This window comes from Streptomyces cucumeris (assembly GCF_024295805.1).
GTDB lineage: Bacteria > Actinomycetota > Actinomycetes > Streptomycetales > Streptomycetaceae > Streptomyces > Streptomyces cucumeris.
In genome coordinates this window covers 1-57,671 of the sequence record NZ_JANCLX010000003.1, presented here as the reverse complement: position 1 = coordinate 57,671, position 57,671 = coordinate 1, and the positions used below count along the sequence as shown (strand labels likewise).

The following is a 57,671-nucleotide window of genomic DNA, read 5'->3' as shown; positions in this document are numbered from 1 at the left end:
GCCCCGGGGGCAGCCGGACCAGCCGCATACCGGGGACCGGCATTCCGACGTCGACGGCGCTGCTGTCACCGGTGATTCCGGTGAACGCGGCCCCGACGACCCGCTCGGCGTAACCGGCCAGGTCGTCCATGTAGCGGCGGGCGGTCTCCCAGCCCCAGGTGCGCTCGATGAAGCCGAGCGCCGTGGGCGCCGCGAGATAGCAGGTGGCGTCCAGCGTGCCCTGCTGGTCGAAGCGGTCGGGGTACGGATCGGTGGCGCTCCACGAGTCGATCAGCGGGTGGAGGTGCTCGCGCAGCGGTCCACGGGCGACGACCGCCGCCGTCCCGCGCGGCGCGCACCCCCACTTGTGCAGGTTGCCGACCCAGACGTCACACGCCACACCGGAGAGCGGGTCGGCGATCAGCCCAGGGGCGTGCGCACCGTCCACCAGCAGGGGGATACCGCGCCGTCGGGCCTCGGCACCGATCCGGTCCACCGGCATCCGGCGCGCGGTGACGGAGGTGATGTGGTCGACGACGATGAGGCCGGTGGCGTCGCCCACCTCGGCCATCACCGCCTCGTACGCCTGCTCCGCGTCCGCCTCCAGCGGCACCCGGGCGGTGCGCACCCGGCCGCCCCAGCGGCGGGCCAGCCGCTCGGCGCCCATGGTGACGGCCCCGTAGCCGTGATCGGTGACCACGATCTCCCCGCCGGGGCGCGGAGCGAGCGCGGCGTAGACGGTGCTGACGCCCGCGCTCGCGTTCGGCACCAGGGCCAGGTCGCCGGGGTCGACCCGCAGGAACGCCGCGAGTTCGACCCGGGTGGCGGCGACGCGCCCCGGCAGTGCGGGGAACCACACCACCGGGGAGCGGTCCATCTCCTCGCGCAGCTGGTTCTGCCGCGTCTGTGCCACCAGGGGGACCGCCCCGAACGAACCGTGATTGAGATGGCGCAGGGCGGGGTCCAGCGACCAGGCCCGTGCGGCGGGCCGGCCGTCGGCGAGCAGCAGGGGGCGCGGCGCGGTGGTGACCTCGGTCTCGCTCACATGACTCCCCATCCATGGGACCCGCCCCCTCCCCTTCAGGAGACAGCAGATCGCGACCAGGACATGTATGATGACTCAGCATGCTGGCATAGGGATTTTGCGCGAACAAGGGGCGTGCACAGGATAGTCATCAGATGAATCCCGATCGATGTAGGGAAGACATCTGATGACTCCGGCCGAGTGCTGTCGCCCGCCGCCTCGCTACAGTGCAGCGAGGCCGGTCGCGGAGCCGGTCGGTGGGGTCGGTCGACGGGGCTCGGCCCGGCAAGGAGGAGTCGGATGTCAGCAGTCGACAAGGCGTTCCACGGCCTGCGGCACATGATCGCGTCGGGGCGTCTCGGCGCGGGCGAGCGCATTCCGCCCGAGGCGGACCTCTGCGAGGAACTCGGTGTCTCCCGCGGCTCGTTGCGCGAGGCCGTGCGGATGCTCGCCGCCCTGGGAGTGGTCGAACCGCGCCACGGCTCCGGCACCTTCGTCTCCCAGCTCCGGCCGGAGGACATCATCGGCAGTCTCTCGCTGACACTGGAACTGCTGCCGCTGACGGGACTGCTGGAGGTCTATGAGATCCGGCGTGTGCTGGAGGCGCATATCGCGGCGAAGGCCGCCGCGCGGGCCACCCCGGAAGCGGTGGGGACGCTCTTCTCGCTCATCGAGGCCATGGAAGCGACCGACGACCCCACCGAGGCCTCGGAGCTGGACCACCGCTTCCACGCCGAGATCGCCAGGATCGGTGGCAACCCGACCCTGATGTCCCTGCTCGCCGTCTTCCGTGCCCGGTCCCGCAAGTACCAGGTGTTCAATCTGCCCGACGGCCCCGAACTGCGCCGCAAGAGCGACGAGGACCACCGGGTGCTGGCCCAGGCGATCGCCGACCGTGACCCCGGCGCGGCCGCGGGCGCCGCCGAGGCGCATGTGTCCCAGACGGAACGGTGGCTGCGCGCCTATATGCCGCCCATCGAGGAGAACGGCACCTCCGTCTGAGCCACCCGGCGGGCCGGGCTCCCGTTCGTCCCGCCGGTCGTGGTCACTCTCCTCCGGGGCGTGTCCGTGCCCTCCGAGAGCTAACCCCGTTTCCGCGCCGAGACCGTGACCGTGACCTCACCGGAGGCGCCGGGCCGTGTCATGACGCGCACCGTGCCCCGCTCTCCCGGCGGAACGGTCGACGGCCGGGCCTTCGCCGGGCCCCGGACCGTCACCCGCCATCCCGCGGCCGTGGCCGGAGTGGACAGTTCGCTGACGCCGGACCGCCCCGAGGGGGTGTAGACGAGCCGGAAGGTGTCCGTCGCGGGGTCGAAGTGCTGTCGGCGCACCGAGCCCGCGACGGCGGGGGCGAAGGGGCGTGCGGTGCGCCCCTTGTTGGGGAGGAAGTGGCCGTCCTCGTCCATGGCGCAGTACCCGCCGCCGTAGCACCACACATAGCCCGCCCACCCCGAGCTGTAGCGGTCCAGCGAGGCGAGGGCGTCATCGTAGAACCGCCCCATCCGGGGCAACGAGCTGTCTCTCGGGCCCCATTCACCGACGACGACCGGTATTCGCTGGGCGGCCGGATAACCGGTGACGGCGCTCTCGTAGTCCTCGAGCCAGCGCGCCGAGGGGTCGTAGTCACCGCCCGCCTCCATGGTGGCGTTGTAGAAGTGCGGTGCGTAGACCACCTTCGGGTCATCGACGCGGCCGAGGCCGGTGGGCAGCCCTTCGCCGACGATCGGGGTCGGTTCGACGAACAGCCGGCTGTGGCGGTCGACGGTGCGGATCGCGTCCGCGATCCGGTTGTACATCGGCGTCAGTTGCTCCGACTCGATGCGGTGGGCGGCCGCCGGAAGGTCCTCGCCCGGACGGAGCTGCCCCATGGGCTCGTTGATCAGGTCATACCCGAGTACGGCGGGGTGGTGGCCCAGCCGCCGGGCGAGCACCTGCCACATCCTCGCCTGGGCCCGCTGGAGGTCCCGGTCCTCGTAGAGGTGCTCGAAGGCCGCCTGGACGGCCGGTTCGAAGTACTCCGCGAACCAGTCCTCCGGATGCGGGGTGAAGGGCAGCCCATCGGTGCGGGTGGCCCACTCGGGGATCCCGCGGTGGCCGAACTCCGGCCCGAAGACGTCCTGGTGGGCGTCGATGACGACCTGGACGCGCCAGCGGTGGGCCCAGTCCAGGATCCGTTCGATCGAGCGGAGGTAGCGCCCGCTGTAGTGGCCGCGCCGGGGCTCCAGATCGTCCCAGAAGACCAGCAGGCGCGCGAAGTTGAAGCCCTGGTCGTGCAGATCGCGGAAGTGCCGCTCGGTGATGGCGCTGAGCGCGTCGGCGCCCCGGTGCGTCTTGTCCTCGACGTTCCAGCCGCGCAGGGTCAGGGTCCGTCCGCGGTCATCGGTGAGGGGCGGTGGTGCGGCCGTCGGCGGCGATGGCGCGTCCGCCCGTGCGGCGCCCGGGGAGAGCAGTGCGAGGACGGTCGCCAGGACCACTCCCGCTCGGACCGTGAACCCGCACCTGACCATGGTCCCTCCCCATCGTCACGCCGACCCCCTCTCGAACAGATGGCCACCGGGCCACGCACTGAAACGTGGCCCGGTGGCCGGGTCCGGGTGTTGGCGGGACTGAGCCCTGTCCTGGCTAGGAGGCGATGTTGATGTGCATGTTGAAGCGCACCCCGTCGATCCGCACCAGCAGATTGCCCTGCACCCCGCGCCTGTCGAGGGTGTCGCCCACATTGCCCTTGCCCAGGGCCGCCTTGTCCTGCGGCGCATGGCTCATGAAGTCGGTGAAGACACCGCCGACGGCGCGCTTGGCGGCCTTGTCCCACAGCTTCCGCAGTTCCGCGTAGCGGCTGCTGTGCATGGGGGAGCCACCGAGCCCCAGATTGACCCGCTGCCCGCCCACGTACGCCTGTGCGCACTCCTTGAGGACGTCCAGGACGATCGACCCGTTGAACACCGGGTCGCCCTCCACCGTGTCGAGCAGATCGCTTGCGTCGCCGTTCAGCCTCTCGAGCCGGACCTTCTTCGCACTCGCCTTCGCCATGTCGTCACGGTCGCCGATGATGGACTTCTGGGCTTCCTCGTAGCCCGTGTCCTTGTCGCGGGCGATCCTGATGGTCGTGGCCCACTGCTCCGGGGTGATCCATTCCGGATCGAAGTCGATGGAGTCACAGAATTCCCGCAGACTGGCGTCCGCTTCCGCGTCGGTCTTGGCGAACTTGGGCATATGTCCCCCCTTGTCGTCATTGAGTAACAAGGTCCCACGCTGCGTCACCCGTGTCACCCGGTTTGACCGATTCCGTTCTTTCGGGGGAGGCCTTCGCGCTACGCGGCCGGTCCCTCCTCCTGGGTCCGGGCCATGGCGGTGTCCGCGTGTGCGAGTGTCTCCTCGACCACGGCGCTGTCATGGGCGGTGGACACGAACCAGTTGTGCATCGGATGGATGAGGGTGCCCTGCGCCGCCATATGGACGGCGAACCGCCGCATCCAGGCGTGGTCCTCGTCCCCGTCCACGGTGGCCGTGGGAATGGCGGCCGGTCCGCTGATCCGCAGGGGAACGCCGTGGCGCTCCGCGAGCCGTACCAGGCCGGAGCCGAACGCCTCGCCCGCCTCACGCATCCGGGCGACGCCGTCCTCCTTGCGCAGGAGTTCGAGATTGGCGGCCGCCGCGGCCATGGCGGGGGAGGAGTTCCAGAACGTGCCGGCCAGGAACATCTCGTCGGCGGCGGCCCGCAGCCGCGCATGTCCGACCACCGCGGCGATGGGCCAGCCGTTGCCCAGCGCCTTGGAGAAGCACACGAGATCGGGCGAGAAGCCCAGCGCCGTATGAGAACCCCGCAGGTCCAGCCGGAAGCCGGCTCGTACGTCGTCGCTGATCAGAAGGGTGCCCCAGTGGTCGCAATGGGCGCGCAGGGCCGACAGCCAGGCGGGGTCGGGCAGTTCGGACGCACCCGGGATGGGGTGGTGGAAGGGCGTGATCATGACCGCGGCGAGCTGGTGACCCTCCGCGGCGAAGAGTGCGTCGAGTGCCCCGATGTCGTTCCACGGCAGGGTGAGCACGGCGGCGCGGTCGTCGGTGTGCCGCCCGTGCGGGGCGTTGCACCAGCCGCACCAGCCATGCGAGCCGTGGTACGCGCCGTCGACCACGGCCACCGTCCGCCGGCCGGTGTGCGCACGGGCCAGCAGCAGGGCGGTCCAGGTGGCGTCGGATCCGCTGGTGCCCCAGGTCGCCCAGTCCGCGCCGTCGACCAGGTCGACGAGGAGCTCGGCGAGTTCCACCGAGGCCGGGGTGGCGGTGGTCAGCGTGGGGCCGCCCGCGGCGCGGCGCGCGGCGGGCCCGTCGATCTCCTGGCGCCCATAGCCATTGATCATGGCGCCGTAGCCGCACAGGAAGTCGTTGTACCAGCGGCCGTCGGTGCCCAGCAGCCGGGCGCCCTCGCCGCGTTCGGCGAACGCCGGATAGGCGTCGGGGTCGTACGCGGCGGGGTACCGGTTGTGTCCCCAGACACCGCCGGGGATGACCCGGTGGGCCCGGCGCAGCAGGTCCGGTCCGTCGGTTCCGGTGGCCTGGCCGGATGTGGCCACGTTGCGGACGGGCATGTCGGGGGTGGTCATGGGTTCCTCCGTCAGTGGCTCAGGTAGGGCGCGAGACGCCGGGCGTCATCGGGGGAGGCGTGGACGAGATCCTGGGCGGTGGCCATCCGCTGGTCCGCGAAGTCGAAACCCGGGGCCACGATCTCGCTGATGAGCCCTTCCGACACGCCCTCGGGCAGGAAACTGGTCTTCCACCAGCCGCCCGGGCAGGTGAAGACCGGGACCTGGCCGCGGTCGGCGTCCCAGCCGAGCACCTGCTTCTCCAGACGTCCGTCCGGAGCGAGCATCAGATAGGTGATCGGGCCGCCGGAGTGCAGGAAGTGCGTGATGTCGGAGACATTGCCGTGCAGATGGCCCACGGGCGACCGGCAGTCCAGCAGATAGTGGATGGTGTTGGCGAACAGCCTTGTTCCGACCGGGGTCCGGACCGTGCCGGCGGATGCGTAGAGTTCGCGGAAGTAGCCGCCCTCGACATGTGCCGTCATACCGAGGAGTTCCGCCGTGGTGCCGCTCGCACGCGGCGCGCGGACATCCGCTGTCGGCGGCACCGGGTCCGGCAGCCGGGCCGGGTCCGCGGTCTGCCACTCGGCGTCACCGGGCACCGACGCCTCACTCCACAGCAGGGACTCCTCGGCCAGCGGGGCGAGGGCGTGCCAGGTGCCCGCGGGCACCGTGCACTGCGCCACCTGGCCGACGGCCGCGTCGGCGCCCAGCACCGTGGTGTCGGTCGCGCCGGGGCCGGAGGTCACGACGGCGGCCGGGGCCCCGGTGTGGAAGAACAGGACGGTGTCGGCCGTGCTCCGGCGCCAGACGGAGGCGCTGCCCGGTGTGCGCAGCAGGGTGCGGCGGCGCATCACACAGGTGCCGTCGGCGAGGGTGGTGTCGTGCCAGGGGCCGGTGAACCAGCCCTCGGGCCCGTCGCCGGTCAGTCGCAGTGCGCCGGTCAGCGCGGTGGCGGTGGCCGCCGGGAGGGCGGATGCGGGGTGCTGTGCCATGGGGGTGCTCCGAAGTCAGTACCGGTAGTGGTCGGGCTTGTACGGGCCTTCCACAGGTATGCCCTGGTGCTGGGACTGTTCCTCGGAGAGCGTGGTGAGCTCCATGCGCAGATGGCCCAGATGGAGCCGGGCGACCTTCTCGTCCAGCACCTTGGGCAGGGTGCTCACGGCGGTCGGCCGGACGGCGGTGGCCAGGTGGAGCTGGGCGAGTACCTGGTTGGTGAAGGAACTGGACATGACGAAGGACGGATGACCGGTGGCGTTGCCGAGGTTGAGCAGCCGTCCCTCGGAGAGCAGGATGACGGCGTGGCCGTCGTCGAAGACCCACTCGTCGACCTGCGGTTTGATGGGCACCCGGTGGGCGGTGCCGCATCCCTGGAGCCCGGCGACGTCGATCTCGGCGTCGAGGTGTCCCATGTTGCCGACGATGGCCTGGTGCTTCATACGGCTCATATGGCCGGCGGTGACGACCCGGGGCGCGCCGGTCGCGGTGATGACGATGTCGGCCTCCTCCAGGAACCGTTCCAGAGCGGCGACCTGATAGCCGTCCATGGCGGCCTGGAGGGCGCAGATGGGGTCGATCTCGGTGACGACGACCCGGGCGCCCTGGGCGCGCAGCGCCTCGGCACAGCCCTTGCCGACGTCTCCGTAGCCGCACACGACGGCCAGTTTGCCCGCGATGAGCGTGTCGGTGGCCCGGTTCAGCCCGTCGACGAGCGAATGGCGGCAGCCGTAGCGGTTGTCGAACTTGGACTTGGTCACCGAGTCGTTCACGCTGATCGCGGGGAACAGCAGCGCCTCGGCGTCGGCGAGTTGGTGGAGCAGCCGGGCGCCGGTGGTGGTCTCCTCGCTGACCCCGCGCACCCTGCCCGCCGTACGGCTCCAGTGGCCGGGGTCGGCCGCGCCGCGCTTCCGCACCAGCCGGGCCGCCTCGGGCGGCAGGGCCGGTACGGAGGCGGTCAGATCGCGCCCGGCCTCGTGCGCGACGCCGTGGTGGATCAGCAGCGTCATCCCGGCGCCGTCGTCCAGCAGCATGTCCGGTCCGCCGCCGTCCTCCCACGACAGTGCGCGGTCGGCGCACCACCACAGTTCCTCGCGGCTCTGGCCCTTCCAGCCGAACACCGGGACGGTGTGCGGTCCGGCGGCCAGGGCCGCCGCCGCCTCGTCCTGGGCGGAGTCCTGGTGGGAGCCCGCCCAGCGGACCCGGGCGCCCAGTGCGATCAGCGTCTCGATGAGGACGGCGGTCTGGACGGTCAGATGGAGGAAGCCCGTGACGCGGACGCCCGACAGGGGCCGCTGTGCGCCGTATTCGGCGCGCAGTGCCATCAGGCCCGGCATCTCGTGCTCGGCCAGGGAGATGGCGCGGCGGCCCGCCGCGGCGAGACCGATGTCGGCCACGGCGAAATCCTCGCGGGTGGCGGTGGCGGTGTCAGCGCTGGTGACGGTGTCAGTGGAGGAAGTCACGATGGCGGTCTGCTTTCGGGTCGGGGGCGGTTGCGGGGTACCGGCGTCGGCGCGCGAGTCAGAAGTGGTCGCTGCCTCCTGAGCGCCGCCCCCGGTTCATGAACACGTCGAACGCGACCCCGGCGGCCGCCAGCCACAGCGCCCCGCACAGCAGGGCCAGACCCGTCGCGGCGAGGACCGGGCCGGGGCCCGCACCGTCCCCGACGAGCCGGAGCGCGTGCAGGCTGTGGGTGAGGGGCAGAAGATCGGCCAGCAGCCGGACCGGGGCGGGCCAGTGGGAGACGGGTACGTTCACCCCGCACACGATCATCATGACGAGATACGCCGCGCTGGAGACGATGTTGCGCACACCGTTGGCGTTGAGGACGAGCGCCGCGAGGAACAGCCCGAAGCAATAGGTCGTCAGGGCGGTCAGTACGACCAGGAGGACGACCACCGGGATCTGGGCCGGTTGCCACGAGACACCGAACAGCGGGGCGAGACACAGGAGCGCCACGATCGAGGTTCCGCTGCCGCTGATCGGCCACTGCAGGCTCCGTCCGAAGAAGACCCAGACCGGTCGGGCCGGTGCCGCGGCCAGGAGGGGCAGGGTGCCGGAGATGCGCTCCCAGGTGGTGGAGGCGACAACCGACATGCACTCCAGGGCGCAGGTCATCAGGGAGTTGCCGAGGGCCAGATAGGCGAGGTGTTCCTCGTCGCCACCGCGTCCGAGCAGGGTGAAGAAGGTGACCTGGGCCAGCATCCGGCCGAGCCAGCCGAAGGTCCAGATCCGCCAGGTGTAGACGGCCCGCATATCGGCGAAGGCGTTGGCGGCGCTGTGGCGGATGACGAGAAGGGGTTCCACGGCTGGGCCTTTCACGTCCGGGTCAGGGTCCCGGTGCGGCGCACGCGCAGGACCACCCGGTGCAGCAGCAGCATGCCCATGCCGTACCCGGCCGCCCCGAGGGCTAGTACGGCCAGCAGGCGCAGGGCGGGACGGGAGACGGGATCGGTGGCGAGGCTGTCACGCAGCAGATCGGCGCTCCACGACAGGAACACCGTGTACGAGGCGGGCCTGAGCCACTGCGGCAGCACGCTGACGGGTACCAGCACCCCGCCGAGCAGATAGAAGGGGAAGGTGAGCGTGTTCTGCAGGGTCCGCGCGGAGGGGGTCAGCACGAACAGGGGGGACAGCAGCCCCGCGGTACCGGCCGTCGCCAGGGCGGTGGCCAGCAGGCACGCCACGGAGACGACCGGGTGGGGCAGGGCGATCCAGCGGCCGAAGAGCGCTCCGGCGACCAGCCAGGTCTCGGCGAAGGCCATGCTGCCGACGACGACCACCGAGCACATCCGGCCCAGGAAGGTCAGGGCCATCGGGGCCGGGGCCGCGATCTGCCCCTCCAGCGTGCCCAGATCGCGGTCCTCGGTCAGCGCGCTGCCGGCCACCGAGAGCGCCAGCGCCCACAGGGACATCAGCGTGGGTGCCACGACCGCGTAGGAGGTCAGTTCATGGCGTCCGGTGTAGGCGTTGATGCTGAGGAAGACGGTGGTGAGCAGCGGCGCGGTCACACAGACCAGGAAGGTGTCGGGTGACCGCCGGGACAGCCGCAGCTGGAAGAGGAACCCGTTGAGGAACAGCCTCATGGCCTCACCCGCATGCCCTGCCGGCCGATGAGACCGAGGTAGACCTCTTCCAGACCGGGCGGCGCGGTGGTCACGCGGGTGACACCGGAGGCCACGAGGAGGCGCAGGACCTCGCCCACGGTGTCGGCGTCGGCCGTGACGACGCGGATCGAGTCACCGCCCAGCGGCGTCACGGACTCGGTGCCGGGCAGCGCGCGCAGGGCGGTGACCACCTCGGGCGGGACGTCCGTGGCGTCGATCCGGTCGTGCCGGGCCAGGAGCGCGCCGACGGAGTCGGTGGTCTCGGTGGCGATGACGCGTCCGCGGTCGACGAGGGTGACACGGTCGCAGAGCGCCTCGGCCTCTCCCATGTCATGGGTGGTCAGCAGGACGGTACGGCCGTCGGTGCGCAGCTCGGTGATCATGGCACGGAAGTCATGGGCGGCCACCGGGTCCATACCGTTGGTGGGTTCGTCCAGGATGAGCACGGGCGGGTCGGTGATCAGTCCACGGGCGATGTGCACCCGCTGCTTCATCCCGCGGGACATGGTGTCGACCCGGTCGTCGGCGCGGCCGCCGAGGCCGGTGCGCTCCAGGAGGGCGTCGGTGCGGCGGCGCAGCTCCTTCCCGCCGAGGCCGTACAGGGCGCCCCAGAAGCGCAGATTCTGCCGGGGGGTGAGCCGTCCGTACAGACCGCGTTCGCCGCCGAAGACGATGCCCACGGTGCGGCGGACCACGTCCGCCTCGGTCCGTACGTCATGTCCCAGGACCTCCGCCGTGCCGCCGGTGGGCAGCAGGACGGTGCTCAGGATGCGGCACAGGGTGGTCTTGCCGGCTCCGTTCGGCCCGAGCAGGCCGTGTACCTCGCCCTCCTCGACGCGCAGATCGAAGGAGTCGAGGGCGAGGTGGTCCCGGCCGCGGTCGGTCTTGCGGCCCGCGTAGGCGCGGGTGAGTCCGCGGGTGTGGACGGCGGCGGTCATCGCCCCGCCCCAGCCGCGGTTCCGGTGGACTCGGGCGGCAGCGCGAGCCGCCAGAGCACATGGTCGGTCAGCCAGCCGCGGGAGGTGAGGGTGGAGACGACCCGCTCCCCGGGATCGGAGGTGAGGGTCGGGGAGTGGACGACATTGCCCAGCAGCGGCAGGTCACGGTCTGCGGCGTGGGCGGCCGCCACGGCGGTCAGCGCCGTGGTGGCCCGGCGCCTGAGTTCGTCCCCGGCCTCGACGAGGATGTCGAAGAGCTCGACGGTATGACGGCCCGTCACATCGTCATAGGTGTCGTCCAGCAGCGTGGCGTGGCCGATCACGGTGCCCTCGCCGACCACCACGTAACTGGCGCGTCCCGGCGCGTCCAGCAGCGAGTCGACGACGTCGGGCGGGGCGGACCGGCCGGGGCTGCCGTGGGCGTCGGCCGCGGCCGTGAGGGCGGTGGCGAGCCACCGCGCGATCAGCGGCCGGTGTTCCGCCGTGGCGGGCAGGACCGAGACCGGGGTGTCATCCGCCGCTGTGGGGCCGCCTTCCACCTGTCCCTCGTGGCGCAGATAGGTGATGAGGCGCCGCCAGGGCGCCGGGGGTGAGATGTCCCCCGGGACCCGCAGCACGATCGCCTCGGCGGCAGGGTCGGCGCGGCGCGCCAGCCGGACGAGTTCGGACCACCACGCGGGTCGCCGGACCAGTTCCGGGTCGCAGTGGGTGACGAGGAACTGGCGCTCACCGGTGACGGGTTCGTCGTAGCCGCCCGCGACGAAGGGCAGTCCCTGGTGGCGGGAGAGCAGTCCCGCCTCCTCGGCGCCGTCGAGATATGCGGGGCTGACGGTCATGCGCGCTCCGGACGGATGGTGACGACCAGGTCGTCGAGCACCTGACGGGCCGCCCCGGCGACCTGTTCGGCGGTCACCGACCGCAGGGCGGCCTCCTCGGTCTCCACGGTCCAGGCCGGGTCGGCGACGCGGTGCCGGGCCAGCAGCCGGGCGTGGTCCAGTGCGTTCTCCTGCCCGAACAGCAGGGCGCTGCGGGCCTGCCGGCGGGCGGCGTCGAGATCGACGTCGGAGGGACCGTGCGTCGCCATCTCCTCCAGCGCCCGGGTGACCGCCTCGATGACGGCCTCGCCCTTGCCGGTGTCGGCGCCGACCAGGACGCGCCAGGCGCCGGATTCGGTGTAATTGCGGTCCCACGCCTGGAAGGAGTAGGCCAGACCCTTCTCGCCGCGCAGCAGGCGGTACAGCGGGGAGGACGGACTGCCGCCGAAGAGTTCGGCGAGGATCTGGAAGCGGTGCCGCTCCGTCGCGCCGGTGACGGCGGAGCGGGCGCCGACCGCGACCCAGGTGAAGTCGTCCGCCCAGCGTGGCGCGGAGTGCCGGGGAGCGGTGTCCAGGGCTACGGCGGGCCGGGGGAGCGGCGGTGCGGCGGCACCGGTGGCCGCTTCGGCCGCGGCGGGAAGGTTCTGGGGGGTGAAGGGGGCCACGACGACGAGCGCCGCCCGGCTGGGCAGCAGCCGCTCGCGGTGTCCTTCGGTGACCGCGGTGAGGTCGAGTGCCCCGACCTGGGCCGCGGTGCCGCCGACGGGACGTCCCAGGGGATGTCCGGGGAACAGATCGGCGAGGAAGGCGTCCTGGACCACATCGACCGGGTCCGCTGCCATGGCGGCCAGTTCCTGGAGGACGACCGTCTTCTCGGCCTCCAGCACACCGGCGTCGTGTTCGGGACGGGTCACGGCCCGCAGCAGCAGGTCGAGCACGTCCTCGGTGTCCTCGGCGAGCACCTGCGCGTGGAAGAGCATCTGCTCCAGGCCGGTTTCGGCGTTCGCCCGGCCGCCGAGACGTTCCACCCGCTCGCACAGCGACTCGGCGCCGCGCAGCGGATTGGCCATCAGCAGGTGTTCCAGGACATGCGCCAGACCGCCGTGTTCCACGGGGTCGTGGCGTGCTCCGTAATCGACGGCCAGACAGATGCCCGCCGTGCGCAGTCCCGGGTCGACGACCGAGGAGATCGAGGTGTGATCGAGCATGTGTGGTGTCCTGCCTGGAGGTGCCGACCGGGCGACGGGGTGGCGGTGGGCGCCACCGACGGTGCGGTGGCGCCCACCTCTCACTGCGTGATTCAGCGCTTCTTGATCTTGTCGAGGCGCGGACGCATGGCGCTAACGTGCTGCATGTCGAATCCCCTTTCGTCAGTCGTTGGCAGCGTCTTCCCGTTGCCTTCCTCTTCGGCGTCCGGGAGATTTCCTGCCGCCGAGTGGAAATCTGCCATGCGGGCCACCCCTGATCCAGAGGTTGTCCGGTGTCCGCTCGAAGGGCAACGGCGCAACAAGGGAATGCGGCACACATGTGAATTGCGGCGCCTCAAAAAGGCGTTCCGCTCGCGTCCGGTGGTCGCGTCACCCCCTGCCCGGTCCGGTTTTTCCTTTCCCATCGGGCAACGGACAACTGTCGCCCGCGCGGAGTGGGGGCGACATCGTGGAAGGAGTCGCCGTACGTGTTCCGGCAGCCCTTCCGAACCGTGGCCGCCGGACGCGTGAGAGAAAGGCATCCGAACGTGAATCCCGACAACACTCCGCTCGACACCACCCCGGAGGGCTGCCTGTTCGTGCTGTCCGGCCCCTCGGGCACGGGCAAGACCTCGCTGGCCCAGGCGCTCATGGACTCGGACCCGGACATCGGCTACACCCGGTCGGTGACGACCCGCCGGCCGCGCAGCGCAGCCGAGCGGCTGTACGACCACGTGAGCCGTGAGACATTCCTCCGCATGATCGACGAAGGCGCCTTCGCCCAGTGGATCCACCCCTCGTTCGACGAGTTCTACGGCACGCTGCGGGGGCCGGTGGAGGCCGCCCTCGAAAAGGGGCAGGATCTCGTCTTCGACTACTCGCCGGAGGGATACCTCAACCTCAAGCGGCTCTATCCCGCCCATACGGTGGGCATCTTCGTGATGGCGCCGAGCGTGGCGGAGATGAGGACCCGGCTGAGCGGGCGGGGCAGTGAGAGCGACGAGGAACTGGTCCTGCGCAGGCGTATGGCGGAGCGTGATTTCGACTTCGTCGACCAGCACGAATACCACGTGGTCAATGACGACTTCGAGCGCACCTTGCGCCAGGTGCAGGCCATCCGGCTCGCCGAGAAGGCCCGGGTCCGGCGCCAGCACGGTCTGCTGGCGTCGTACGCGGCCCACAGACGCCCCACGCTGCTGCGGTACTACGACCCGCCGGTGGGATAGTCGGCGCCGGCCCATGGAGGAGCGGGGGGGGGGGGGGCGGGGGGCGGGGGGCCCCCCCCCCCCCCCCGGGGGGGGGGGGGGGGGGCCCCGGCGGCCCCCCCCCCCCCCCCCGCTCCTCCATGACGGCGGCCGCGGTCTCAGCCGTGGTGCTCGGAGCGGTCCCGGTGCCGCAGTTCCTCGCCCGCCTCCGCCAGCGCGGCGGCCGTCTCGCGGCGCCGTCCGCCGCCGAGGTCGTCCAGGAGACGGCGCCGTGCGGCGCGCGCCAGGGAGCCCGCGGGGGCCTCCGCCGCACTCCATCCGGCGACCCGGAGCCGGAACAGCTCCTCCTCAGGGGAGCCGGGGCGGGCATGGCCGATCGTGACCCCGAGGACATCGCGCACCAGCCGGCGGGCCTCCCGCAGCTCCGTGTCACCGGCGCCGCCGACCGCCCACACCTCCGCCAGGAGGTCACGCAGTCCGCCCTCGGCGGCGCGGTCGAGGTCGGTGAGCGCCCACCGGCGGTGGTGCCTGCGCAGCGGATGCAGATCCAGCGCGAGCCCCGCAAGACGCAAGGACGCCTCGCGGAGCGCGTCCGTGTCCTGGGGCGCGGTGCGCAACAGCTCCTCCACCCGGGCCAGTTCCGCTTCACGCAGCGCGGCCGGCACCGGCAGTCGTACGGCTGCCGCGCGCAGTTCCTCACCCACGCCGCCGCGGTCCCACAGCACCACCCCGGCCAGGGCCGCGACCGTGCCCAGCGCGGCCGGATCGGCGGGGGCCTCGGTGGCGGCGCGGCGGGCATCGGCCATGCCGATGGTCCGGACGCGGACGGGGACCCCCTCGGCCGTCGCCGTCCCCGCTCCTGTGTCCACCGGCGGTGCGGACCGGGCGGTGTCGCGGACGACGAGCAGGTCGATGCCGGACCGTGTCGAGGTGCGCCCGCGTCCGGCGGAACCGTGCAGGAACACCGCCGCCACCTCCGGGTCCTGGCGTCGACCGGCGCTGAAACGCCAGGCGATGTCGACCAGTTCACGGGACCTCATGTCGTCCCAGCCGTCGCAGTGCTCCATCAGCCGACCGCCCCTGAGCGCCGCCGCCGCGTCCTGCGCCCGCAGCCCGTCGGTCACCTCCTGGACGGCCCGGCGGCGCCCGGCGAGGCTGACGAACGCCGAGCGCAGCACCCGTTCGGGATCGAGTCCGGTCTCCCGCAGCCGGCCCCCGGCCGTGGTGTCGCCGGGCCGCAGCCCGAACCAGGTGGTGGCGTCCTGGAGCGCCTCCACGGCCCCGTTGCTCAGATGGACACCGTTGTTGGTGCGGCGCACCGGCGTTCCGTCGGCGTTGCGCAGCGCCAGGGCCCCGGCCCGGGCGTCGCCCCGCAGACTGCCGGGCAGGGCGCGTTCGGGATCGGTCACACCGCAGAACTCGCGGCGCATCCGGTCCCAGGGCAGCGGTGTGCGGGAGTGTGCCTCCACCAGGATGGACAGGGCCTGGTGGGCGCTGTCGCGCAACTGGGCCAGGACGCCCGGGAGATGGGGGTTGAGCACCACGAAGGGACGTCCGCCGTGACGGCCCGGGTCCTGGAAGACATTGAGGTACAGACAGTCGCCGACACCGTTGGGGCCGTCGGGCGCACCGCTGTCCAGCCCCCACCGCAGGGTGGACCGCTCGCTCCACTCGTCGAGCAGCGCGGGCGGCACTCCCAGGTCCTCGGTGACGGCTCGCGCGGGCAGTACCGCGACGGCGTCGGCGCGCTCGCCGAAGCGCTCGGTAAACGCGGGGGTGTCGTACAGCCGCAGGAACCGCGCCCGTTCGTGCACCGACAGCTCACCGCGGTCCGCGAGATCGACATGGGGCAGGTAGTGGTGCGAGGCGAGGTCCTCGTCCCGGATCCGGGTGCCGGACAGCAGCCGGGCCCGGGTGGCCCGGTAACCGCATTCGGCCAGGCGGTCGGCGAGTGCGCGGAGCGTCTCGGGCAGTACGCGGACACCGGGTTTGAAGACGACGACGCCGTCGACGGGCACGGGGGTGACCGCCCCGGCGGACGGATGACTCCATTCGCCCGTGCGCAGCACGTCCTCGAGCCCGGGGGAGCCGCAGGCGTCGGCGTCCGGTACGCGGCGGGCGCGTCGCAGGAACTCCGAGGCGGCCCACCAGGTGGGATCGGGACCGGTGTGGTCGCGCGCGTCGAACACCGCGGTGCCGGCGGCGTCCTCCGGTGCGGCGGAGCCCTCCCCGGAGCGGGTGACGGTGACGGTGTGACCCGCGTCCGCGAGGAGCGAGACCAGCCGCCCGGTGTCGATGTCCCCCTTCACGGAGATGGCCTTCACGGAATCGGCCTTCACGGAGGCGTCGAGGGAGGGGGAGGACGGACGGACGTCGGAGACGGGGTTCATCGGGCCTTCCGGGGATCGCGTGGACCGGTTCAGCGGGCGCTGTAGGGCAGCAGCCGCCCCGCCAGCCGGGGGAATCTGCGCAAGACGTCGGTGGGGGACTCGGCCGGTCCCGCGATGGCGGTGGGGCCGAAGTGGGCCTCGCCGGTGGTCGCCGCGGGCGTCCCCGCGGGGAGACCGGCGGCACGCCACCAGCCTCCCGGCACGGTGACGGCCATGATCTGCCCGGCGCCCGGGTCCCGGCCGAGCAGGTACTCGTGCAGAGTCCCCTCCAGGGACAGCGCGACCAGTTGGAACGGCCCGCCGGCATGGAGGAGATAGGTGACGTCCGCCGCGGCCCGGTGCAGGGGGCGCACCGGAACGCGGCGGGTGAGGACCCGGGTCAGCCCGGAGGGGAACCGGCCCGCAGGACCGGTGCGCAACGGACGGTCCGGATCCGGGTCCGCGCCGGCGCCCTGACGTGGACCGTCCCCGAGAACGGGCCGCAGGGCAGGGGGGCCGGGACGGTCGTCGAACTCCCAGCCGTTCCCCCGCGCCGCGGTCTCGGTCCACAGGGCGAGACCGCCGGGGGCGGGGCTCAGGGTGTGACTGACCCGTGCCGGAAGGGCGAGTTGGGGGAGGTGGCCGGCGGCCGGATCGTCACCGAGGACCGCGAGCGCGGTACCGCGCGCAGCATCGCGCAGATGCACCTGTGTCACGGCCCCGGGGTGTGCGAAGAGCACGGTGTCCGTGGTGGCGCGGCGCCAGCGCAGCCGGGTGCCGGGACCGAGCAGCCGGGTGTGCGCGGACGAGGTCCCGGGGGCGCTCCGGGCGACCGGCGCGGACCAGCCGCCCGCTTCGTCCGGTGCCAGGCCCATCGCCGAGACGATGCCTTCCACCTGTGTGCGCATGGGCCGTCCTTTCGGGCACGAGCGGTCCGTGACCGGGAGACGGCCACAGGCGGATGTCCCGCGGCGGTCAAGTCTCATCGCGGCGCCCATGGCACTCAAGGGGATCCGGGTTTCCGCTTTCGTTGCGCAACGGGCAACGAAAAGACGGGCGGGAAACTCTTCCGATGGCCTCAACCGCGCCCATTTCACCGGGTCATTCGCTTCCCGGTGCCTCATCGAAGGGCACCGGACAACGACTTGCCGCCATTACCGGGCGCTTTCACGATGGATTTCATGACCGTCTCACCCACATCGGCATCCGATATCACGGTGCGCACGCTGTACGACATCTTCGACGTCTCGGAGGAGGAAGGGCCGGGCCGTCTGGTCTACACGGCGCGGCAGGCGCATTACACGCTCCCCTTTCTCGTGCTGTCCGCGCTCCAGCGGGAGGGTGAGCCCATGGGCCCGGCGGCCGCGGGTGAACTGGCGAGGGCCCGGCGCCGCGCCGAGCACTACCGGAACCTGGTCGCGGAGCTGCCCGGTGATCTGCCGTACACCGTGATGAAGGGGCCGGCGCTGGCCGCCGCCTACCCTCCGGGGGTGCTGCGCCCCCAGGGCGACGTCGATCTCATCGTGCCCGACGAACGCCAGCTGTGGCGTGCGGTACGGGAGTTGAGCGCACGCGGTGAGCCGGACCGGGTCTGGGTGACGGTGGTGGGACCGGAACACCATCTGCTGGTCACGCTGGTCTGGCCGCCGGAGGAGCCGCTGCTCGACCCGGAGCACCGGGTGGAGCTGTCGACGGCGGGGCTGCTGGGTGACTTCGGCGCCGTACCGGTACGGGTCCTGCCCCCCGCCGACCCCACGCTCTCCGCGTTGGTGTGTCTGGCGGAGGAGCGGCTCCAGCGGCGCTTCCACCCCCGGGACGCGCTGGACCTCTACGCGCTCGCGGGCCAGGCGGACGGACCGTCCGGGGACGAGATCGTCGACGCCGCCGCACGCATGCTGCTGGCACCGGAACTGGTGGAGCTGATCACGTACACCTCCGAGCTGCTCCCGGTGGACCGCTTCACCGGTCTTCTGCCGCGGCTGGAAGAGGCCGCCGAGGCCGAACGGGCCCGGCGGGCCGGGACGGAGCCCGGACCGGAGCCCACCGGAGTGCGGGAGACCCTGGCCGCGGGCGGCCCGGTGCACGGCATCGCGCTGGGGTCGCCCGATGAACTGCGGGGCCTGGAGACCGCGCGGGTGCACTGGTACGGGGACGAGGCGCTGCTGCTGACCCCCGTCGGCGCCTATCTGCTGGTGTGTGACGCGGTCGTGCCGCGCGAGCGGCACGCCGCAGCCCTGGCGGAACTGGACCGGCTGCGCGAGGGCGGCATTCCCGGCGGGACACGCGGACCGGTGGCGCCGACGGTCCGGACATGACCGCTCCGCTGGGGTCACGCACTGTCCCGGCCGGTCTCGACGGAGCGGACGCATTCCAGGGCGAAGGCCCGCAGGATGGAGTCGAAGGAGAACTCGCCGTCCGCGTACCGCACCATGTGCACATTGGCCAGGGACCACAGCACCCGCCTGGCCCCGGTGGCCCCGGAGCCCAGCAGGCCGGCGGCTTCCCGCACCGTGAACCCGCCGAACGCTCCGGTGCCCAGGATCCGGAAGGCCCGTGCCGCCTCCATGTCCAGTGCGCGGTAGGAGTGGCCGAGCAGCCCGCTCAGGGTGGTGGTGTCGTCCTCGGAGAGGGACAGGAAGCAGAGCAGCGCGGCGTTGTCGATGACCGCGTGCGGGGCCTCCACCGGTGGCCAGGTGTGTTCGCTGGCGGCCACCCGGATCGGCAGGGGGAGGTGGCAGCACGCCTCCACCAGGCCCCGCGCCGCCTCCTCGTCCCAGGTGTCCTCGGTGAGCGAGGCGACCAGCCGCAGGCCCTCCGCCGTGGTCATCGGGGGTACGGTGACGCGCCGCACACCGTCGCGCGCCACCAGTCCGGGCATCCGGTTGCGGCTCGTGATCAGCACCAGACAGCCGGGCTCGGCCGGCAGGAGGGGCCGGATCTGGGCGGCGTCGGCCGCGTTGTCCAGCACGATCAGCAGCCGCCGCCCGGTGAGTTCGGTGCGGAAGCGGGCGGCCAGTGCCTCGGTGTCCTCGGGCAGGGTGCCGGCCGCCGCGCCCATCGCCTGGAGGAAGCCCCGCAGCACCGTGGCGGGCGACGTGGCTTCCGGCGCCGGGCCGAAACCGTTCAGGTCGGCGAAGAGGGTGCCGTCGGGGAAGTGCCGGGCGGTGCGGTGTCCCCAGTGGACCGCCGTGGTGGTCTTGCCCGCGCCGACGGGACCATCGAGGAGGACGACCGCGCTCCGTCCGGCATGGGGATCACCGAGCAGTTCCAGTGCGGCGTCGAGCCGGTTCACCAGCTCCTCCCGCTCGATCACATCCGGTACCACACGCGGGAGTTGCGCCAGCGACGCGGTATTGCGGACCACGCGGACCGGCAGGTCGGCGGCCAGCTTGCTGAGGCACCCTCCGCCGTCCAGGACCTCGTCGCACCGCCGGGCGAGGCCGGTGGTCGGCTGTTTGTTCCCCGTCTCCACGCGGCTGAGATGACTCTTGCTGTAGTTCACCAGGCGGGCCAGGTCACCGAGCGACATCCCCCGGGCCATGCGGTGGGACCGCAGTGCGGAGCCGAAGGAGGGCGATGGGTCCGCGGAGTCAGTGGTCATGGGAACTCCCCTTGGTCGAGCGGTCTCGGTCGGCGATGTGATCCGCCGACCGTCGGAACGACGTCCTTCCAGCAGTGCGGAAAACCCCGTGGCTCGTCGTGGAACGCGTCGAGGACGGGCGGGCCGGGACGGCCGGGACATGGAGAGCCCGGCGGCGGCGCCCGTTTCCGCCGGTGCCGGTGCCGGTTCCGGTGCGCACCGTGGCACCGGAACTCCGGTCCGGCGCAGGGCCGGTGCACGGCCCGCACGCCCGCCGGACGGGCGGTGGGGGCCGTGGCCGGGAGGGTCAGCGACGGGTGCCGTGGGGGGTGCCCCGTCCGGGAACCGGCTTCCGGAACCGTTCCTCGTCCGGCGAAGGATCCCGCTCCCACGGCAGGCCCGCGGCCCGGACGAGGCGGCCCGGCTTGCGCCGGACACGCTCCGGACGGCGCGGATGACCACTGACACAGCGGCAACGCGGCCTGCGGCGCGCGGCGCGCAGTGTTCGGTGCCGTGCCTCTCGCATCGAACACTCCTTGCCGAGAGCGGGGGTGGTGCCGGGCCGGAACCCGGGGACTCAACGTCCGCAATTCAGCGTAATGACGCACCTTGCCGGAGGGTTGCAGGTCCCTTGTCTGCACCATGCCGCGGCCGCGGTGTCCCGTGTCCCACGGTCAGCCGGGGCAACGCCCTCATCTGCGCTGACCAGCACTTCCGTCATGCGAAGGCCGACCATGTCCGGGCAACGCGTGCCCGTGGTCGGTGGATTCGTGTTACATCCATCCCAGGATCTGGAGAACGGCAGACCACATGACCGCCCTCGTCCCGCACACCCCCGCCACCGGCAGCACGCCACGGGAGGTGGCCGACCGCTACGTGGCCGACGTGGCCATGGCCGATCCGCTCATCGCCCAGCGGTTCGGGCTCCCCACCTCCCGGGAGGGGTTCCCGGACTACTCACCCGACGGACTGGAGCGCTCCGCGGAACTCGACCGCGCCACGGTCCGGACGCTGGACCTCGCGGAGAGCGGCGCCGGGGACGACCCGGCCCAGCGCCGCTGTGCGCGCCTGCTGCGGGAACGGGTCTCCACCCGGCTGGCGTTGCATGACGCGGGGGAGGGGCTGCGCAGGATCGGCGCCGTGGCCTCGCCCGTACAGGCGGTGCGCGGCGCGTTCGCCCAGATGCCGACCGGGACCGACGACGACTGGGCCGCCGTCGGCACCCGGCTGCGCCATGTCGCCACGGCCCTGGAGGGCTACCGCGCCGCCCTGCGGCTCGGCGCGGAGCGGGACATGGGGGGCGGCCCCGCCCAGGTCGACACGGTGATCGGGCAGCTCACCGGCTGGACCGAGGGGGGCGGATGGCTCCAGGACCTCGCCTCCCGGGCGCCGGACCGGCTGCGCCCCGGACTCGACACCGCGGCCGCCGCCGCGGCGGCCGCGGCCGTGGACTTGCGCGACTGGCTGCGCGACGACTACGGGCCCCGTGTCCGGAACGCTCCCGACACCGTCGGCCGGGACCGCTACGCGCTGTGGGTCCGTCACTGGACCGGCAGCCGCGCCGATCTGGACGCGACCTACGCCTGGGGCTGGGAGGAGATCCGCCGTATCGAGGGCCTCATGCGCGATGCGGCCGAGGAGGTGCTGCCCGGCGCCACCCCGCGTACGGCCCTGGCGCATCTGAGCTCCCACGGTACGGCGGTGCACGGGACCGACGCGGTGCGCACCTGGCTGCAGACCCTCATGGACGAGACGATCACCGCCCTGGACGGTGTCCACTTCGACCTACCGGCCCCGCTCCGCAGGGTGGAAGCCATGATCGCCCCGGCCGGGGGCGCCGCGGCGCCCTACTACACCCCACCGTCCCTCGGGTTCAACCGGCCGGGGCGCACCTGGCTCCCGGTGGGCGGCCGGGACCGGTTCCCGGTCCATGAACTCGTGAGCACCTGGTACCACGAGGGCGTACCCGGCCACCATGTGCAGCTCGCCACCCGGGTGTTGCTGGCCGACCGGCTCTCCCTGTACCAGGCCACGCTGGGCTCGGTGAACGCCGATGCCGAGGGATGGGCGATGTACGCCGAGCGGCTGATGGACGAGCTGGGCCACTTCACCGATCCCGCGCTGCGCCTGGGTCATCTGGACGCCCAGATGATGCGGGCCGTCCGGATCGTGGTGGACATCGGACTGCACCTCGGGTCGCGCATCCCCGCGGACGCCGGATCCGGCCATGACGGGGCGCGCTGGACTCCCGCACTGGCCGCCGAGTTCCTGGCCGGACACATCGGCCGGCCGGGGGACTTCCTGGACAGCGAACTGGTCCGGTACCTCGGTCTGCCGGGCCAGGCGATCGGCTACAAACTCGGGGAACGCGCCTGGCGGGAGGGGCGGGCGCGGGCCGAACGGCGGCGGGATGGGCGGTTCGACCTGAAGGAGTGGCACACCGCGGCACTCGCCCAGGGCCCGCTGGGCCTGGACGACCTGGTGGATGAACTGGCCCGGCTGTGAACGCCCCGGCTGTGAACGGCCCGGCTGTGAACGCGCCCACCCCCGAAGGTCCGCCGGTGCCGGAGGTTCGCCGGAGGGCAGGGATTCTAGGTGTTTTGCCAGCGTTCGAGCCGTGAAAGAAGTCGCGGAGACCCGGCCGACCATGAACGGCAGATCATGTGAAGATGGTCTACACCTCACCTCTCGGCACCGGCCTTGGCACGGCTCATTCCCCGAGGCCTGGACTCGCGGTGCCCCTCAGCGGTTCGGACGGCGTCACCAGGAGGTGCACGATCCCCGTGAACCCTCATGGCCACCCCACCCGCTACGGTCTGCTCGGTCCCGTGGAGGTCCAGCGCGGTGACACCGTGCTGGACCTGGGGCCGCGTCAGCGCCGGGTGCTCCTGGTGCGGCTGCTCATCGAGGGAGGAAGACCGGTCTCCGTGGAACAGCTCTGCCAGGACCTGTGGCAGGGCGCCCAGCCCACCGGTGCCGTGTCCTCGGTGCGGGCGCACATCAGCAGACTGCGCTCGGTCCTCGAACCCGTACGGCACGGCCCGTCCCGGCTGCTGGCCAACGGCCCGACGGGGTACGTCCTGAAGGTGCCCCGCGAGGCGCTGGACACCACCTGCTTCGAGGAGTCCGTCACCCGGGCCCGTGCCGCCATGGCGCGCGGGGACCTGGCCGTCGCACGGGAGGAGATCGAGGCCGCGCTCGGCCTCTGGCGCGGGGGAACGCTCGGTGAGGCGGCCGGGTACGCCTTCGCGATCCGGGAGACGGCCCGGCTCGACCGGGCCCGCCAGGACGCCGAGGAACTGCGGGTCTCCATCCTCACCGGCGAGGGCGACGTGGCGCGTGCCATCGGCGCCGCCGAGGACCTGGTCGTCAACGCCCCGCTGCGCGAGACGTCCTGGGTGCTGCTGATGCGCGCGCTGTACAAGGCGGGACGGCCGGTGGAGGCGCTGCGGCGCTTCGAACGGTACCGCTCCATGCTGGCCGCGGAGCTCGGACTCGACCCCGGACCGGGGATGCGCGAACTGCACACCGCCATCCTGCGCCACGATGTCGCGGTCCTCGGCGACCCCCGCCCGCCCCGGGCGGTGGCGTCCCTCTCCGAGGGCCGGGCCCCGGCCCGGGGCCGGCTGGTGGGCCGGGCGGAGGAGGTGTCGCGGGTCAACGGGCTGCTGAAGGCGGCGGCCGCGGGGCACAGCGGATGGGCCGTCGTCACCGGGGAGCAGGGCTCGGGCAAGACCCGGCTGCTGGAGGAGTTCTCCGCGCTGGCCGAGGAGAACGGCTTCGCCGTGGCGCGGGCCAGTGGCGGCCAGGCGCTCAGCGAGCGCCACGGGATCTCCCTGGTCTGTCCGCTGACCCAACTCCTGGCGGCCCTGGGGCAGTGCGCCCCGGAGGCCCCCGCGGCGGCGGACCCTCCCGTGGACCAGCATCTGGCCACACTGGTGCGGGAGCTGACCCGGCGGCCCACCCTGTGCGTGATCGACGACCTGGACTGGGCGCCGCCGGACTTCCACGGTCTGCTGCGCCGGCTCGCCGCATTGCTGAGGGACGCGCCCGTCGCCGTGGTGTGTGCCCTGCGCCATGCCGAAGACCCCATGGCCAGCGGGCTGCTGGCGGAACTCGCCCGGCACGGGGCGATCCGGCTGGAGCTGGAGCCGCTGTCGGTCGCGGACGTGGCCGCCTGGCTCACGGCGGCCGGTGAGCGCGTCACCTCGCGGGAGGCCGCGGCACTGCACCGGCGGAGCGAGGGCAACCCCTTCACCCTGAAGGAGCTGGTGAAGCTGGCGCCCGAGCGGCGCCTCGGACCGGGGGCGCGGGTACCCGCGGCGGTGAGCAGCGTCGTCCATGCGCGGCTGGCCGAACTCAGTGTGCCGGCCCGGACCATGCTCGCCTACGCCGCCGCCGACGGCATCCGGATCGACGTCGAACTGCTCGCCGAGGTGCTCGGCATGGCGTGGGACCGGCTGCTGCCGCTGGTGGACTACGCCGTCACCGCCCGGGTGCTGGTCCGCGACGAGGGGCCCGGCGTCGGAGCGACGGGGAGCTATCGCTTCCCGGAGCTGGTGCGTGAGGTCGTGCTGGGCACCCTCACCCCGTCATCACGGCAGCTGTTACAGACGTCCCTCGCGTGTGCGCTCGCCCGCCGCGGGGACGAGTCCCCCGCGCGGCTGCGTACGGCGGGCGGACGGCACACACCCGAGCGGGGCCGCTGACGGCCTCGCGCCGGTGCCTCGCGTACATCTGCCTCCCCACCGGCCACCGGGCCGGTGGGGAGGCCGGACCACCACCGTTCTCGTACCGGCGGGTGTCAGCCGACGGCCTTCGCCCAGCCCCGGTCGACGATCACGCGCGCCTTCTCCAGCTGGGCGTCCGTGGGGAACAGCGGTGTGCCCTCCACCGTCGGCAGTTGCGCCGCGGCGGCCTCGTCGAGGGTGCCGTCCCTCCGCATGGCGTCCAGCAGTACCGGACGGGCGAAGCCCTTGAGCCGGAGGTTTCCGCCCTCCGGGCTGAAGAGGTACTCCTGCCACAGGCGGGCGGCCGCCGGATGCGGTGCGTTCCTGTTCACCGCGAGCGCGTAGTACTGGGCGAAACTGCCGTCGAAGGGGATCGCGACCTGCCAGTTCACGCCCTTGCGGCGGAGCTGTTCGGCGTAGGCGAGATTGAGGTAGTCCCAGTCGATGCCGATGGGGGTCTGACCGCTGGCGACAGCGGCCGAGGTGGCGTCGGCGGGGTTGAAGTTGCCCTTCTTCTTGAGTGTGGCGAAGAAGTCGAGACCGGGCTGGATATTGCCGAAGGACCCGTCGTTCGCCAAGGCGGCCGCGAACACCGCGGCGAAGCCGGTACCGGCCCGGGTGGGGTCACCGTCCAGCGAGACCTTGCCTTTGTAACGGGGTTTGAGCAGGTCGGAGAAGGTCCGGGGGCAGACCTTGAGCCGATTGGCGTTACAGCCGATGGAGATGTAGCCGCCGTAGTTGTTGACCCAGCGGGCCTTGGGGTCCTTCTGGCTGATCGGGACCGACTTGTAGGCGTCGACCTTGTAGGGCGCGAGGAGGTTCTGCCGGGCGGCGGACCGGGCGAAGGTGTTCGCCATATCGAGCACATCGGGAGCGGTGCGGCTCTTCCCGCTCTTGCGCACGGCGTCGATCTCGTCCTGGCTGGAGCCCTGCGGCTGGGCCACCGTGACCTTGATCCCGTACTTTCTCTCGAAGCCGTGGATCAGCCCGCCGTAGTTGGCCCAGTCGCGCGGAAGCGCGATCGCGTTGAGCCTGCCCTCGTCCTTCGCCGCGGCGATCAGCGCGTTCATACCGCCCATCTCGTTCGCGGAGACGGCCACCGAGGGCTTCCGGTGCGCGGGGGACGGTGATTCGTCGCAGGAGCTCAGGGCCGCCAGCAGGGTGAGGCAGCCGCAGACGGACGCGGTGCGGGCACGGGGTGAAGTCACATTGGCTCCAGGAGGCGGGATACAGGAACGAGCGCTATCACCGGTGGGCCCCTGGTGGTGGCAGGCACGTCGGGTCAGTGGAGTGAACGGTCCGCCGGCCCGGCCACCGCCGCCCTCACCACATGGTGTCGTCCACCTCACCGAGCAGGAGGTCGCCGATGCCCTCGGCCGACGGCCCGGCGCTGTTGTGGAGGGACTGTTCGGCCCAGATGACCTTGCCGGTGGGGGTGTAGCGGGTGCCCCAGCGCTCGGTGAACTGGGCCACCAGGAAGAGTCCGCGGCCGCCCTCGTCCGTGACCTTGGCCAGCCGCAGCCGGGGCGAGGTGCTGCTGCCGTCGGAGACCTCGTAGATCAGGGTGCGGTCACGGAGCAGCCGCACGGTGATGGGCTCGGTGCCGTAGCGGATGGCGTTGGTGATCAGTTCGCTGAGGATGAGTTCGGCGGTGAGGGCGATCTGCTCCAGGCCCCACTCCGTCAGCTGCCGGACGCACTCCGCGCGGACCGGGGCCACCGCCGCGGGGTCGGAGGCCACGTCCCATTCGGCGATCCGCGAACTGTCCAGCCGGTGGGTCCGGGCCACCAGCAGCGCGATGTCATCCCTGGACTGGACGGGCACCATGGCCTCGATCACCGTGGCGCAGGTGGCCTCGGGGTCGCGGTCGGGCCCGGTCAGGGCGCGGCGCAGGTCCCCGAGCCCGGCGTCCAGGTCGCGGCCCTCGATCAACCCGTCGGTGAAGAGCACCAGCCGGGACCCCTCGGGCACCGTCAGCTCCGCGCTCTCGTAGGGCAGACCGGTGCCCAGCCCCAGCGGCGGGGAGACCGGCACCGGCGGGAAGTCCACAGCCCCATCGGGGTGGACCACCGCCAGGGCCGGATGACCGGCGGTGGCGACGGCCACATGTCCGGAGGTGGGGTCGTAGATGGCGTACTGGCAGGTGGCTCCGGTGATGCCCGGCTCCTCCCCGGAGTCGGCCTCCTCGGCGTCGATCTGGGCCACCAGTTCGTCCATCCGGCCCAGCAGTTCATCCGGGGGCATGTCCAGGACCGAGAAGTTGTGCACCGCGGTGCGCAGCCGCCCCATGGTGGCCGCCGCGTGCAGACCGTGACCGACGACATCGCCGACCACCAGGGCCACCCGGGCGCTGGACAGCGGGATGACGTCGAACCAGTCACCACCGACACCGGCCCGGGCCGGGAGGTAGCGGTAGGCCACCTCGAGGGCCGACTGCTCGGGGAGCCCGCGGGGGAGCAGACTGCGCTGGAGGGCGACGGCCGTGGAGTGCTCACGGGTGTACCGGCGGGCGTTGTCGATGCACACCGCCGCGCGGGCGGCCAGCTCCTCGGCGAAGAACACGTCCTCCTCGTCGAACGGCGGGGAGGATGCGGCCCGCCAGAAGTGCGCAGTCCCGAGCAGCATCCCGCGGGCCCGCAGCGGGACCACGACCAGGGAGCGGATGCCGTAGTCCAGGACCCGCCGGGCGCGCTGCGGATCCTGGGACCGCCAGCCCTCGTCGTCGCTCAACTCGCCCACCAGGACCGCCCGGCCGCTGGCCACCCCGGTGGTGAAGGGGTGCGCCTCGGCGAACCGGATCAGTTCGCCGACGGGGTACAGGGGGTGGTCGGGTTCCAGTCCGACCGCGGCGGTGCGGCGCATCGCGGTGCTGGTACCGGACGGCTCCTCGCCGTGCAGCACCGGATCCGGGAGCTCGACGGTGGCGACGTCGGCGAACGGGGGGACCGCCACCTCGGCCAGTTCCTCACTGGTGCGGGTGACGTCCAGCGTCGTCCCGATCCGCACCCCGGCGTCATAGAGCAGTTTCAGCCGCTCGCGGGCCAGTTCGGCCCGGCCGGAGAGGGCCCGCAGCTCGGTGGTGTCGCGCAGGGTCACCGCGCTGCCGGACGCTCCCCGGGGGGCGGTGGGCCGCTTGTTGACGGCCAGCAGCCGGTCGCCCGCCAGGTGCACCTCGTCGGTGGCCGGGCGGTCGGAGGCCAGCAGTCCGGCGAGGTCCGTCCCCAGCCCGAGATCGGTGACCTGGCGCCGCTCCGCGTCCTGGGGCAGGTCCAGCAGCCGCCGGGCCTCGTCGTTGGCCAGCAGCAGCCGCCCGTCGCCGCCGACGATGAGCACCCCCTCCCGCACCGCGTGCAGCACCGCGTCATGGTGCTCATACATCCGGGTCATCTCGGCCGGGCCCAGGTCATGGGTCTGCCGCCGCAGCCGCCGGCTCACCAGACCCGATCCGGCGGCGGCGACGGCGAGAGCTCCGGTGGCGCCCGCGAACAGCAGCGGAAGCTGCCGGTCCACCCCCTCCTGCACCGTTCCGACCGTGACGGGGGCGGCGACGACGGCGACGACCGTGCCGTCCCTGTCCTTGACGGGGACGGCGGAGACCACGGAGAGGCCGAGGGACCCCTGGAAGGTCCGGGTGAAGGCCTTCCCGGAGGCCGCCTCCGCGTAGGGCCCGATGATGTGCTTGCCGATCTGCCGCCGGTCGCTGTGGGTGAGGGTGATCCCGTCCACCCGGTACACGATCAGGGCGTCGACACCGGCCGCCTTCCGGGCGGCCTCGGCGCGCGGCTGGAGCACCGCGGTCGGGTGGGAGCTGTCCAGCGCGGCCAGCATCCCCGGGGAGTTCGCGAACGCCTGGGCGGCGGCGAGCGTCCGGTGCCGGGCGTCCGTCATGCTGTCGCGCCGCACCTGCACCACCAGGGCGATCAGCGCGGCGATGACGAGCAGCACCACGACGGCCAGTTGGAGCAGGAACACCTGACCGGCCAGGCTGCGCATGCTCAGCATGGAACTCAGCCCCCTGAGCAGGCGCCCCGGTTTCCCCTGGGGCGTACTCCTGGGCGAAATTCCGCGTCGGATTCTACCCATAATTCCGGCCATAAACTATTTCTACCGCTTCGGGGGTGGATCACGGTCAGGGCCCGCTCCTGAGTGAGTGTCGGGATCCATCCCGTGCCGGACGGCGGACGGAGCGTCAGCTCCCGGCGGCTGGGATCCACGGGGTCGTGAGGTGAGATCACAGAGGGCTAGGGTGGAGGCGTGAAGTATCTGCCGGCCATCCTGAGCGAGGACCATCCGAGCCTCAGTGCCACCGAGCGTGCCTACGCCGCCATCAAGCGCCAGATCATCGAGCTGGAGCTGGAGCCGGGCGCCCATGTCACCAAGTCGGCCCTGGAGCGCCGGGCCGGTGCGAGCACGATGCCCGTGCGGGAGGCTCTGACCAGGTTGCAGCGGGACGGACTGGTGCAGGCGTTGCCGCGCTCGGGCTACCGCGTCCTCCCGGTCACCCTCAAGGGCACCCGCGATCTGTGTGCCTTCCGCCGGCTGCTGGAGGTCGAGGCCGCGGGGCTGGCGGCGGAACTCGGCTGCCCGGCGGGCGATCTCGCCCGGATGGAAGAGCTTCTGTCGGTGACGTACGAGGCGGGCGACATGGTGAGCGTCGACGCCTTCCTCCGCGCCAATCTCGAGTTCGACGCGATCATCGCCAACCGGTGCGGCAACGACATGCTGGCCCAGTCGATCGTCCGGGCCTTCGACGAGCTGGAGCGGGTCCTGCGGATCACCTTGGCGTCGCTGCCGTTCTCGGCGTCCTCCGCGCATCAGCGGCGGGAGATCCTCGAGGCCATCCGGGACCGTGATCCGGCCGCGGCCCGTGCGGCCATGCGGGCCAGGACGCAGACCTCGCAGGACCAGATCATCGACAAGCTGGTGTCGCACGCGTCGCTCGCCGAGGTCAGCATCGGCCTGAGCTGAGCCGAGGGCGCCGGAGCCATCCGGGGTCCGCCGGGGGGTTGACGGCTGTTCCTTCCGAGTGGTGAGCTGGTCTGAGATCTCAGTGAGAGTATCTGAGATCTCAAGCGCACATCACTCTGTGGAGGGAAGCTGATGACACTGGACCGGCTGCCCGCTCTCGTCCTCGCCGACCGTGTCCGCGCGGTGGCGGCAGACCGCGCGGATCTGCTCCCGTTCCGTGGTGTGCCGACGCTCCCCATGCCCCCGCATGTCGTGGACGCGGTGCGGACGGCCGCGGGGCAGGTGTTCCCCCGGCGCAGCCGCGGTTCCGGCGCGCTCCGCCGGGCGATCTCCTCCCGGCTGGAGGCCGTGCACGGGCTCGCCGTGGACCCGGAGCGCGAGCTGCTGATCACCCATGGCGCCCAGCACGGGATGAGCGTGGTCCTGCGGGCCCTGCTGTCGCCGGGGGACGAGGTCCTGGTGCCCGCGCCGAGCTACTTCTTCGACGGGATGATCCGCCTGGCGGGGGCCCGGCCGGTGTATATACGGGCCGACGAGGGCCGCGGCTGGGAGTGCGGTCCGCAAGCCGTCGAGGCCGCCGTCACCCCGGCCACCCGGGCCGTGCTGATCTGCAACCCCAACAACCCCACCGGCCATGTGCCGAGCCGTGAGCTGCTGGGCGGGCTGCTGGATGTCGCTGCCCGCCACGGGCTGACCGTCCTCTCCGACGAATGCTACGAGCGGTACGTCTGGGACGGGCCCGGCTACGTACCGCAGATGCTGCTGCGTGACCGCCACCCCGATCTGGTCACGGTCACCAGCCTCAGCAAGAACTACGCGTTCACCGGCTGGCGGGTCGGATACGTCCATGCCCCGGCCCATCTGATGGGGCCGATCCACCGTGCCTTCGAGTGGGACGCCATCAACGTCGGCGATATGGCCATGGCCGCGGCGCACGCCGTCATCACCGGACCGCAGGACTGGATCGAGCGGGAGTTCGCCACCCTGCGGGCCCGCCGGGACGTCCTCCGGGGCGGGCTGGAGCGCGCCGGACTCCCTTCGGCCCGGCCCGACGCCGGTGTCTTCGTATTCGTCGACTGTGCCCGACTCGGCCTCCGCGGGCGGGCGTTGGAGCGGTTGCTGCTGGACCACGGGGTGGCCGCCATCGCCGGAGACGCCTTCGCCGGACCGGACACCCATGTCCGCATGGTGTACGGCGGATCCGTCGCCAGTCTGGAGGAGGCGGGGCGGCGGCTCGGGGCGCTGACGCGCGGGGTCTCCCGCGCTCCCCGTAAAGATCTCAGTTGAGCCTTCTGGGATCCCCACAGCTCAGGACCCATCTCGACAGTCCAGGAACCACCTCGAAGGAGCCGAACGTGTCAGGACCCGCCAAGACCGCTCGCGACGCCGGAAGTTGGCGCGTCGCCGCCGATATCGGTGGCACTTTCACCGATGTCATCGCCCTGGGCCCGGGGGGCCGTGTGGTGCCGGTGAAGGTCCTGTCCACACCGCCGGACTTCGGCAGCGGCGTCCTCGACGGAACCGCTGCCGCGCTGTCCGCGGCGGATGCGCTCCCGCGGCAGGTCGGGGCGATGCTGCACGCCACGACCGTGGCCACCAACGCCATTCTGGAAGCGCGCGGAGCCCGGACCGCCCTGGTGACCACACGGGGATTCCGGGACGTCCTGGAACTCGGCCGACTGCGCCGTCCGCGGTTGTACGACCTGTCCTGGCAGCGGCCCACCCCGCTCGTGCCCCGGCGCCACCGCTACGAGATCGACCAGCGCATCACCGCCGACGGCCGGCTGGAACCCCCCGCGGACCCCGCGGAACTGGCCCGGGTGGCCGCCGGGATCGCGGCCGCGGACCTCGAGGCGGTGGCGGTCTGCCTGATCAACTCCTATGTCCGCCCCGAGGAGGAGCGCCGGGTCGCGGACGAGCTGCGGGCCCTGCTGCCGGGCAGGTATGTGACCGCCTCCGTGGACATCACCCCGCAGATGCAGGAGTACGAGCGCACCAGCACCGCCGTCGTCAACAGCTATGTCGGCCCCCAGGTGCACGACTACGTCACCGCGCTCGGCGAGGGACTGCGGGAGGCGGGTGTCTCCGCCCCCTTGATGATCATGCAGTCCAGCGGTGGCCTCCTCGACGCTCCCTCCGTGGTGCGGCGTCCGGTACAGATCATCGAGTCCGGGCCCGCCGCCGGTGTCATCGCCGTCCAGAAACTCGCGCGGCATATGGGACTCGCGTCGGTGGTCGCCTTCGACATGGGCGGCACCACGGCCAAGGCGTCCCTGATCGAGAACGGGGAGCCGTTCGTCGCGGGCGACTACGAGGTCGGCGGGGGGATGAACATCACCCGTGGCATGGGCAAGGGCGCCGGATACGCGCTGCGCGTGCCCTCCATCGACATCGCCGAAGTGGGCGCGGGCGGCGGCAGCGTCATCTCCACCGATGCCGCCGGATCCCTTCGTGTCGGACCGGACAGCGCCGGGTCCCGGCCCGGCCCCGCCTGCTACGGCAACGGGGGGACCAGCCCCACGCTGACCGACGCCAACGTGGTCCTGGGCTACCTCAGCCCGCAGGCCCTGGCGGGCGGACGGGTGGCGATCAGTCCGGACCTCGCCGAGAAGGCCATCGACCCGGTGGCCCGGGATCTGGGGGTCGATGTCCCGGCGGCCGCCCGTGGCGCCTATCAGGTCGCCGTGTCCAGCATGACCAAAGCGGTGAAGGCCGTCACCAGCGAACGCGGCCGCGATCCGCGGGAGGCGGTCATGGTCGCCTTCGGCGGCGCCGGACCCCTCTACGGCGCGGCGATCGCCCGGGAACTCGGCATCGACACCGTCATCGTCCCCGTGCACACCGGACTGTTCAGCAGCCTCGGGCTGCTCGTCGCCGACACCGAACGACAGGCCGTGACACCCCACCGGGCGAACCTGGAGGCACTCGGCCTGCTCACCGCGGAATTCGACCGGATGGCCCAGGAGGTCACCGGGACCCTCCTCGAGGCCGACCCCTCGGCAGAACCGGACATCCTGCGGATCCTCGATATGCGCTACCGGGGCCAGCGTTTCGAACTGTCCGTCACCGTCCCCGGCGGCCCGCTGGATCCCGGACTGATGGCAGCCGCCCGGCAGCGGTTCCACGCCGAACACCACCGTACCTACGGACGGACCGGGGCCGATGAACTCGTGGAGATCGTCAACCTGCGTGTCCGCGGACGGATACGCAACCCCGTGGGCATCGAGGCGATCCTGAGCCTGCCACCGGAGGAGACCCGCCCCGCGACCACCCGGGCGTGCCGGTTCGACCGGAGCGAGCCGACCCCGGTCATCACCCGCGCCGCGCTGTCCGCGGACCTCCGTCCGGGCCCCCTGGTCATCGAGGACATGGACGCCACCACCCTCGTACCGCCGGGGGCCACCGCCCACCTGGACCACCTGAACAACATCGTCATCGTCTGGACGACCACCGCCCCGGAGGCATCCGCATGAGCCCGCGCCCGATCAGCGACGCCGCCACGTTCGAGGTCCACCGGAACGCGGTCACCGGACTCGCGGACGAGATGGCCATCACCATCCTGCGCACCGCGCACTCCCAGATCGTCGCGTCCAGCATGGACTTCTCCGCCGCGCTGTGCGACGCCTCGGGGCGGGTGATCGCGCAGGCCAACACCTGTCCGGTGCACCTCGGTTCCCTCCCCGACGCCATGAGCGCGGTGCTGGACGCGTTCGGTGACACGGTCCGTCCGGGCGATGTGTATCTGCTCAACGACCCCGACCTGGGCGGTATGCATCTGCCCGACATCTTCGCGGTCGCGCCGGTGTTCACCCCGGCGCGGGAGCTCATCGGCTACTCGGTCACCGTGGTCAACCACGTGGACGTGGGAGGCTGGGCCGCGGGGTCCATGGCGGTGCAGTCCACCAGCATCTTCGCCGAAGGTGTGCAGATCCCGCCGTCCCGGCTGTACGAGGCGGGACGGCTCAACGAGACCTTCCTCGCACTCATCCTGCGCAACGTACGCGAACCCGCCCTGCTGCGCGGCGATCTGGAGGCACAGCTCGCCGCGTGCCACGCGGGCGGCCAGGGACTCAGGGAACTGGCCGAACGTCACGGCACCGAGGGGCTCGCCGCGCTCAACGAGGAACTCCTCGACCACTCCGAGACACTGCTGCGCGCGGCGCTCGCCGAAGCCCCCGACGGCGCCTACGCGTTCGAGGACTTCATCGACGACGACGGTATGGGCTCGCCGCCCATCCCCTTCCGCGTCACCGTCACCATCACCGGCGACACCCTGCACCTGGACTTCACCGGATCCTCCCCCCAGGTGGCCTCGGCCCTCAACGCCACCGCGTCCTTCACCCGGTCCGCCTCCTACGCCGCCCTCCAGGGCGCCCTGGGCTCCGACATCCCCGCCAACAGCGGCTTCTACCGCCCGATCGGCTTCACCATCCCCGAAGCCTCCATTCTCAACGGCAGGCGGCCCGCAGCCCGTGGCGCCCGGGGCCTGGTGGCCTACCGCATCATCGACACCGTCCTCGGAGCGCTGGCACCGGTCTTCCCCGAGCGGGTCCCCGCCGCGGGCGACGGCGGTCCCGATTCCGTGGCCATCGGTGTCACCGGCGCCGACGGAACCACCAGCGTGCTGTGGGACATCCTGTGCGGGGCCTGGGGAGCCCGGCCGGACCGTGACGGGGTGGACGGCATCAGCCCGCTCGGTGCCAACCTGGCCAACATACCGGTGGAGGAGCTCGAACAGGCCGGCCATGTGCGTATCGACGGCTACGGCTATCTGCCCGACACCGGCGGCCCCGGCCGGTGGCGCGGCGGTCTGTCCACCTTCCGCGATATGACGGTGCTCGCCCCCGCGGTCTCGGTGCAGATCCGCTCCGACCGGCGGATCCATCTGCCCTACGGACTCCGGGGCGGATCCCCGGGCACCACCTCCGCCAACATCCTCAACCCCGGTACCCGCCATGAGCAGGTGCTCCCGGCCAAGGTGGTCCGGGAGCTCGGCGCAGGCGACCGCCACCGGCACATCACCGCCGGCGGGGGAGGTCACGGCGACCCCTTCACCCGCGACCCCGGACACGTCCTGCGGGACGTCCTCGACGGAAAGGTCACCATCTCCGGCGCGATCCGCGACTACGGCGTGGTCATCACCGCCGACGGCGAGATCGACGCCGCGGAGACCCGGCGGCGCCGCGCCGCCCCGCGCCACTAGGCCGTGTCTTGTGGATCACCTCGGGCCCGCGACGCCTGGCACGGCACCTCGCTGCGTTGTCGGAGCATCCGAGTAGGCCCACTACGAGGACGCCCCTCCGCCTTGCGATCCACCGCACCAGACGCCGCGGGCTGATCCGAGCCGATCCACAAGACACGGCCTAGCGGCGAGAACGGGACACCCCGTCCCCGCGCGATTGCCCCAACCCCCCACCTCACCACCCTCGGACCCGCTCATCGAGAGGACCCCGCCATGGCCGAGGTCACCACCCCCGTACCGACCGACGACGAGATGCGCCGGGTATGGCGCAGAACAGGTCTACGCATCATCCCGCTCATCGGCCTCGCCTATGTGATGAGCTATATCGACCGTGCCAACCTCGGCTATGCGGCACAGCCGCTCAGCAAGAGCCTCGGCATGACCGCCGGACAAGCGGGCCTGGCCTCCGGCCTGTTCTTCATCGGCTATGTCCTCGTGGAGATACCGAGCAATATGATGCTGCGCCGGTTCGGGGCGCGGAAATGGATCACCCGCATCCTGGTCTCCTGGGGTCTGGTCACCATGGCGACCGGGGCCGTGCAGAACGTGGCCCAGCTCTACGCCGCCAGGATCCTGCTGGGCTTCGCGGAGGCCGGTCTCGCCGCCGGAATCCTGCTGTACCTGACCTTCTGGTTCCCCAGGAGACAGCGCGCCTGGGCCATGTCGGCCTTCTTCATCATGCTTCCGCTGTCCGGCATCATCGGCTCACCCCTCGCCGCGGCCATGCTGTCCTGGGGCCAACAGCTCACCGGGCACACCGGGTGGCGGTCTCTGTTCTTCACCGAGGGCCTGTTCACCGTGGTCTCCGGAATCGTCATCTACGCCTTCCTGCCGGACCGTCCCGCCGACGCCCGCTGGCTGACCCCCGAGGAGAAGGACGCCATCCAGCGGCGGCTCGGCCAGGAGACCGCCCGTCAGAACGCAGACGGCGCGCTCACCGGAATGCGCCAGGCGCTCTCCAGCGGACGGGTCTGGATGCTCTCCCTCGCCTTCTTCGCCATCGTCTTCGGCCTGTACCCCATCGCCTTCTTCCTGCCGACGATGATCGCCACCCTCACCGGCCACGCCTCCGCCGTCTCCGATGTCAGCAGTGTGCTGCTCGCCGGAATCCCGTCGGCGATCGCCATCCTCGCCATGCTCGGCTGGGCGAAGGTGGCGGCACGCCGGTCCGCGGTGTTCTCCACGGCGATACCGCTGGCCTTCGGTGTGGTGGGGCTGGTGCTGGCCACCTTCACCCACCACGATGTCCTGTTCATCGCCGCGTTCTGCGTCAGCGTCTCCGGGATCTTCACCGCCATGCCGCAGTTCTGGCGACTCCCTCCGCTGTGCCTGACCGGCGCCGCCGCGGCTTCGGGCATCGCATTGATCAACTCGGTGAGCAACGCCGGCGGCTTCCTCGGCCCCTATATGACCGGCGCCATCGCGGACGCGACCGGCGATTTCACCTACGCCCTCCTGGCCATCGCCCTCATCATGTCCGGGGGACTGGTGATCCTGCTGACGGCCGGGCGGAAGGCGGAAGCGTCGGCCGCCCAGGATCCACCGCCACAGCGGCGGGACCCACTGCCGCAGACCCACGACACGAAGGAGACCGCGTGACCGGACGCACCACCACCGCACTGATCGTCGGCGATATGCAGACGGGCATCCTGGAGAACTACCCCTTCACCAGGGCACCCCTGGCCCCGCTGCGGACGCTGGTACCCGCGGCGCGTGCCGCACACGATGTGCTCGTCGTGTTCATCCGCACCGAACTGCGCGCCTCGGGAATCGATGTCTCCGCGAACAACACGGTGCTCACCGCATTCCACCGGTCCGGCACGCTCTTCCACGAGGGGTCCGGGGAAACGGACGTCACACCGGACCTGGCACCGACGGCGGAGGATGTCGTCATCACCAAACGCCGCGCCAGCGCGTTCGCCGGGACCGAACTCGACCTGGTGCTGCGCGCCCAGCACATCGAATCGATCGTGCTGACCGGAGTGGCGACCAGCGCCATGGTCGCGGCCACGCTCTACGACGCCATGGACCGCGACTACCGGGTCACCGTCCTGGACGACGCCTGCGCGGACGCCGAGCGGGACGTCCATGACGTCTTCATGGAGCGGATCTTCCCCGAGCGGGGCGCGCGGGTCACGACGGCGGAGACATGGCTCGGAGAGCGGTGAATCGCCCGTTCCACACGCGGTGGTGGGGGGCCCCCCCCCCGGGGGGGGGCCCCCCCCCCCCGGGGGGGGGGGGGGGCCGGGGGGCGCGGGTCGCGTCTGCCCCGCGGCTGGGCCCCCCCCCCGCCGCGGCCCCCCCCCCCCCACCACCGCGTGTGTGGTTGCCGTCAGCCGAGCGCGCCGAGACCCGCGGCGGGCAGGTCGTCCGGCAGCAGCGTCCGCAGATCGTCCACGCTCGGCTGGGCCTTCGCCGTGAGCCGGCGGGCCTGCTGGGTGATCATGCTCTCCAGCAGCTTCCGCGCCAGCCGCGCGTTGCCGAACGACCGGTCGCGCGGGAGGGATTCCACCCGCTCGCGCAGCGCGCCGAGGGTGTCCGCCGGGCAGGAGTAGCCGGAGTCCTCCGCATGCCGCTCCAGGATGGTGAGGAGCTCATCGGTGGAGTAGTTCTCGAACTCCACGAAGCGTGAGAAGCGCGAGGCCAGACCGGGGTTGGAGTCCAGGAACCGGCGCATCTCGTCCGTGTAGCCCGCCACGATCACCACCACCTCGTCCCGGTGGTCCTCCATCAGCTTCAGCAGGGTGTCCACGGCCTCCCGGCCGAAGTCGGAGGAGGACCCCTCGGGGGTGAGGGTGTACGCCTCGTCGATGAACAGCACACCGCCCTTGGCGCTGTCGAAGACCTCCTTGGTGAGCTGCGCGGTGTGGCCCACGTAGCGGCCCACCAGATCCGCCCGGGCCACCTCGATGAGCTGGCCGCGCGGCAGCACACCCAGGGAGTGCAGGATCCCGGCGTACAGCCGGGCCACGGTGGTCTTGCCGGTTCCGGGCGGACCCGAGAACACCAGATGCTGGCTGATACGCGGCGCGGGCAGTCCGGCGGCCTCGCGCTGCCGCGCCGTGGTGAGCAGGCTCACCAGATCAGTGACCTCGCGCTTGACCGCGCCGAGGCCCACCATCGCCTCCAGCCGGGCCAGCAGTGCCTCGCGGTCCTCGCCGGGCCCCTGCTCGGCGGCGGAGTCATCGCAGATGTCCTCGGGCAGCAGCAGCGTCAGATCCCGTTCGGCGGGCTCGGACATGGTGGCGAGCCGGAACGCCTGGCGGTCGACCATCTCCTCGAAGACCCGCCGTGCAGCACGGCCGTTGCCGAACGTGGCGTCCCGGGGCATCCGCTCGAAGTGGGCGGCGAGCGCGTCCGTGGTGCCCGGCCCCAGCTCGTACTGGTGGGAGCCGCACATGCTCTCCGTGATGGTCACCAGCTCCGCCACCGAGTAGTTGGTGAACTCGATGGTGCGGGTGAAGCGGGAGGCGAGACCGGGGTTGGAGTCCAGGAAGGAGCCCATCTCCGAGGAGTATCCGGCGGCGATGACCACCACGTCCTCGCGGTGGTCCTCCATCAGCTTCAGCAGGGTGTCCACGGCCTCGCGGCCGAAGTCGTTGGAACTGCCGCCCTCGGGGGTGAGGGTGTACGCCTCGTCGATGAACAGCACACCGCCGATGGCCTCGTTGAACGCTTCGGTGGTCTTGATGGCCGTACCGCCGATGACCTGCGCCACCAGATCGGCGCGGGACACCTCGACGAGATGGCCGGAGGGCAGCACGCCGAGCTGGGCGAGGATGGAACCGTAGAGCCGGGCCACGGTGGTCTTGCCGGTGCCGGGCGGTCCTGCGAACACCAGATGGCGGCTCATGGACGGCACCGGCATGCCCAGCCGGGCGCGCCGCTGGGCGAGTTGGTTGAGGTTGACCAGGGTCCGCACCTGGTGTTTGACGCCGTCGAGGCCGATCAAGGCCTCCAGTTCCTCCAGCGGCTCCTTGGGCTCGGCGCTGCCGGAGTCCTTTGCGCCGGACGCGCCGCCGCCCCCGGCCACTTCGGCGCCCCAGACGTCCGGGGTGCCGTTGTCGGCGCTGGTGAGGTCCAGCACCTCCAGCCGCTCGCTCGCCCGGGTCTGGGTCAGCCCGGCGCCCCGGTTGTCCCGCACCGTGCAGTTGGTGACGCTGACCGGTTCGGCGCTGTCCACCCGGATGCCGTCACCGACGCTGCCGCTCACCTCGCAGCGGTTCAGTTCCGCGCGGGCCCCGGCCGCCAGGAGCACACCATGGGCTCCGGCGCCGCTGATCCGCACCCGGGCCAGGGATGCCTCCCCGCCGGAGTCGACGGCCACACCGGAGGCGCCGCAGTCCTCGATCTCCAGGTCCCGGACCGTGGCGATCCCCTCGCCGCCCACGGACACCGCGGTCTCCCCGGAGGAGCGCACCACACAGTCACCGATCTGGGTGTTGCCACCGTCGGCGATCCGGATCCCGGTGTCGGTGGCGCCTTCCACCGTGCACATCTCCAGCCGTCCGCGGCCCTCGTCACCCACCTCGACGCCGTACCTGCCGGGGGAGGAGAACCGGGCGTGCCGGATCAGCGGGTTGGCGCGCGAGCGGATCGACACGGCGCTTCCCGCGCCGCCCGACACCTCCAGCCGGTCGAACTCCGCGGTGGAGTCCTCGACGAGGAGCACCGCCGCGACCGGATCCGCGCAGTCCCGCACCACCGTGTGGAGGAAGGACGGCGAGCTGAAGTCGGCCACCCGGATCGCGGACCCCGTCGACGTGGTGAACTCGCAGTCCTCGAAGGTGCCGCGGGAGCGTTCGGAGACCACCAGACCGGAACCCTTGGTCCGGGTGGTGGTGCACCGGCGCAGCAGCGGATCGGCCCCAGCGGACAGGGCGATCCCGGGGCCGGAGGTGCCGGAGACCGCCACCTGCTCCACGGTGGGCCGGGAGCCGCTGGTCAGATAGATGCCGACGGCGCTGTCCCGGACGGTGGTGCGCACCACCCGGGTGGTGCTGTTGCCCTCGAGGGCGATCGCGGGCTTGTCGGTCCCGGAGATGTCGCAGGACTCGACGGACCCCTGTGCCTCGCCGTTGGCGAGAACACCATTGCCCCGGGCGTCCCGCATCCGGCAGTCGCGGATGGTGGAGCGCGCGTTCTCGCTGAGGACCACGGCCGAGGTGCCGAGGTTCTCCAGGACGCAGTCCTCGATGGCGCTGCCGCTCTCGGAGGTGTCCACGATGCCGGCGCCCTCGCGGTTGGTGACCCGGCAGCCGCGCATGGCCAGCGAGCCGGTGTTCCTGGCCAGCACCGCCGTCCACCCCGAGCCGATCACGGTGCAGCGCTCCATGGCGACCTGACCACGTGGCACATCGACCACGGGCACGTCCTCGCCACCGCCGCGCAGTGTCAGATCGGTGAGCATCACCGCGTCGGCCATCAACGTCAGCGCCGAGCCGCGGCGCGGACAGATCTCCACGCTGCCCGGTTCGCCCTCGGCGACGATGGTCACCCGGGTGCGGACGGTGAGGTTCTCGGGGTAGCGGCCGGGACGGACGCGGAGGACCGCCCCCGTACGTGCCGTGGCCAGCGCCTCACCGATGGTCCGGAAACCGTCCGGCTGTTCCGGGCCGACCGTAAGTACCTGCCGTGACACGCTGTGCCCTCCTGAATTCGTGATGAGCCGGACCGAGCCCGGTCCCAGGATCCCATCCCATAACATGTGCCGTATGCGATGCGACCGTTACCGCCGTGCTCTGGCGATTGCGGCGGCAGCCGCGATTCCCGCTTTGGTGCTGCCCCAGCCAGTCCACGCCGATGCCGGTGACCCGGTGAGCCTCCCACCCCTGCGCCTGCGGATGGGCGCCGACGACACGTGTGCCACCGCCTCCGCCAAGACCGCCGACACCCAGCCATGGACCCGCCAGGCGCTCCAACTCTCCCGTTCCTGGCAGCTGTCCCAGGGCACGGGGGTGACGGTGGCCGTGGTGGACACCGGCGTCGGTGAGAGCGCGCCCGCGCTGTCCGGCCGGGTCACCGCCGTGGACGATGCCGGCCAGGACTGTGTGGGCCACGGCAGTTTCGCGGCGGGCCTGATCGCGGCCGCTCCCACCGGGAAGGGCGCGGTGACCGGAGTGGCGCCGCATGCGCGCGTCCTGGCGATCCGCGGCACCGACGACCGTGGCAACCCCAGCGCCCAGCGCATCGCGGACGGCATCACCGCCGCCGTGGACCAGGGCGCTTCCGTGGTGTACGTCGGCCAGACCCTGACCACCGGAAGCAAGGAGCTGACGGAGGCGGTGGCCCACGCCACCGCCAAGGACGTGCTGGTCGTCGCCCCCGCCACACCGGACATCGCGCCCAAGGGAGCCGATGGGAAGACGGACACCCGCGCTCGCGCGTACTGGCCGGCCCGTGTCCCCCGGGTGCTGTCCGTCGTGGACTTCGGACCCGCCGGAGGCCGTCCGAAGGACGCACCCGGCGTACTCGACGCCGACCTCGCCGCGCCCGGTGACGCGGTGGTCGGTATCGGGCCCAAGGGCCGTGGCCACTTCATCGGTTCGGGTGCGTCGCTGGCCGCCGCACACGTCGCGGGGGCGGCGGCGCTGATCCGCTCCTACCACCCCGACCTCTCCGCGACGGAGGTCTCCCGCAGGCTGCTCCAGGCCGCGTACCCCGATGAGGCGCCCAGGCTGGACACCTACGCCGGGCTCACGGCGGTCCTGCCCACCGAGGCGGCCGCCGCCGAGCCCGAGCCGGGTCCGGCGCACATCCCGGCGGCGGCGTCCGCCACCCCCCGCGAGCGGGCGCTGATGATCGGTTCCGGTGGCCTGGGTCTGGTGCTGCTCGTGGGCGCGGCGATGGTGATCGTCCCCCGTGGCAAGGCCCGTGGCTGGCGCCCGGCGGACCGGACCCCGTCCGACGGGACCTGAGCACCGGCCCGGCACCCGCCCTGGCCACGGGCCCCGCACAACGCCCCGGACGCGGGGGGCGCGCCCAGCGCGTCTCCCCGCGTCCGCGGCACTCCCGCCGCTCGTCATGAGGACCGTGGCCCCGGGGCGTCCGGGCCCGCCGGGCCCCCGCCCGTGGTGTCCGGGCGGGTCGGCGGCGCGGGGGCCGGGTCCGGCTCGGTCTCGAGCAGCGCCGTCTGGATCTGCACACTCTTCCGGCGGGCGATGCGCACACCACGCCCCGGCAGCAGGTTGCGGCCCTTGACGTTGCCGAACACATAGCCCTCCGACGGCGGGCAGGACAGCAGGATCCCGGGCGTGTTGACTTCCTGGAGCCGCCGCATCAGCGGCTCGTTCAGTCCGCGCCCCGCGCCCGCGGCCGACCGCGCGACCACCAGGTGCATCCCGACCTCGTAGCCCAGCGCGAGATGGTCCATCAGTGGCGCGAACGGCTGGTTGAGCGGACCGCCGCCACCGACCATGTCGTAGTCGTCGACCAGGACGAACAGCCGTGGCCCCGTCCACCAGTCGCACAGCCGCATCCGCGCCGGGGCGATATCGGGACCCGGCACCCGGGTCCGTACGGCACGGGCCGCTCCGTCGACCAGCTCCTTGAGCGCGTCGATGGACACCGCGTGTCCCAGCCGGTACGCGTCGGGCACCGCCTCCACCAGCTCACGGCGGTAGTCCACCACCATGATGCGGGCCTCGGCGGGTGTGTAGCGCTCGGTGATGGCACGCGCCATCAGCCGCAGCAGATTGGTCTTGCCGCTCTCGGTGTCACCGACGACGATCATGTGCGGATTGGCCGCGAAGTCGTGCCAGACGGTGTCCATCCCGTCCTCCTCGATCCCCAGCGGCACCCGCAGATCGCCCTCGGCGGGCGGCAGTTCGGCCGCGGGCAGGAGGGTGGGCAGCATACGGACCGGCGGCGCGGGCTCGCCCGGCCAGGCGGCACGGGCCCGCGCCACCAGATCGGCCACGCCCTCGGACAGGTCCTCCGCGTCCGGCCGTCCGTCGATCCGCGGCAGCGCCGTCAGATAGTGCAGCTTGGAGTCCCGGGTGAGACCGCGGCCGGCGATCCGCGGCACCCCGGCCGCCTTGCGCACGTCGATGTTGGAGTCCATCGGGTCGCCCATGCGCAGTTCGAGCTGGGTGCCGGACTGGTCGCGCACCGCGGAGGACAGCTCCACCCAGCGGGCGGTGGTGACGATGAGATGGATGCCGTAGTTCAGGCCACGGGCGGCGATGGCATTGAAGGTGGCGATGTGCTGGTCGTAGTCCTGCCGGACGGTGGACCAGCCGTCGATGACCAGGAAGGCGTCGCCATGCTTCTCCTCGGGGAACTCCCCGGCCGCCCGGCGGCGCCGGAAGGTGGCCATCGAGTCGATGCCGTGGTCGAGGAAGAACCGCTCCCGGTGGGCCAGCAGCGAGGTGATCTCGGCGATCACCCGGCCGACGCGCTCCTTGTCCATCCGCGCGGCCACACCGCCGACATGAGGGAGGTCGACCAGTCCGGCCAGGGTGCCACCGCCGAAGTCGAGGCAGTAGAACTGCGCTTCGCGCGGGCTGTGGGTGAGCGCGAGGGACATGATCAGGGTGCGCAGCAGTGTGCTCTTGCCGCTCTGCGGACCACCGGCGATGGCCACATGGCCACCGGCACCGGCGAGGTCCACCAGCAGTTCGTCACGGCGCTGGTCGAAGGGACGGTCCACCACACCGACCGGCGCGGTCAGCCGGCCACGCCGCGCCGCGTCACCGACGGTCAGTCCGTGCTCGGGATGCCCGACGAGCGGCGGCAGCAACTCATCGAGGGTCGACGGCTCGTTCAACGGCGGCAGCCACACCTGGTGTGCGGGGGGCCCGGCGTCCCGCATCCGCTCCACGGCCACCGACAGCAGCGAGTCGCCCTCCTCCTCGTCCGGCTCCTCCGGCTCGTTCTCGGGCAGGTCGGGCATCTGGCGCGGTACGACCCAGCCGGCCGTCCACGGCACCACCTGGCTGGCCACCCGGGCCTGGTGCGCGGTGCCGCTGCGGCGCCGGTACGGACCGGAGACATAGGCGGCGCGGAACCGGGTCAGTGCCTCCACACCCGTCTTGATGAAACCGCTTCCGGGGCGCGGCGGCAGTTCGTAGGCGTCCGGTACGCCCAGCACTCCGCGGCTCTCCATGGCCGAGAAGGTGCGCAGACCGATCCGGTAGGACAGATGGCTCTCGAGCTGGTGCATCCGGCCCTCGTCAAGCCGCTGTGAGGCGAGCAGCAGATGGACTCCGAGGCTGCGTCCGAGCCGTCCGATCATGACGAACAGCTCCATGAACTCGCGGTGCGCGGCGAGCAGTTCGCTGAACTCGTCGACCACCACGAACAGGCTCGGCAGCGGGACCAGCGGGGTCCCGTCGGCGCGCGCCTTCTCGTATTCCAGGGCCGAGGTGTAGTTGCCTGCGGCGCGCAGCAGTTCCTGGCGTCGCATGAGTTCACCGTGGAGGGCGTCCTGCATCCGGGAGACCAGGGCCACCTCGTCGGCGAGGTTGGTGATCACCGCGGAGGTGTGCGGGAGTTCGTCGAGGCCGAGGAAGGTGGCGCCGCCCTTGAAGTCCACCAGGATGAAGTTCAGTGTCTCGGAGGAGTTGGTGAGTGCGAGCCCCAGTACCAGGGTGCGCAGCAGTTCGCTCTTGCCGGAGCCGGTCGCGCCGATGAGCATGCCGTGCGGACCGGTGCCGCCTTGTGCGGACTCCTTGATGTCCAGCTCCACCGGCGCCCCATCGGTGCCCACCGCGATCGGCACCCGCAGCCGGTCCGACCCGGTGCGGCGGGACCACAGCGAGGGCGGTTCATGCCGGTACAGATCCGCGATACCCAGCAGGGTCGTCAGCTCCGTGTCCGTCGCCAGCGGTTCGGCGCTCTCCTGCGCCACACCGATGCGGTACGGGGCCAGCCGCTTGGCCAGTGAGACGGCGGTGCCCGTGCTCAACCGGTCCGGCAGGCCGAGCGGGGTGGTCTGCTCCTTGCGCTCCCGGTCGGTGCGCACCAGCCGCATCACCTCCTCGGCCAGATCCAGCCGCAAGGTGGCCCGGCCGGGCCGCCAGGTGAGCGAACCGGCCAGGTCCAGGACGACCGCGTTGCGGAAACCCGGCCCGTCCATCCGGTGGCCACCCGGCACCGTCACGCCGTCCAGGACCACCACGGTGTACGGTTCCTCACGCCCCGGCGTCACATCGGGCTCGAACGGCGGCCGCTCGCCGAACTCCGCCCCGAGCAGATCGTCGAGCTCGTTGACCGAGGACACCACCATCCGGACCGAACCCGCGCCGTCGGACTCCTGCTGGTGGAGATTGTGCGGAAGCCACTTCGCCCATTCCCAGTCCGCGCGCCGCTCGTCGGCCGCGCACACCGCGATCCACAGATCCTCGGGCGCGTGCACCACGGCCAGTTGCGCCAGCATCGCCCGTGCCAGCGCCCGGCTGCGCTCCTCGTCCCCCCGGAACAACACCCGGGCCCAGGTGCGCAGATAGATCGCGATCGGCTGCTCGGGCACGGTGGAGTACGCCCGGATGAAGCTGCGCAGGGCATGGGCGCTCAGCGGCTCCAGGTCCTCCACCGGCTTGGTGGACAGCGGAGCCAGCCGCAGTCCCAGCTTCTGGTCGCCGACCGCCACCCGCACCTCGGCGAAGTCGTCGTCGCCGGGCCGGCGCTCCCACAGCCTGGTGGTGCCCACCAGCGACCACAGCGCGCCCGGGGCGGGATGGCGCCAGGCCAGCGCCCGCTGCTGGTCGACCACCGCGGAGCGCACCTTGCGCCGGGTCTGGCGCAGATAGCGCAGGTAGTCACGTCGCTCGCCCTTGAGCCGCTGCTTGCGCTCGCTGCCCCGGCGCGCGAACTGCCCCAGGATCATGGCGCCCGCGGACACCACCATCATGCCCAGCGCCACATACATGAACGCACCGCTCCGGGAACCCCCCGGCCTCATGTACATGAACATCATGGACACCGACATCAGCGCCATGGGCAGGTAGTTCCACACCGCCGAACTGTCCGGCGTCACCTCCGGGAGCGTGGGCGGCTCCTGGAGGCTCAGCTCGCCTTCGGGCATGTCCGGTCCGCGCCGACGCGCGGGCCTGCGGAACAGGACGGTACTCAAGTGAGCGGTCTCCTTAGGGGTGCTGCCGGGGGAGTGCACCCGGCACGGCACGCCGGGGCGGCGTTCGGGCGCTGACCTGGGTGGCAGGGCAGCGGGATACGAGTGAGCGGGCAGGCGCAGGAGACGGCAGGGCCGTGTGGGCCGGACCGGGGGCAGGAACCCCGGCCGGGGTGTGAAGAGTCTACGATCCGACTCTACGGTGCGTTGAGACGGCCGCTCCACGGTGCGTTGAAACGGCCGCGAAGCAGCAGGCGGTGCAGCAAGTAGTGTGCAACCGATCCGCGCACACGTCCAACGCAAGCCACTCCCGGAGAACCCCCGAATCTCCCGACGAAGCGTGAGTTTCCCCATGACCGACAGTGCAACGGCAGGGTTGTGCCGCATCACGGTGCGCGCGCCCGCCAAGTCCATCGACCTCGCGGTGCCCGCGGACGTACCCGTGGCAGATCTGTTGCCCACCCTGGTGAGTTACGCCGGAGACACACTCGCCGAGGAGGGCTTGGAACACGGAGGCTGGGTCCTTCAGCGGCTCGGTGGCGGGCCGTTGGAGGAGGACGCCAGTCTGGAGTCCCTCGGACTGCTCGACGGCGAGACGCTCTATCTGCGCCCCCGCGCCGACACCCTGCCCGAAGTCCTGCTGGACGACCTGGTGGACGGCATCGCCACCACCATGGCGGACCGCCCCTTCGGCTGGACGGCGCGGACCGCCCGCCGGGTGCTGCTGGCACTGCTGGTCCTCACCCTGGCCGCCGGGCTCGTCGTACTGGCCCAGCCCGGCTACTCCGGCTCGGTGCGCGCACTGGCCGCGGCCGCGGCAGGTGTGCTGCTGCTCGGCGGCGCCGGATCCGCGAGCCGAGCCGTCGGCGACGCCGAGGCGGGCGCCGCGCTGGGCTTCACCGCCGTGCCCTACTTCGCGCTGGCCGGCTGGCTGTTGCCCGGCGGGGAGCTGAGCGGCCCGCACCACTACACCACCCTGGGCGCCCGGTTGCTGGCGGCGGGAGCTGCGGGCGCCGGCGGGGCGATGCTCGCGGTCGCGGTGGTGGCCGCCTTCGCCGCGCTCTTCCTCGCCCTGGTCGCCGTCGCGGTGGCGACCGTCCTGGCCGCGGTGCTGATGATGACCTGGGACCTCGGACCGGCCCACGCGGCCGGGATCATCGCCCTGGCGGCGGTCGTCTTCGGAGCCTTCGTCCCGTCGATGTCCTTCCGGCTGTCCGGGCTGCGCATGCCACCCCTTCCCACCAACGCCCAGCAGCTCCAGGAGGGCATCGAACCGCACGCCCCGTCCGCCGTGGCCGCCCGCACCGTGGTCGCCGACGGCTGGATGACCGGTCTGTACGCGGCCACCGGCGCCATCTGCGCCGCCTGCCTGTACGGACTCGCCTACCGGCCCAGCCTGCCCAACACCCTCACCGTCGTGGCCCTGTCGCTGCTCCTGCTGCTGCACAGCCGCGGCCTCGGCAACACCCTCCAGCGGCTCTCCCTCGTGACCGCCGGGGTCTGGGGCGCCGTGCTGCTCGCCCACGACGCGGCCACCTCGGCCACCCCCGCCGGGCGACTGCTGCTGACGGCCTCGCTGCTCGCGGTCGCGGCGGCGACCGCCATCGCCTCCTGGACCGTCCCCGGCCGGCGGCTCGTGCCCTACTGGGGCCGGGCGGCCGAGCTGCTGCACTCCGCCATGGCCATCAGCCTGCTGCCCCTGTCGCTGTGGGTGCTGGGTGTGTACGGCGCGCTGCGCGCCTTCAACGGATAGTCCGGAGGACCCGTTCCGATGCAGAACAAACGCGACCAGGTCCAGGCCCATATGTTCCTGATGGGCCGACTCACCTCCAGCATGCTGCGCTCCGACCCCGACGCGCCCGAGAGCCCCCAGGGCCGCACCAACCGGGGCATCACGATCGGCATCATCATCGCCGTGCTGCTGTGTGCCGGAGCCTTTGTGCTCGGCCTGATCAAGCCCGGCCAGCAGAGCTCCTGGCGGTCCTCCGGCGACCTCATCGTCAACAAGGAGACCGGCGGCCGCTACCTCTACCTCGACGGCCGGCTGCGCCCGGTGCGCAACTACTCCTCGGCCCTGCTCCTCGGCGGCGCCGACATGGGCACCACCACCGTGAGCTCGGCCTCCCTGAAGGGCACCCCCTACGGCACTCCGATCGGCATCGAGGGCGCGCCCGATGAACTCCCGGGGCCCGACGCGCTGTCCGACGAGCCCTGGCAGGTGTGCTCCACCGCCGTCCCCGCCGTGACGAAGTCCGGCCCCCGGGCCGTCACCACGCTCGCCGTCGGCAACGAGGCCCAGGGCGACGGGCTCGGCACCGGTGAAGGTCTGCTGGTCGCGGGGCCGGAGGGCACCGACTACCTGGTGTGGCAGGGCAGCCGACTCCGCCTGGACCGCAAGTCCGGGGCCGAGGAGGCGCTCGGCTACGCGTCCACCAGGCCCGTCCCGGTCTCGGCCGCCTTCCTGAACGCACTGCCCGCGGGGCCCGATCTGGCCGCTCCGCGTACCTCCGGGCTCGGGGATGAGGGCCCCCGGATGGGCGGCCGGAGCACCACGGTCGGCCAGGTCTTCAAGCTGGCCGTACCGGGTGCCAGTACGCGTTACTACGTGCTCGGCGAGGACGGACTCAAGCCGCTCACCCCGACCGAGGTGGCCCTGCTGCTGGGCGACCCGGGCACCCGCCAGAAGGCGTACGGCGGCGCTTCCCCGGCGCCCGTGCCGCTCACCTCGGAGGCGTTGAGGGAACACCTCGCCCCCGGGGCGGGGCAGTCCAAGGGTCCGGGGGAGTCCCCGGAGAACCCGCCGAAGGCGGTGGCGGTGCCCGGCGGCCACGCCCTGTGCGCCCGGGTGACGCCGGAGGGCAAGGGAACGCGCGTCGGGGTCACCCTGCCCGCCACACCCGACCTCGGTCCGGCCGCCCAGCACGCCTCCGGAGTGGCCGCGGCGGCCTGTCTGCCGGTGGACCGGATCACCGTGCCGCCGGGCGGCGGAGCGCTGGTACGGGCCGTGGGCGCGGGTGGCGGCAAGGTCGGCAACACGGTCTACCTCGTCACCGAGACGGGGGTGAAGTACCGCCTGTCCAGTGGGGACGCGGTGGCCGCGCTGGGCTACGACAAGGTGACACCGAAGGAGCTGCCCCTGCTGATGCTGGCGATGCTCCCCTCCGGCCCTGACCTGCACCCCAAGGCCGCCGAGAGCGGCCGTGCGGATGTCACGGCGCCGCGCTGTGACGTGCGGAAGAAGGCCGGACACACAAAAAGCAATCTGACGACAAGTCAGAAGGACGGGAAGACAACCCCCGACGCCTAGCATCACCGGTCCCGGATCGAAACGACGAGAGGGACACCCGTGGCCGGTAACGGAATGCAGCAGTCGGAGGAATCCGCAACACGGAACGGCGTCCAGGCGCTGGAGATGGCGTTCAGCGGCGTCCTGAAGTGCCGCCAGGACGTGGAGAGCACCAAGAACAACCTCATGGCCCACTACAAGGGCAGTGACGGTGGCGCCTTCAAGGACCTGGTCACCTCCTGGGAGGAGAAGGCCGACGTCATCCTGACCAACGTCCAGGACATGATCGAAACGCTGAACCAGACCCTCGCCGAGCACGGCAAGCAGCAGGGTTCCTCGAACGAGGCCATCAACCAGGCCTACGCGGCGTCGGACTCCGTCTTCGACGCCCTGGCCGGCTGACCGGCACAGTCCGGACCTACACCCCTGCGCATCCGAAGCGAGACGAGGACAGGCAATGAGCGATTTCAGTGACGGCTACATCTACGTCGACTACTCGCAGATGAGCAACGCCGCTGACGACATGATCAGTCAGACCAAGGCCATCGCGACCACACTCTCCAACCTGGAGATGGAGCTCAACGAGCTCAAGAACTCGTGGATCGGTGATGACAAGGACGTCTACACCCAGAAGCAGCAGGCGTGGGACAACGCGGTCAAGGCCATGGAGGACCTGCTGACCAAGCACTCCACCCTGCTGACCTCGGTCTCCGAGAACTACCAGTACAGCGAGAAGTCACTGACCGAGATGTGGGGCTCGGTGAAGATCGGCCGCTGACGCCGGTCGGCGCGGCCGAGGCCCCCGAAGGAAGCGAAGGAAAGGACACGTCGTGGCCAAGGAAGACCCGAACTCCCATACCAAGAAGCTGTCCATGGACAAGGCGGGGCTCCAGTCGTTCCTGGACGACCGTGTCCTGCCCTTCAAGGACGAGATCCGCAAGATCGGCCTGGACGACGTCAGCAACGGGCCGACGATGGCCACGCTGATCGGTGACGCAGACATCACCGAGGAGGGCTTCGACTCCTATGACACCGGCAAGCCGCTGGGCATCGGGTTCATGCTGCAGGCGGCCAACCTCGGCGGCAAGGGCGAGCAGCTCAACAAGGCCGTCGGCAAGACCGCCACTGATCTGACGACCCTCTACGAGGAGCAGACCAAGCTCTTCAAGGACATCGAGGACAACCTGCGGGACACCATCGACACTCTCTTCAAGGCGCAGAGCGACAACCTGCTGTCGATAGACGGCCAGGAGTTCCTGGACGTGTTCGAGGACGTCGATGAGGACCTCCAGGGCGGCGGCAAGGGTGGCGGGGGCGGGGACGACAACGACGACGATTGACCGAGTAACCGCCCCCGTACCGCTCTGACCCCCATCGTCCAGCCTCCGGAGAAGTCACGTCGTGTCCGATGAGTCCAAGCGGGTCTTCCCCGCTCATTCCACCGACGACTACTGGCACCTCGCCGTCAAGGTGCTGACCGGGTATGAGGCGCCACTACGGCAGGACCTCTTCGGTGACCTCCTCGGGAACGACAAGATTCCGCTGATGCGGGTGGAGTTCTCGGACCATGACGGAGAGCCGTCCAACGCCACGCTCGACGCGGTCAACGACATGGAGTGGCGTACCGAGAACTCCGGGTGGCGCATCGAGAACACCGACTTCGTGGTGCCCTTCTACTCAGGGAAGCACGGCTCGATCGGGGACGCCGCGGTGGGCACCAAGGTCAAGATGAAGAAGGCCCGTGTCACCCTGCTGGGCACCGCGGGTACCGACTCACCCCCGGCGGGCGGTGTGGTCGTGGGCGGTGATTTCAAGAGCAAGCTGGGCAAGGACTTCCAGGGTCAGAGCAAGGACACGGTCTGGAGCAACAAGGCCCTGTCGCAGTACAGCTACGGCACCGGAAGGGCGCTGGACTGGCTGCTGAAGCACGGCAGCACCATCGATTTCGATTGGAACGATCTCCGGGTCGAGAACAAGAACGCCGTGAACCTGGAGTCGTTCAAGGATGCGGCCGAGGCCTATGACCGGGCCGCTCAGTTCTTCGCCCACCGGTACAAGGACCTCCAGGACTGGGAGTTCGACCTCGGCAAGGAGGAAGCCTCCTGGAAGGGCCAGGCCGCGGGGGTCTTCAGGGACATGATCCATGGCCTGGCCCGCAACTATGAGTCGTACAGTGAGCAGTTCCCCGTTTCCGGGAGCCTCCACTCGAAGTACGGCAACGACCTGCGGAAGTTCCGGACGGACATCGAGACGGCCGTACGCAAGCTGCAGGCCAAGTGGGACACCTGGCAGCGGCTCACCGGGAACCCGCTGCGCTGGCTGCACGACATCCTGCTCGAAGTCACGGACGACGTGTGGGACAACAACATCAAGAAGGTTCGCTACAAGATCAGCAGCACCTATCACGGCGTGGGAACCAGGGGAGACCACAAGGTCAAATTTGATGGCTTCTACGGCGGATCCCGGAAGTACGGGCCGCTGGAGGACAAGGAGACCTGGAAGAAGATCGGCGAGGAGGCCATCAAGCGCTGGCAGCAGAGCGTCATCGATGTCCTGGGCACGGCAGGCAAACAGGCCCTCATCGACGTTCAGAACTCCTTCAACGACCAGAAGTTCCCGAAGAAGATCGACACCGCTACCACCAGCCTGAGCGAGCAGTTCGCCAAGGATCAGGCCGCGCACGACAGGGCCGAACAGAAGAAGAAGGAGGAAGCGGCGGAGAAGAGGGCCGCAGACGCGGAGAAGAAGGCCGAGCAGCGGCAGGAAGAGGCCGACCGCAAGGCGGAGGAGAGGCAGAAGGAGCAGGACAGGAAGCAGGAGGAGGCCGAGAAGAGGGCGGAGCAGAAGCAGGCGGAGCAGGAGGCCAAGCAGGAACAGAAGGAGAAGGAAGCCGAAGAGAAGCAGGCGCAGAAGGAGAAGGAGGCGGAGCAGAAGCAGGCCGAGCAGGAGGCCAAGCAGGAACAGAAGGAGAAGGAAGCCGAAGAGAAGCAGGCGGAGCAGGAGAAGAAGGCCGAGCAGAAGGAACAGGAGCAGGAGTCCAAGCAGGCGGAGAAGGAGCAGGAGGCGGAGCAGAAGCAGGCGGAGCAGGAGGCCAAGCAGGAACAGAAGGAGAAGGAAGCCGAGCAGAAGCAGGCCGAACAGGAGAAGAAGGCCGAGCAGCGGCAGCAGGAGCAGGAACAACAGCAGGTTATTGCGACTAATACGGCGCGAGCCGAGCGCGAGCAGCAGAAGAAGGAACAGCAACGCAAGGAAGCCGAGCAGGAGGCCAAGCAGGAACAGAAGGAGCAGGAGGCAGAGCAGAAGCAGGCCGAGCAGGAGAAGAAGGCCGAGCAGAAGGAACAGGAAGCCGAGAAGAAGCAGGAGGAGAAGGAGAAGGAGGCCGAACAGCAGCGGATCAAGACCGAGAGCGAGTACGAGGCCAAGCAGGCCGAGCAGGAGGCCAAGCAGGCGGAGAAGGAGAAGGAGGCGGAGCAGAAGCAGGCCGAGCAGGAGGCCAAGCAGGAGCAGAAGGAGCAGGAGGCAGAGCAGAAGCAGGCGGAGCAGGAGAAGAAGGCCGAGAAGCTGCAGCAGGAGCAGGAGGCCAAGCAGGAACAGAAGGAGCAGGAGGCAGAGCAGAAGCAGGCGGAGCAGGAGAAGAAGGCCGAGAAGCTCCAGCAGGAGCAGGAAGCCAAGCAGGAGCAGAAGGAGAAGGAGGCGGAGCAGAAGCAGGCTGAGCAGGAGGCCAAGCAGGAACAGAAAGAGCAGGAAGCCGAGAAGCGCCAGCAGCAGTTGGAAGCCGAGCAGGAACAGAAGCAGAAGGAAGCCGAGGAGCGTTACAACAAGCAGGCCGGCGAACTCGGACTCGGCGGCGGACGCGGGCTCGGCGACCTCGGTCCGGACTCCGGACTCCCCGGCGAGAACGGCGCCACGACCACCCTCAACTCCGACGGGTCGGTCACCCTGGACTCCCCCGACGGCAGCTCCCGGACCATCGATTTGCCCAGCGGCGACGTCTCGACGACCCTGCCCGACGGTTCCCATATCTCCGACTCGCTGAGCCCCGGACACTCGATCACCAACGGCGACGGCTCCGTCACCACCATGAACCGTGACGGCACCCTCACCACCGAATTCCCCGACGGCAGCCGCAGCGTCCTGGACCCGGACAAGGGGACGCTCACCAACCACCAGCCCGATGGCACGACCGTCACCACCCCCATCGAACGCGGTCAGACACTCCCCAGTGAGCTCGGTGGCGCATCCCTCCCCGGCGGCTCACACGGCGGCTCGGTCTACTCGCCCTCGTACGACGGCGAGGGCTACGAGGAGGAGCTGTACGACCAGCTCTCCAACTCGGACGACGGCCAGCGCGGACTCGGCTCCGGCAACGGGCCGGGCGGCGGTATGCCGATGCTGCCCCCCGGCACCCGCATCAACGGTATGACCACCGGCGGCGGTGCGAACGAGAGCGAGCGCGTCCGCGGTGTCATGGACGACGGGCAGCCCATCACCCGGCGCGTTCCCAGCCAGGCACGGGGTGGCTACCAGCAGGAGGAGGTGCCCGTCGCGACCCGGGGCGGTACCTCCACCATGTCCGGTGGTATGCCCTTCATGCCGCCCGGTGGCGGAATGGGCGGGGGCGGTCAGCAGACGGAGTCGGCCGACCGTGAACGCGCCTCCTGGATGGAGGAGGACGAGGACGTCTGGGGTACCGACGAGGGCGGCGCGCCCGCGGTGATCGGACGTTGAGCACGGTGAGCGGAGCGAGGGAAGGACGGTCGTGAGCGAATCGATCAAGGACCGGCTGGCCAAGGCCGTGGCCCAGCTGGAAGAGACCAAGAAGGCCGTGGCGCATGCGCAGGAGCAGCTGAGCACCGCGTCGGTCACCGTGCGATCCCGCGACCGAAGCGTGGAGGTCACCGTCAACGCACAGGGGCAGCTCAGCGAGGTGAAGTTCCTCGACGGCAAGTACCGGTCCCTGGGCGCATCGCAGCTTTCGGCGTCCGTGATGGAGGCGGCCCGGCAGGCACAGGCACAGATGGCGCAGACGGTGCTGGACACCTTCCGGCCACTGTCCGAGACCGCGGGGGCCAGGCCCCATATCGAGGGCTCCGGTGTCGACTGGGACCAGATCTTCGGGCCGCTCACGGACACGGTGGCCCGTGGCGCGAGCGCTCGCGGCGGGGCCAGTGACGGGCTGCGTGACGAGATCCATGAAGACGGCGAGAAGAGGTAGCGCAATGAGTTTCGGATACGACGACAAGTTCGAGGCCGACCCCGGTCGGCTCCAGAGCTTCCTCGACGAGAACGAGCGGGTCGCCAAGTCGGTCCGCTCCATGGGCCATGACTTCGTGGCGGACCTCGAGCCGTACTCGAACTGGTACGGGATCGACGATGAATTCGCGAAGGAGGCGGGCCCTCAGTACCGCAAGGACGTCGACTCCGTGCGGGCGACCTTCACGGCCATCGGTGCGGCCGTCGCCGGTATCAGCGGCGGACGGCTCCAGGAGATCATGGGCATCAAGAAGGCCCAGAACTTCGCCATGGACAACATGCAGGAGGCCAAGGCGGCGACGCACAACGTCGGTGAGAGTGGTAGCGGAAAGCACTGAGCGTGATCCCGGACAGCATTGAGTTCAACGACGATGAGCGAAGGCTCCTCGTCGCCCTGCTGGGCCAGATGCCGCTCCAGGCGTCGTCGGACTTGGCGTTCAGCAGCAGCAACCCCTTCGAAGACTGGGCCGACCGTGTGGTGGCGCTGCGCGACACCCTCACGGACCTGGTGAACAAAGTCGATGGGGCGCTGCCGCCTGCCGTCGCCCGGCAGTACAAAGAGGCGATGGCGCCGCTGATCGGCGGCAACGGCTCGGATCCGCTGTCCGAACTCGCCCAGCAGCTCAGAGGGCAGCTCGCAAAAAACCAAATACAGCACTCCAGAAACATCATGGAGTCGAAGTTCGAGATCATCGCCGAGATCATCCTGCTGATGACTCAGCTCGCCATCATCGCGGCGCTGTCCTTCTTCACCGGTGGGCTGTCCTTCAGCGAGGGCGCCGCGGCCAAGGCCCGGAGCACCGTCGCGATCCTGATGACGCTCGACCGGCTGCTGCGCTCCACGCATCTGCTGCCGTCCTTCAGCGAGGCCCTGGAGGAGGCGTTCACCACCTTCGCGGTGCGGCTGGCGATGCTGACCCTGAACGACGGCGACCGGCGCCCCGACGGCATCGACTGGGGCAACATCGGCAAGTCGGCGGCCTTCGGCGCCCTGGCCGGCTTCTTCGCCAGCGGGCTCTCCCAGTTCATCGGCAACATCTTCAAGCACCAGTTCAAGAACTTCGGTGACAACAAGTGGGCGAAGTTCGGGGGAGAGATCTTCCGGGCATTCGCCAGTGAGGGACCCGGTGAGTCCGCCGCCGAGGTGCTGATCAACGGTGCCTTCGAGGGCAAGTGGAAGTTCGACCCGATGACCCTGTGGGGCGGCGGCGTCAGCGCCGTCTCCGAACTCCTCATCGAGACCGCCATCGAGAACATCGCCAAGGACCTGAACAACAAGTTCTTCGGTGGCAGGAACATCTTCACCACGCACAACCCGCTGCCCGGGCCGGAGTCCGTGCTCGGCGGCGGTTCCGGTCACGGTGGCTCCAAGACGTCCACCCCGCCCGCCGCCGTTCCGACCCCGCACGAACCGCCGCCGGTCACCACCACCCCGACGGTCACACCACCCACGACCGTCACCCCGCCGGTCACGGCCCCCGTGCCGACCACGACCGCCCCCACACCGGTCGACGGTGACGGCGACGGTGTCCTGGACAACGACCCCATCACGACGGCGGATCCGTACGCGGATACGGATCTCTACCCGGACTCCGACTCGGAGTCCCTCTACGACTCCGACACCGAGTCCATCGCGGGATCGGACACCACCTTCGACGACACCGCCTCGGACATCACCGACTGGTCCGACTACGAGGAGACCACGCCGTTCGCGGACACCGATCCGGCCACGGCACCCTTGCCCACCGGCAAGACGGGAGCCACCACCCCCGATCCACTGCCGGACACCATTCCCGCGTCCCTGCCGGACACGACCGCCACCTCACGCCCGGACACGACCGCGTCGCCGCTGCCGCACTCGTCCACAGGGGACACCACGTCCTCGCCGTCGCGCCCCCGTGATCTGGACCGGAGCACACCGGAGACGACCCTCCCCGGCGGAACGCTCCAGGAAGACACCACTCCGGAAGGCACGACCCCGGGCGAGGGCACACTGCCCGACGGCACACCGGACACCACGGCGGACACCCGCCAGGTGCCGTCCGGGCGTCCGGCCACCGGCCCGGCGGACGCCACCCACGGATCCCACGGCAACACGTCACCCGCCACCACCCAGCAGGACTCCACGCGGCAGGAAACGGGCGACGGCAACGCCCTCGACGGCAGCGAGCAGGAGTCCGCGACGTCCGGCACCGAGGACCAGGACGCCGTGGACACCGCTCCCGCGGCTTCCGGGATCCCGGCGGAGTCCGACCGGGGTGCCCAGACCCGTCTGGTCGACCCGGTCCGCGACCCCGTGCGTCCCGAACAGTGGCGGTCGCACCAGCAGGACGCCTCCGATCCGTTCGCACGTCCCGGGAGCCGCGAGGCGTCCGCCGCCGACACCACGGCGACGGACCAGGACGAGGCCGCCCGGACGGCGGAGACGGCGTACACACCGGAGCCACTCCTGGCGCCGCACACCCCGACGGCTCCTGTGACACCCGTCGCCGGGCCCGAGAACGCGGTCCGTCCCTCGGTGCAGCGCGTACAGGCCGACGACGGCCGCTGGGTGCGGCAGCTGTCGCTGGAACTTCCCGTCCGGTTCGCCGAGGGGTCCGACCCCGCGCAACTCCAGTCCGTACAGGATCGGTTGACTGATCTGCTCGACACCCATGTCAACCACGGTCTGCCGCTGCCCCGCTCGGGCGATCAGCTCCACGTCGAGCTGAAGCTCGTCGACTCCCCGGACCATCCCGGCGCCGTGGAACTCAGCACCTCGGACACGCCCCCGAGCGTCGACCAGCTCCATGTGCCCACGTACTCCGAGGGGCCCGCCACCGCACCGGCCGAGCAGGAGCGCCGACGGCGCGACGACACGGCGGCGCTGCGCCGGGTGATGCGGTACACCGGACTGACGGACGGGTACGGCGAGACCGGCCCGGACGGACTGCCGGGCCCGGCAGTCCCCCTGGAGCAGCTCCGCACCATCGAGGACGCCACCGAACCCGGCGGTCTCATCTCCGACGACCTCGCCCCCGCCGCCCCGCCGGTCGCCATCACCACCTCGTCCGACGGTCCGCGTGACCGCGGGACACCCGCCCCGGCCCCGCGGCAGACGGCCGGGAGCGCCGAGAGTGCGAAGACCGCCGAGAGCGTCGCCGTACCGAGCGGTGTGCGGGATCAGACTCCTCGGACTGCCCAGGTGAAGCCACAGCCGCCGACCTCGTCGACCGGTCGGGTGGACCGTGGTTGGCATCAGCAGGCTGTGGTGCACAGCATCGTGGACGGGGGTGGTAAGCGGGTTGGTGAGGCGTCGTTCTCTGCGGGTGAGTTCGCTCGTCGGCGTCCTGCGCTGGAGC

At 71.2% G+C, this 57,671-nt stretch carries 39 protein-coding genes and 1 pseudogene (1 of these 40 running past the window's edge); 21 read left to right on the top strand and 19 right to left on the bottom strand.

Annotated features, from left to right (window positions below):
- Positions 1-1,024, bottom strand: partial view of an aminotransferase class V-fold PLP-dependent enzyme gene (locus NMK44_RS05570; RefSeq protein WP_254738883.1) — the 5' portion only. It extends 218 nt beyond the left edge of the window; the window shows 1,024 of its 1,242 coding nt (coding positions 1-1,024); the start codon lies at positions 1,022-1,024; the stop codon falls past the left edge of the window.
- A 279-nt stretch (positions 1,025-1,303) separates the two neighbouring features.
- Here NMK44_RS05570 and NMK44_RS05565 point away from each other — a divergent pair, with 279 nt between their 5' ends.
- Positions 1,304-2,005: a FadR/GntR family transcriptional regulator gene (locus NMK44_RS05565; RefSeq protein WP_254738881.1), complete on the top strand. Its 702-nt coding sequence runs from the start codon at positions 1,304-1,306 to the stop codon at positions 2,003-2,005.
- Positions 2,006-2,085: 80 nt separating this feature from the next.
- Here NMK44_RS05565 and NMK44_RS05560 read toward each other — a convergent pair whose 3' ends face one another.
- The 11 genes from NMK44_RS05560 to NMK44_RS05510 all read right to left on the bottom strand — a co-directional run bounded on the left by NMK44_RS05560 (position 2,086) and on the right by NMK44_RS05510 (position 12,889).
- Positions 2,086-3,510 (bottom strand): cellulase family glycosylhydrolase, encoded by a 1,425-nt coding sequence (locus NMK44_RS05560; protein ID WP_254738879.1) that lies wholly within the window; start codon positions 3,508-3,510, stop codon positions 2,086-2,088.
- A gap of 115 nt (positions 3,511-3,625) precedes the next feature.
- Complete coding sequence (locus NMK44_RS05555) at positions 3,626-4,216, bottom strand: hypothetical protein (protein ID WP_254738877.1); 591 nt, start codon at positions 4,214-4,216, stop codon at positions 3,626-3,628.
- 98 nt (positions 4,217-4,314) lie between these two features.
- Complete coding sequence (locus NMK44_RS05550) at positions 4,315-5,604, bottom strand: aminotransferase class III-fold pyridoxal phosphate-dependent enzyme (RefSeq protein WP_254738875.1); 1,290 nt, start codon at positions 5,602-5,604, stop codon at positions 4,315-4,317.
- 11 nt (positions 5,605-5,615) lie between these two features.
- Complete coding sequence (locus tag NMK44_RS05545; protein WP_254738873.1) at positions 5,616-6,578, bottom strand: cupin domain-containing protein; 963 nt, start codon at positions 6,576-6,578, stop codon at positions 5,616-5,618.
- Positions 6,579-6,593: 15 nt separating this feature from the next.
- A complete protein-coding gene (gene ahcY / locus NMK44_RS05540; RefSeq protein WP_254738871.1) occupies positions 6,594-8,042 on the bottom strand; it encodes an adenosylhomocysteinase in 1,449 nt (482 codons plus the stop codon).
- A 58-nt stretch (positions 8,043-8,100) separates the two neighbouring features.
- Positions 8,101-8,886: an ABC transporter permease gene (locus NMK44_RS05535; RefSeq protein ID WP_254738869.1), complete on the bottom strand. Its 786-nt coding sequence runs from the start codon at positions 8,884-8,886 to the stop codon at positions 8,101-8,103.
- 11 nt (positions 8,887-8,897) lie between these two features.
- Entirely contained in the window at positions 8,898-9,665 is a 768-nt protein-coding gene (locus tag NMK44_RS05530) for an ABC transporter permease (RefSeq protein ID WP_254738867.1), read from the bottom strand.
- Entirely contained in the window at positions 9,662-10,624 is a 963-nt protein-coding gene (locus tag NMK44_RS05525) for an ABC transporter ATP-binding protein (RefSeq protein WP_254738865.1), read from the bottom strand. Before NMK44_RS05525 ends, NMK44_RS05530 begins: the two co-directional genes overlap by 4 nt.
- Positions 10,621-11,460, bottom strand: coding sequence for a hypothetical protein (locus tag NMK44_RS05520; protein ID WP_254738863.1), 840 nt, complete (start codon positions 11,458-11,460; stop codon positions 10,621-10,623). Before NMK44_RS05520 ends, NMK44_RS05525 begins: the two co-directional genes overlap by 4 nt.
- Complete coding sequence (locus NMK44_RS05515; protein ID WP_254738861.1) at positions 11,457-12,647, bottom strand: M16 family metallopeptidase; 1,191 nt, start codon at positions 12,645-12,647, stop codon at positions 11,457-11,459. The genes NMK44_RS05520 and NMK44_RS05515 overlap by 4 nt, the downstream gene beginning before the upstream one ends.
- Before the next feature lie 92 nt (positions 12,648-12,739).
- Positions 12,740-12,889, bottom strand: coding sequence for a hypothetical protein (locus tag NMK44_RS05510; protein ID WP_254738859.1), 150 nt, complete (start codon positions 12,887-12,889; stop codon positions 12,740-12,742).
- Positions 12,890-13,174: 285 nt separating this feature from the next.
- Here NMK44_RS05510 and NMK44_RS05505 point away from each other — a divergent pair, with 285 nt between their 5' ends.
- The gene (locus NMK44_RS05505) at positions 13,175-13,852 is read left to right on the top strand and encodes a guanylate kinase (protein WP_254738857.1); all 678 of its coding nucleotides are present in this window, start codon (positions 13,175-13,177) and stop codon (positions 13,850-13,852) included.
- A 137-nt stretch (positions 13,853-13,989) separates the two neighbouring features.
- Here the strand turns inward: NMK44_RS05505 and NMK44_RS05500 are convergent, their stop codons facing one another.
- Positions 13,990-16,221, bottom strand: a complete 2,232-nt coding sequence (locus tag NMK44_RS05500) for a hypothetical protein (protein ID WP_254738855.1) — start codon at positions 16,219-16,221, stop codon at positions 13,990-13,992.
- A 29-nt stretch (positions 16,222-16,250) separates the two neighbouring features.
- Positions 16,251-17,108: a cupin domain-containing protein gene (locus NMK44_RS05495; protein ID WP_254738853.1), complete on the bottom strand. Its 858-nt coding sequence runs from the start codon at positions 17,106-17,108 to the stop codon at positions 16,251-16,253.
- Between the two features lie 273 nt (positions 17,109-17,381).
- On the opposite strand from NMK44_RS05495, the gene NMK44_RS05490 reads away from it, so the two are divergent.
- A complete protein-coding gene (locus NMK44_RS05490) occupies positions 17,382-18,515 on the top strand; it encodes a nucleotidyltransferase family protein (protein WP_254738851.1) in 1,134 nt (377 codons plus the stop codon).
- A gap of 14 nt (positions 18,516-18,529) precedes the next feature.
- On the opposite strand, the gene NMK44_RS05485 is transcribed toward NMK44_RS05490, so the two are convergent.
- Positions 18,530-19,801, bottom strand: a complete 1,272-nt coding sequence (locus NMK44_RS05485) for a helix-turn-helix domain-containing protein (RefSeq protein WP_254738849.1) — start codon at positions 19,799-19,801, stop codon at positions 18,530-18,532.
- A gap of 789 nt (positions 19,802-20,590) precedes the next feature.
- Between NMK44_RS05485 and NMK44_RS05480 the strand changes: the two genes are divergently transcribed.
- Positions 20,591-22,285, top strand: coding sequence for a DUF885 domain-containing protein (locus NMK44_RS05480; protein ID WP_254738847.1), 1,695 nt, complete (start codon positions 20,591-20,593; stop codon positions 22,283-22,285).
- A gap of 278 nt (positions 22,286-22,563) precedes the next feature.
- Positions 22,564-24,489 carry an ATP-binding protein gene (locus NMK44_RS05475; protein WP_254738845.1) on the top strand — a complete coding sequence of 642 codons (1,926 nt, stop codon included), beginning with the start codon at positions 22,564-22,566 and terminating at the stop codon, positions 24,487-24,489.
- Positions 24,490-24,584: 95 nt separating this feature from the next.
- Here the strand turns inward: NMK44_RS05475 and NMK44_RS05470 are convergent, their stop codons facing one another.
- Positions 24,585-25,718 carry an ABC transporter substrate-binding protein gene (locus NMK44_RS05470; protein WP_254738843.1) on the bottom strand — a complete coding sequence of 378 codons (1,134 nt, stop codon included), beginning with the start codon at positions 25,716-25,718 and terminating at the stop codon, positions 24,585-24,587.
- 115 nt (positions 25,719-25,833) lie between these two features.
- A complete protein-coding gene (locus NMK44_RS05465; RefSeq protein WP_254738841.1) occupies positions 25,834-28,512 on the bottom strand; it encodes a SpoIIE family protein phosphatase in 2,679 nt (892 codons plus the stop codon).
- A 252-nt stretch (positions 28,513-28,764) separates the two neighbouring features.
- Here NMK44_RS05465 and NMK44_RS05460 point away from each other — a divergent pair, with 252 nt between their 5' ends.
- The 6 genes from NMK44_RS05460 to NMK44_RS05435 all read left to right on the top strand — a co-directional run bounded on the left by NMK44_RS05460 (position 28,765) and on the right by NMK44_RS05435 (position 36,888).
- Positions 28,765-29,478, top strand: a complete 714-nt coding sequence (locus NMK44_RS05460; RefSeq protein WP_254738839.1) for a GntR family transcriptional regulator — start codon at positions 28,765-28,767, stop codon at positions 29,476-29,478.
- Between the two features lie 132 nt (positions 29,479-29,610).
- Positions 29,611-30,765, top strand: a complete 1,155-nt coding sequence (locus tag NMK44_RS05455) for a pyridoxal phosphate-dependent aminotransferase (protein ID WP_254738837.1) — start codon at positions 29,611-29,613, stop codon at positions 30,763-30,765.
- A 68-nt stretch (positions 30,766-30,833) separates the two neighbouring features.
- Entirely contained in the window at positions 30,834-32,951 is a 2,118-nt protein-coding gene (locus NMK44_RS05450; protein WP_254738835.1) for a hydantoinase/oxoprolinase family protein, read from the top strand.
- A complete protein-coding gene (locus NMK44_RS05445; RefSeq protein WP_254738833.1) occupies positions 32,948-34,681 on the top strand; it encodes a hydantoinase B/oxoprolinase family protein in 1,734 nt (577 codons plus the stop codon). Before NMK44_RS05450 ends, NMK44_RS05445 begins: the two co-directional genes overlap by 4 nt.
- Positions 34,682-34,933: 252 nt before the next feature.
- Positions 34,934-36,319, top strand: a complete 1,386-nt coding sequence (locus tag NMK44_RS05440; protein WP_254738831.1) for an MFS transporter — start codon at positions 34,934-34,936, stop codon at positions 36,317-36,319.
- Entirely contained in the window at positions 36,316-36,888 is a 573-nt protein-coding gene (locus NMK44_RS05435; protein WP_254738829.1) for a cysteine hydrolase family protein, read from the top strand. The genes NMK44_RS05440 and NMK44_RS05435 overlap by 4 nt, the downstream gene beginning before the upstream one ends.
- 164 nt (positions 36,889-37,052) lie before the next feature.
- Here NMK44_RS05435 and NMK44_RS05430 read toward each other — a convergent pair whose 3' ends face one another.
- Entirely contained in the window at positions 37,053-40,361 is a 3,309-nt protein-coding gene (locus NMK44_RS05430) for a right-handed parallel beta-helix repeat-containing protein (protein ID WP_254738827.1), read from the bottom strand.
- A 175-nt stretch (positions 40,362-40,536) separates the two neighbouring features.
- Here NMK44_RS05430 and NMK44_RS05425 point away from each other — a divergent pair, with 175 nt between their 5' ends.
- The gene (locus NMK44_RS05425; protein WP_308358331.1) at positions 40,537-41,637 is read left to right on the top strand and encodes a S8 family serine peptidase; all 1,101 of its coding nucleotides are present in this window, start codon (positions 40,537-40,539) and stop codon (positions 41,635-41,637) included.
- A 104-nt stretch (positions 41,638-41,741) separates the two neighbouring features.
- Here the strand turns inward: NMK44_RS05425 and eccCa are convergent, their stop codons facing one another.
- Positions 41,742-45,794: a type VII secretion protein EccCa gene (gene eccCa, locus NMK44_RS05420; RefSeq protein ID WP_254738825.1), complete on the bottom strand. Its 4,053-nt coding sequence runs from the start codon at positions 45,792-45,794 to the stop codon at positions 41,742-41,744.
- A 349-nt stretch (positions 45,795-46,143) separates the two neighbouring features.
- Between eccCa and eccD the strand changes: the two genes are divergently transcribed.
- From eccD to NMK44_RS05375, 9 genes and pseudogenes are all read left to right on the top strand, one after another.
- Positions 46,144-47,544 carry a type VII secretion integral membrane protein EccD gene (gene eccD / locus NMK44_RS05415; RefSeq protein WP_254738823.1) on the top strand — a complete coding sequence of 467 codons (1,401 nt, stop codon included), beginning with the start codon at positions 46,144-46,146 and terminating at the stop codon, positions 47,542-47,544.
- A gap of 18 nt (positions 47,545-47,562) precedes the next feature.
- Positions 47,563-49,098 carry a type VII secretion protein EccB gene (gene eccB / locus NMK44_RS05410; protein WP_254738821.1) on the top strand — a complete coding sequence of 512 codons (1,536 nt, stop codon included), beginning with the start codon at positions 47,563-47,565 and terminating at the stop codon, positions 49,096-49,098.
- Between the two features lie 39 nt (positions 49,099-49,137).
- The gene (locus NMK44_RS05405) at positions 49,138-49,479 is read left to right on the top strand and encodes a hypothetical protein (protein WP_254738820.1); all 342 of its coding nucleotides are present in this window, start codon (positions 49,138-49,140) and stop codon (positions 49,477-49,479) included.
- A gap of 55 nt (positions 49,480-49,534) precedes the next feature.
- Positions 49,535-49,855: a WXG100 family type VII secretion target gene (locus NMK44_RS05400; RefSeq protein ID WP_254738819.1), complete on the top strand. Its 321-nt coding sequence runs from the start codon at positions 49,535-49,537 to the stop codon at positions 49,853-49,855.
- Between the two features lie 52 nt (positions 49,856-49,907).
- Positions 49,908-50,417, top strand: a complete 510-nt coding sequence (locus tag NMK44_RS05395) for a type VII secretion system-associated protein (RefSeq protein ID WP_254738818.1) — start codon at positions 49,908-49,910, stop codon at positions 50,415-50,417.
- Between the two features lie 61 nt (positions 50,418-50,478).
- Positions 50,479-53,805, top strand: a complete 3,327-nt coding sequence (locus NMK44_RS41975) for an AAWKG family protein (protein WP_308358327.1) — start codon at positions 50,479-50,481, stop codon at positions 53,803-53,805.
- A 31-nt stretch (positions 53,806-53,836) separates the two neighbouring features.
- On the top strand, positions 53,837-54,292 hold the full coding sequence (locus NMK44_RS05385) for a YbaB/EbfC family nucleoid-associated protein (RefSeq protein ID WP_254738817.1): 456 nt from the start codon (positions 53,837-53,839) through the stop codon (positions 54,290-54,292).
- 4 nt (positions 54,293-54,296) lie between these two features.
- A complete protein-coding gene (locus NMK44_RS05380) occupies positions 54,297-54,668 on the top strand; it encodes a hypothetical protein (protein ID WP_254738816.1) in 372 nt (123 codons plus the stop codon).
- A 2-nt stretch (positions 54,669-54,670) separates the two neighbouring features.
- A pseudogene (locus NMK44_RS05375) lies at positions 54,671-57,671 on the top strand (hypothetical protein); the annotation flags it as partial.

Bases quoted from the DNA above. Each gene is read 5' to 3' on its own strand.
- NMK44_RS05480 (WP_254738847.1), top strand. From the start codon at position 20,591: ATGACCGCCCTCGTCCCGCACACCCCCGCCACCGGCAGCACGCCACGG.
- NMK44_RS05515 (WP_254738861.1), bottom strand. From the start codon at position 12,647: ATGCTCGATCACACCTCGATCTCCTCGGTCGTCGACCCGGGACTGCGC.
- NMK44_RS05465 (WP_254738841.1), bottom strand. From the start codon at position 28,512: ATGCTGAGCATGCGCAGCCTGGCCGGTCAGGTGTTCCTGCTCCAACTG.
- NMK44_RS05545 (WP_254738873.1), bottom strand. From the start codon at position 6,578: ATGGCACAGCACCCCGCATCCGCCCTCCCGGCGGCCACCGCCACCGCG.
- NMK44_RS05485 (WP_254738849.1), bottom strand. From the start codon at position 19,801: ATGACCACTGACTCCGCGGACCCATCGCCCTCCTTCGGCTCCGCACTG.
- NMK44_RS05530 (WP_254738867.1), bottom strand. From the start codon at position 9,665: ATGAGGCTGTTCCTCAACGGGTTCCTCTTCCAGCTGCGGCTGTCCCGG.
- NMK44_RS05455 (WP_254738837.1), top strand. From the start codon at position 29,611: ATGACACTGGACCGGCTGCCCGCTCTCGTCCTCGCCGACCGTGTCCGC.
- eccB (WP_254738821.1), top strand. From the start codon at position 47,563: ATGCAGAACAAACGCGACCAGGTCCAGGCCCATATGTTCCTGATGGGC.
- NMK44_RS05520 (WP_254738863.1), bottom strand. From the start codon at position 11,460: ATGACCGTCAGCCCCGCATATCTCGACGGCGCCGAGGAGGCGGGACTG.
- NMK44_RS05445 (WP_254738833.1), top strand. From the start codon at position 32,948: ATGAGCCCGCGCCCGATCAGCGACGCCGCCACGTTCGAGGTCCACCGG.
- NMK44_RS05440 (WP_254738831.1), top strand. From the start codon at position 34,934: ATGGCCGAGGTCACCACCCCCGTACCGACCGACGACGAGATGCGCCGG.
- NMK44_RS05550 (WP_254738875.1), bottom strand. From the start codon at position 5,604: ATGACCACCCCCGACATGCCCGTCCGCAACGTGGCCACATCCGGCCAG.
- NMK44_RS05380 (WP_254738816.1), top strand. From the start codon at position 54,297: ATGAGTTTCGGATACGACGACAAGTTCGAGGCCGACCCCGGTCGGCTC.
- NMK44_RS05400 (WP_254738819.1), top strand. From the start codon at position 49,535: ATGAGCGATTTCAGTGACGGCTACATCTACGTCGACTACTCGCAGATG.
- NMK44_RS05490 (WP_254738851.1), top strand. From the start codon at position 17,382: ATGACCGTCTCACCCACATCGGCATCCGATATCACGGTGCGCACGCTG.
- NMK44_RS05555 (WP_254738877.1), bottom strand. From the start codon at position 4,216: ATGCCCAAGTTCGCCAAGACCGACGCGGAAGCGGACGCCAGTCTGCGG.
- NMK44_RS05500 (WP_254738855.1), bottom strand. From the start codon at position 16,221: ATGAACCCCGTCTCCGACGTCCGTCCGTCCTCCCCCTCCCTCGACGCC.
- NMK44_RS05510 (WP_254738859.1), bottom strand. From the start codon at position 12,889: ATGGCAGATTTCCACTCGGCGGCAGGAAATCTCCCGGACGCCGAAGAG.
- NMK44_RS05565 (WP_254738881.1), top strand. From the start codon at position 1,304: ATGTCAGCAGTCGACAAGGCGTTCCACGGCCTGCGGCACATGATCGCG.
- NMK44_RS05495 (WP_254738853.1), bottom strand. From the start codon at position 17,108: ATGCGCACACAGGTGGAAGGCATCGTCTCGGCGATGGGCCTGGCACCG.
- eccD (WP_254738823.1), top strand. From the start codon at position 46,144: ATGACCGACAGTGCAACGGCAGGGTTGTGCCGCATCACGGTGCGCGCG.
- NMK44_RS05560 (WP_254738879.1), bottom strand. From the start codon at position 3,510: ATGGTCAGGTGCGGGTTCACGGTCCGAGCGGGAGTGGTCCTGGCGACC.
- NMK44_RS05525 (WP_254738865.1), bottom strand. From the start codon at position 10,624: ATGACCGCCGCCGTCCACACCCGCGGACTCACCCGCGCCTACGCGGGC.